Source organism: Pseudoduganella sp. LjRoot289 (assembly GCF_964252925.1).
Lineage (GTDB): Bacteria > Pseudomonadota > Gammaproteobacteria > Burkholderiales > Burkholderiaceae_D > Rugamonas.
Map to the genome: position 1 here is coordinate 5734780 of NZ_CAXUPN020000001.1, position 55805 is coordinate 5790584.

General features: G+C 65.2%; 53 protein-coding genes and 1 pseudogene (2 of these 54 only partly in view). 36 read left to right on the forward strand and 18 right to left on the reverse strand.

Annotation, left to right across the window (positions count from 1 at the left end; all coding sequences use genetic code 11):
* Window positions 1–947: the end of a 3-hydroxybutyrate oligomer hydrolase family protein gene (locus ACSQ8Y_RS24600; RefSeq protein ID WP_436269027.1), read on the forward strand. The gene continues 1141 nt to the left of window position 1, outside the view; only the last 947 of its 2088 coding nucleotides appear in the window; the start codon falls outside the window, past its left edge; its stop codon occupies window positions 945–947.
* Between the two features lie 153 nt (window positions 948–1100).
* Here the strand turns inward: ACSQ8Y_RS24600 and ACSQ8Y_RS24605 are convergent, their stop codons facing one another.
* Window positions 1101–2267 (reverse strand): iron-containing alcohol dehydrogenase, encoded by a 1167-nt coding sequence (locus tag ACSQ8Y_RS24605; RefSeq protein WP_436269028.1) that lies wholly within the window; start codon window positions 2265–2267, stop codon window positions 1101–1103.
* 520 nt (window positions 2268–2787) lie between these two features.
* Between ACSQ8Y_RS24605 and ACSQ8Y_RS24610 the strand changes: the two genes are divergently transcribed.
* From ACSQ8Y_RS24610 to ACSQ8Y_RS24680, 15 genes are all read left to right on the forward strand, one after another.
* Window positions 2788–3549 carry a sulfite exporter TauE/SafE family protein gene (locus tag ACSQ8Y_RS24610; RefSeq protein ID WP_436269029.1) on the forward strand — a complete coding sequence of 254 codons (762 nt, stop codon included), beginning with the start codon at window positions 2788–2790 and terminating at the stop codon, window positions 3547–3549.
* A 179-nt stretch (window positions 3550–3728) separates the two neighbouring features.
* On the forward strand, window positions 3729–5660 hold the full coding sequence (gene mnmG, locus ACSQ8Y_RS24615; RefSeq protein ID WP_436269030.1) for a tRNA uridine-5-carboxymethylaminomethyl(34) synthesis enzyme MnmG: 1932 nt from the start codon (window positions 3729–3731) through the stop codon (window positions 5658–5660).
* The gene (gene rsmG, locus ACSQ8Y_RS24620) at window positions 5657–6316 is read left to right on the forward strand and encodes a 16S rRNA (guanine(527)-N(7))-methyltransferase RsmG (protein ID WP_436269031.1); all 660 of its coding nucleotides are present in this window, start codon (window positions 5657–5659) and stop codon (window positions 6314–6316) included. Before mnmG ends, rsmG begins: the two co-directional genes overlap by 4 nt.
* 97 nt (window positions 6317–6413) lie before the next feature.
* On the forward strand, window positions 6414–7184 hold the full coding sequence (locus ACSQ8Y_RS24625) for a ParA family protein (RefSeq protein WP_436269032.1): 771 nt from the start codon (window positions 6414–6416) through the stop codon (window positions 7182–7184).
* Between the two features lie 17 nt (window positions 7185–7201).
* On the forward strand, window positions 7202–8092 hold the full coding sequence (locus tag ACSQ8Y_RS24630) for a ParB/RepB/Spo0J family partition protein (protein WP_436269033.1): 891 nt from the start codon (window positions 7202–7204) through the stop codon (window positions 8090–8092).
* Between the two features lie 228 nt (window positions 8093–8320).
* Window positions 8321–8689, forward strand: coding sequence for an ATP synthase subunit I (locus tag ACSQ8Y_RS24635; protein WP_436269034.1), 369 nt, complete (start codon window positions 8321–8323; stop codon window positions 8687–8689).
* A gap of 22 nt (window positions 8690–8711) precedes the next feature.
* The gene (gene atpB, locus ACSQ8Y_RS24640) at window positions 8712–9509 is read left to right on the forward strand and encodes a F0F1 ATP synthase subunit A (RefSeq protein ID WP_436269035.1); all 798 of its coding nucleotides are present in this window, start codon (window positions 8712–8714) and stop codon (window positions 9507–9509) included.
* A gap of 62 nt (window positions 9510–9571) precedes the next feature.
* Window positions 9572–9853, forward strand: coding sequence for a F0F1 ATP synthase subunit C (gene atpE, locus ACSQ8Y_RS24645; RefSeq protein WP_436269036.1), 282 nt, complete (start codon window positions 9572–9574; stop codon window positions 9851–9853).
* Window positions 9854–9892: 39 nt separating this feature from the next.
* Window positions 9893–10363, forward strand: coding sequence for a F0F1 ATP synthase subunit B (locus tag ACSQ8Y_RS24650; protein WP_436269037.1), 471 nt, complete (start codon window positions 9893–9895; stop codon window positions 10361–10363).
* A 2-nt stretch (window positions 10364–10365) separates the two neighbouring features.
* The gene (locus ACSQ8Y_RS24655; protein ID WP_436269038.1) at window positions 10366–10899 is read left to right on the forward strand and encodes a F0F1 ATP synthase subunit delta; all 534 of its coding nucleotides are present in this window, start codon (window positions 10366–10368) and stop codon (window positions 10897–10899) included.
* A gap of 75 nt (window positions 10900–10974) precedes the next feature.
* Window positions 10975–12516 carry a F0F1 ATP synthase subunit alpha gene (gene atpA, locus ACSQ8Y_RS24660; protein ID WP_436269039.1) on the forward strand — a complete coding sequence of 514 codons (1542 nt, stop codon included), beginning with the start codon at window positions 10975–10977 and terminating at the stop codon, window positions 12514–12516.
* Between the two features lie 61 nt (window positions 12517–12577).
* On the forward strand, window positions 12578–13453 hold the full coding sequence (atpG, locus tag ACSQ8Y_RS24665; protein WP_436269040.1) for a F0F1 ATP synthase subunit gamma: 876 nt from the start codon (window positions 12578–12580) through the stop codon (window positions 13451–13453).
* A gap of 30 nt (window positions 13454–13483) precedes the next feature.
* Window positions 13484–14884, forward strand: coding sequence for a F0F1 ATP synthase subunit beta (gene atpD / locus ACSQ8Y_RS24670; protein WP_436269041.1), 1401 nt, complete (start codon window positions 13484–13486; stop codon window positions 14882–14884).
* Between the two features lie 60 nt (window positions 14885–14944).
* Entirely contained in the window at window positions 14945–15367 is a 423-nt protein-coding gene (locus tag ACSQ8Y_RS24675) for a F0F1 ATP synthase subunit epsilon (RefSeq protein ID WP_436269042.1), read from the forward strand.
* A gap of 66 nt (window positions 15368–15433) precedes the next feature.
* Window positions 15434–16429 carry a hypothetical protein gene (locus tag ACSQ8Y_RS24680; protein ID WP_436269043.1) on the forward strand — a complete coding sequence of 332 codons (996 nt, stop codon included), beginning with the start codon at window positions 15434–15436 and terminating at the stop codon, window positions 16427–16429.
* A 52-nt stretch (window positions 16430–16481) separates the two neighbouring features.
* Here ACSQ8Y_RS24680 and ACSQ8Y_RS24685 read toward each other — a convergent pair whose 3' ends face one another.
* The 8 genes from ACSQ8Y_RS24685 to ACSQ8Y_RS24720 all read right to left on the reverse strand — a co-directional run bounded on the left by ACSQ8Y_RS24685 (window position 16482) and on the right by ACSQ8Y_RS24720 (window position 22442).
* The gene (locus tag ACSQ8Y_RS24685) at window positions 16482–17033 is read right to left on the reverse strand and encodes a hypothetical protein (RefSeq protein WP_436269044.1); all 552 of its coding nucleotides are present in this window, start codon (window positions 17031–17033) and stop codon (window positions 16482–16484) included.
* A gap of 75 nt (window positions 17034–17108) precedes the next feature.
* The gene (locus ACSQ8Y_RS24690) at window positions 17109–17474 is read right to left on the reverse strand and encodes a VOC family protein (RefSeq protein ID WP_436269045.1); all 366 of its coding nucleotides are present in this window, start codon (window positions 17472–17474) and stop codon (window positions 17109–17111) included.
* 184 nt (window positions 17475–17658) lie between these two features.
* Window positions 17659–18708 (reverse strand): ribosome small subunit-dependent GTPase A, encoded by a 1050-nt coding sequence (gene rsgA, locus ACSQ8Y_RS24695; RefSeq protein WP_436269046.1) that lies wholly within the window; start codon window positions 18706–18708, stop codon window positions 17659–17661.
* A 251-nt stretch (window positions 18709–18959) separates the two neighbouring features.
* Window positions 18960–19340, reverse strand: coding sequence for an adenosylmethionine decarboxylase (gene speD, locus ACSQ8Y_RS24700; RefSeq protein ID WP_436269047.1), 381 nt, complete (start codon window positions 19338–19340; stop codon window positions 18960–18962).
* On the reverse strand, window positions 19337–19516 hold the full coding sequence (locus tag ACSQ8Y_RS24705; protein WP_436269048.1) for a hypothetical protein: 180 nt from the start codon (window positions 19514–19516) through the stop codon (window positions 19337–19339). Before ACSQ8Y_RS24705 ends, speD begins: the two co-directional genes overlap by 4 nt.
* Window positions 19513–20982: a DUF4178 domain-containing protein gene (locus tag ACSQ8Y_RS24710; protein ID WP_436269049.1), complete on the reverse strand. Its 1470-nt coding sequence runs from the start codon at window positions 20980–20982 to the stop codon at window positions 19513–19515. The genes ACSQ8Y_RS24705 and ACSQ8Y_RS24710 overlap by 4 nt, the downstream gene beginning before the upstream one ends.
* 10 nt (window positions 20983–20992) lie before the next feature.
* Window positions 20993–22033, reverse strand: coding sequence for an SPFH domain-containing protein (locus ACSQ8Y_RS24715; RefSeq protein ID WP_436269050.1), 1041 nt, complete (start codon window positions 22031–22033; stop codon window positions 20993–20995).
* Window positions 22034–22055: 22 nt separating this feature from the next.
* A complete protein-coding gene (locus tag ACSQ8Y_RS24720) occupies window positions 22056–22442 on the reverse strand; it encodes a DUF350 domain-containing protein (protein ID WP_436269051.1) in 387 nt (128 codons plus the stop codon).
* A gap of 61 nt (window positions 22443–22503) precedes the next feature.
* On the opposite strand from ACSQ8Y_RS24720, the gene ACSQ8Y_RS24725 reads away from it, so the two are divergent.
* The 16 genes and pseudogenes from ACSQ8Y_RS24725 to gabD all read left to right on the forward strand — a co-directional run bounded on the left by ACSQ8Y_RS24725 (window position 22504) and on the right by gabD (window position 42438).
* Window positions 22504–24015 (forward strand): polyamine aminopropyltransferase, encoded by a 1512-nt coding sequence (locus ACSQ8Y_RS24725; protein ID WP_436269052.1) that lies wholly within the window; start codon window positions 22504–22506, stop codon window positions 24013–24015.
* Between the two features lie 136 nt (window positions 24016–24151).
* Complete coding sequence (locus ACSQ8Y_RS24730; RefSeq protein WP_436269053.1) at window positions 24152–25774, forward strand: NAD(P)-binding protein; 1623 nt, start codon at window positions 24152–24154, stop codon at window positions 25772–25774.
* 111 nt (window positions 25775–25885) lie between these two features.
* Window positions 25886–26014: a hypothetical protein gene (locus ACSQ8Y_RS24735; protein WP_436269054.1), complete on the forward strand. Its 129-nt coding sequence runs from the start codon at window positions 25886–25888 to the stop codon at window positions 26012–26014.
* Window positions 26015–26229: 215 nt separating this feature from the next.
* Window positions 26230–28992: a TonB-dependent receptor gene (locus ACSQ8Y_RS24740; RefSeq protein ID WP_436269055.1), complete on the forward strand. Its 2763-nt coding sequence runs from the start codon at window positions 26230–26232 to the stop codon at window positions 28990–28992.
* A 1-nt stretch (window position 28993) separates the two neighbouring features.
* A complete protein-coding gene (locus ACSQ8Y_RS24745) occupies window positions 28994–31381 on the forward strand; it encodes a beta-galactosidase (protein ID WP_436269056.1) in 2388 nt (795 codons plus the stop codon).
* Window positions 31382–31583: 202 nt separating this feature from the next.
* Window positions 31584–32732 (forward strand): galactonate dehydratase, encoded by a 1149-nt coding sequence (dgoD, locus tag ACSQ8Y_RS24750; protein ID WP_436269057.1) that lies wholly within the window; start codon window positions 31584–31586, stop codon window positions 32730–32732.
* Window positions 32726–33736 carry a 2-dehydro-3-deoxygalactonokinase gene (locus ACSQ8Y_RS24755; RefSeq protein WP_436269058.1) on the forward strand — a complete coding sequence of 337 codons (1011 nt, stop codon included), beginning with the start codon at window positions 32726–32728 and terminating at the stop codon, window positions 33734–33736. Before dgoD ends, ACSQ8Y_RS24755 begins: the two co-directional genes overlap by 7 nt.
* Window positions 33736–34374, forward strand: coding sequence for a 2-dehydro-3-deoxy-6-phosphogalactonate aldolase (locus ACSQ8Y_RS24760; protein ID WP_436269906.1), 639 nt, complete (start codon window positions 33736–33738; stop codon window positions 34372–34374). The genes ACSQ8Y_RS24755 and ACSQ8Y_RS24760 overlap by 1 nt, the downstream gene beginning before the upstream one ends.
* Before the next feature lie 43 nt (window positions 34375–34417).
* Complete coding sequence (locus ACSQ8Y_RS24765; RefSeq protein ID WP_436269059.1) at window positions 34418–35425, forward strand: SMP-30/gluconolactonase/LRE family protein; 1008 nt, start codon at window positions 34418–34420, stop codon at window positions 35423–35425.
* A 13-nt stretch (window positions 35426–35438) separates the two neighbouring features.
* Window positions 35439–36413 carry an arabinose ABC transporter substrate-binding protein gene (locus ACSQ8Y_RS24770; protein WP_436269060.1) on the forward strand — a complete coding sequence of 325 codons (975 nt, stop codon included), beginning with the start codon at window positions 35439–35441 and terminating at the stop codon, window positions 36411–36413.
* Window position 36414: 1 nt separating this feature from the next.
* The gene (araG, locus tag ACSQ8Y_RS24775) at window positions 36415–37941 is read left to right on the forward strand and encodes an L-arabinose ABC transporter ATP-binding protein AraG (RefSeq protein ID WP_436269061.1); all 1527 of its coding nucleotides are present in this window, start codon (window positions 36415–36417) and stop codon (window positions 37939–37941) included.
* Window positions 37938–38927, forward strand: coding sequence for an L-arabinose ABC transporter permease AraH (araH, locus tag ACSQ8Y_RS24780; protein ID WP_436269062.1), 990 nt, complete (start codon window positions 37938–37940; stop codon window positions 38925–38927). Before araG ends, araH begins: the two co-directional genes overlap by 4 nt.
* A 3-nt stretch (window positions 38928–38930) precedes the next feature.
* A pseudogene (locus tag ACSQ8Y_RS24785) lies at window positions 38931–39041 on the forward strand (SDR family oxidoreductase); the annotation flags it as partial.
* Window positions 39042–39069: 28 nt separating this feature from the next.
* Window positions 39070–40023, forward strand: a complete 954-nt coding sequence (locus ACSQ8Y_RS24790; protein WP_436269063.1) for a LysR substrate-binding domain-containing protein — start codon at window positions 39070–39072, stop codon at window positions 40021–40023.
* Between the two features lie 69 nt (window positions 40024–40092).
* Window positions 40093–40911 (forward strand): PPK2 family polyphosphate kinase, encoded by an 819-nt coding sequence (locus tag ACSQ8Y_RS24795; RefSeq protein WP_436269064.1) that lies wholly within the window; start codon window positions 40093–40095, stop codon window positions 40909–40911.
* Window positions 40912–40986: 75 nt separating this feature from the next.
* Entirely contained in the window at window positions 40987–42438 is a 1452-nt protein-coding gene (gene gabD, locus ACSQ8Y_RS24800) for an NADP-dependent succinate-semialdehyde dehydrogenase (protein WP_436269065.1), read from the forward strand.
* 1 nt (window position 42439) lies between these two features.
* Here the strand turns inward: gabD and ACSQ8Y_RS24805 are convergent, their stop codons facing one another.
* Together ACSQ8Y_RS24805 and ACSQ8Y_RS24810 are read right to left on the reverse strand one after the other, a co-directional pair.
* Window positions 42440–42889, reverse strand: a complete 450-nt coding sequence (locus ACSQ8Y_RS24805) for a hypothetical protein (protein ID WP_436269066.1) — start codon at window positions 42887–42889, stop codon at window positions 42440–42442.
* A gap of 32 nt (window positions 42890–42921) precedes the next feature.
* Complete coding sequence (locus ACSQ8Y_RS24810; RefSeq protein WP_436269067.1) at window positions 42922–44202, reverse strand: extracellular catalytic domain type 2 short-chain-length polyhydroxyalkanoate depolymerase; 1281 nt, start codon at window positions 44200–44202, stop codon at window positions 42922–42924.
* Window positions 44203–44372: 170 nt separating this feature from the next.
* Between ACSQ8Y_RS24810 and ACSQ8Y_RS24815 the strand changes: the two genes are divergently transcribed.
* Window positions 44373–44960 carry a glutathione peroxidase gene (locus ACSQ8Y_RS24815; protein WP_436269068.1) on the forward strand — a complete coding sequence of 196 codons (588 nt, stop codon included), beginning with the start codon at window positions 44373–44375 and terminating at the stop codon, window positions 44958–44960.
* The gene (locus ACSQ8Y_RS24820; protein ID WP_436269069.1) at window positions 44961–46223 is read left to right on the forward strand and encodes an alpha/beta hydrolase; all 1263 of its coding nucleotides are present in this window, start codon (window positions 44961–44963) and stop codon (window positions 46221–46223) included.
* A 217-nt stretch (window positions 46224–46440) separates the two neighbouring features.
* Here ACSQ8Y_RS24820 and ACSQ8Y_RS24825 read toward each other — a convergent pair whose 3' ends face one another.
* On the reverse strand, window positions 46441–46848 hold the full coding sequence (locus ACSQ8Y_RS24825; RefSeq protein ID WP_436269070.1) for a rhodanese-like domain-containing protein: 408 nt from the start codon (window positions 46846–46848) through the stop codon (window positions 46441–46443).
* A gap of 95 nt (window positions 46849–46943) precedes the next feature.
* Between ACSQ8Y_RS24825 and ftrA the strand changes: the two genes are divergently transcribed.
* On the forward strand, window positions 46944–47900 hold the full coding sequence (gene ftrA, locus ACSQ8Y_RS24830) for a transcriptional regulator FtrA (RefSeq protein ID WP_436269071.1): 957 nt from the start codon (window positions 46944–46946) through the stop codon (window positions 47898–47900).
* 104 nt (window positions 47901–48004) lie between these two features.
* A complete protein-coding gene (locus ACSQ8Y_RS24835) occupies window positions 48005–48364 on the forward strand; it encodes a DUF1428 domain-containing protein (protein ID WP_436269072.1) in 360 nt (119 codons plus the stop codon).
* A 13-nt stretch (window positions 48365–48377) separates the two neighbouring features.
* Here ACSQ8Y_RS24835 and ACSQ8Y_RS24840 read toward each other — a convergent pair whose 3' ends face one another.
* From ACSQ8Y_RS24840 to ACSQ8Y_RS24865, 6 genes are all read right to left on the reverse strand, one after another.
* Window positions 48378–49577, reverse strand: coding sequence for a sensor histidine kinase (locus ACSQ8Y_RS24840; RefSeq protein ID WP_436269073.1), 1200 nt, complete (start codon window positions 49575–49577; stop codon window positions 48378–48380).
* Window positions 49574–51775, reverse strand: coding sequence for an ATP-binding protein (locus tag ACSQ8Y_RS24845; RefSeq protein WP_436269074.1), 2202 nt, complete (start codon window positions 51773–51775; stop codon window positions 49574–49576). Before ACSQ8Y_RS24845 ends, ACSQ8Y_RS24840 begins: the two co-directional genes overlap by 4 nt.
* Complete coding sequence (locus tag ACSQ8Y_RS24850) at window positions 51775–52668, reverse strand: TIGR02285 family protein (protein WP_436269075.1); 894 nt, start codon at window positions 52666–52668, stop codon at window positions 51775–51777. Before ACSQ8Y_RS24850 ends, ACSQ8Y_RS24845 begins: the two co-directional genes overlap by 1 nt.
* Window positions 52669–52807: 139 nt before the next feature.
* Complete coding sequence (gene pabB, locus ACSQ8Y_RS24855; RefSeq protein ID WP_436269076.1) at window positions 52808–54697, reverse strand: aminodeoxychorismate synthase component I; 1890 nt, start codon at window positions 54695–54697, stop codon at window positions 52808–52810.
* Window positions 54698–54714: 17 nt separating this feature from the next.
* The gene (slmA, locus tag ACSQ8Y_RS24860; RefSeq protein WP_436269077.1) at window positions 54715–55290 is read right to left on the reverse strand and encodes a nucleoid occlusion factor SlmA; all 576 of its coding nucleotides are present in this window, start codon (window positions 55288–55290) and stop codon (window positions 54715–54717) included.
* A 78-nt stretch (window positions 55291–55368) separates the two neighbouring features.
* A protein-coding gene (locus tag ACSQ8Y_RS24865) for a pyrimidine 5'-nucleotidase (RefSeq protein ID WP_436269078.1) crosses the window boundary here: on the reverse strand, window positions 55369–55805 show its 3' portion. The gene runs 295 nt beyond the window's last position; 437 of the gene's 732 nt are visible here — the last part of the coding sequence; its start codon lies beyond the right edge, outside the window; its stop codon occupies window positions 55369–55371.

Consider the following 55805-nt stretch of genomic DNA (forward strand, 5'->3'; position numbering starts at 1 on the left):
GCGCCACCGGCCTGGCGCGCTGCACCTCGCTGGTGGCCAAGGGCTTGCTGACCGGGGCCAGCGCCACCGAGCAGCAAGCTAACGCGCTGGCCAAGCTGAAAGCCTACGGCTGGACGGCGGACGCCGACCCGCTGCAGGGCGTGCATGCCGGCTTCAACGTGCTGGTCGCGGCCACTTACGCGTACTCATACGGAAAATTCCTGCCGAACGACAAGTTGTGTGGCTTCAGCTTCGCCAACACCGACGCGCTGACCGGCGCACCGGTGGCATACGCCGACGCCATCAAGGCCACCAGCTTCGCCACGCAAAACGGCATCATGGGTTCGGTGGTGTACGAGGACTCGGTTGGCGGCGCCAAGAATTACGTGCTGGGCGTATCGCCGTCGACCGGCGCTGCGGACCAGTCGTTGGACGCTTTCCTGTGCCTGCGTTCGCTGGCCACCGGTACCGACGCCGTCACCGGCGCGGCGCTGAGCGGAACGCTGGCGGCGCAGAGTGCACGTGTCAGGGCGGGCGTCGCCGAGGTGCAGGCGACCGGCAACCTGCATGGCAAACCGGCCGTCATCGTGGCCGGCCGCAGCGATGCGCTGATCCCGGTCAACCACGCATCGCGCGCCTACCTGGGCCTGAACGCCAATGTCGAGGGCAGCGCCAGCAAGTTGCGCTACATCGAAGTGACCAACGCCAACCACTTCGACTCCTTCAGCAACGCGCTGCCGACCGTCATCGTGCCGCTGCACGTCTACCTGTTCCGTGCGCTGGACGCGGTATACGCCAACCTGAAGAACCCTGCCGGCGCGCCTCTGCCGCCGTCGCAGCTGGTCCGCACGACCACCCGCGCCAGCAACGCGGTCCCGATCACCGTGGCCAACCTGCCGGCCATCGCGGCGGCGCCCGGCGCCAATGCGATCGCGGTCACCAGCAGCACGGTGGACGTGCCGAACTAGTTCTACAAGTATGAGAGTGACGGCGCCGCCTTCGGGCGGCGTTTTTCGTTGACAGTCCGGGTTTGCAGTCTGCGTTTTGAGTTTGCTTTTTCAGTCTGCGTTTACAGTCTGCGTTTACAGTCTGCGTTTACAGTCTGCGTTTACAGTCTGCGTTTACAGCGCGGCCGCGTAGATCGCGCGGGCGTCCGCGCGCGTGACTTCGCGCGGGTTGTTGCCGAGTAAGCGGGTCTGCAGCATCGCGTCGTCGGTCAGCCGGTCGAGATCGCTTTCGCTGATGCCCACCTGTTGCAAAGTGCGCTCTATCCCCGTGATGGTTGCAATTTGCTGCATAGCAACAATGAGCGCCTCGGCCCTGGCCTCGTCCGACCCGGCCGCGTGCGGCACCACGATGGCTGCCAGCTCCGCGTAGAGCGGCGCGGCCGCCGGCGCATTGAAATGCATCACGTGCGGCAGCACCAGCGAATTCGACAGGCCGTGGGGCACATGGAAGATGCCGCCGATCGGATAGGCCAGCGCGTGCACCGCCGCCACCGGCGCGTTGGAGAACGCCTGCCCGGCCAGCATCGCACCCAGCAGCATGGCTTGGCGGGCCGCCAGGTTCTTGCCGTTCTCGCACGCCGGTATCAGATTGGCGGACAGCAGGCCCAGCGCCTGCCGCGCCAGCGCATCGGACAGCGGGTTCTTTTTGTGGCGGCTGGTATAGGCCTCGATGGCATGGACCATGGCGTCGATGCCGGTGGCGGCGGTGACCATGGCGGGCAAGCCCATGGTCAGTTCCGCATCCAGGATAGCCAGGTCCGCGTACAGCTGCGGCGCGACGACGCCCATCTTGGTGGTCTCGCCGGTCGTGACGATGGCGATATTGGTAACCTCCGAGCCGGTGCCGGCTGTGGTCGGGATTTGCACCAGCGGCAGCCGCGAGCCCTGCACGTTGCCGATGCCGTAGATGGCGGCCAGCGCCTGCCCGGAGCCTGCCAGTACCGCGATCAGCTTGGCCACATCCATCGAGCTGCCGCCGCCGAGGCCGATGACGATATCCGCCGCATGCTCGCGCGCGGCCGCGACGGCTGCCAGCACGACAGCCTCCGGCGGGTCGGCCACCACGTCCGAATACAGTTCCACGTGAAACCCTGCCGCCGCCAAGCTATCGGCGGGCGCCTGCACCAGTCCTGTTTTCAGGAAGCCCGGATCGGTGACGAGCAGGGCGCGCCGCGCCGAAGGAAAGCGCAGCCGTACATGATCCCCAAGTTTCCGGGCCGCGCCCAGTTCGGACACGATGTTGGGGACGGTACTGAAAGCGAAAGCAGGGAAGTCATTCATGGCGTGATCGGCGTGGAATGTTGGCATTCCAGCTTACACCAAAAGCACGCCGGGTTCAGCCCGCCGCCGCCGCCTTCTTGCTCCGCTGCCAGTTGAGGCGAGCTGAGCCGCATTCGGGGTCAGACGGGGACGCGGAGTCTCCACCTGCGGCTCGACCTGGCCGCTTTGTCGGGTCGGAGTAGCCGGCTTTGACCATCCGGCCTGAACCAGTCGGCTTGGACCAGTCGGCTTGGGATCAGTCGGCTTGGATCAGTCGGCTTGGATCAGTCGGCCTGGAGCAGTCGGCTTGGACCATCCGGCCTGAACCAGTTGGTCTGAACCAGTTGGTGTGAACCAGTAGGCTCGTTTTAAAAAAATATTGCGCCGCAGGTAATGTGGGGAGCCTGCCTGCTGTGGGAAAGTCTGGGCACTCGGAGTTCTCGTCTGCTCCCCAGTGCGGCTCGGTCTGCTTGGTTGGGGTTTCTTCCGTACAATGATGGGCTTCTTACTTGGCCGCACAGGCGGCGCTTCCGGGAGCTTTATGGTGGATTATTTGATGCTGGCAGTCGCGGCGTTCGCGGCGGGTCTGGTGGATGCGGTGGTGGGTGGGGGCGGTCTGATCCAGATCCCGGTGCTGTTCTCGGTCTTCAGCAGTACAGCCCCGGCCACGCTGCTCGGCACCAGCAAGCTGGCCGGCATCTTCGGCACTGCCGCTGCCGCCGTCAATTATGCGCGCCGCGTCAGCCTCGCCTGGACCACCGCCGCGCCAGCCGCCGTCGCTGCCTTCCTGTTCGCCTTCCTCGGCGCCTACACCGTCACCAGGATCCCGCCGGACTTTATGCGCACCTTGCTGCCCATCGTGCTGGTCGCGGTGGCGGTCTACACTTTCTGGCGCAAGGACTTCGGCAGCATCCACGCGCCGCTGCATACCGGCACCAGGGAGCGGTTGATGGCTATGGGTATCGGCGCCTTGATCGGTTTCTACGATGGCTTCTTTGGTCCCGGCACCGGCAGCTTCCTGGTCTTCCTCTTCGTGCGCTTCTTCGGCTTCGATTTCCTGGCGGCGTCCGCCGTGGCCAAGGTGGTCAACGTGGCTTGCAACTGCGCGGCGCTGATGTGGTTCGGCTACTCCGGCCACTTGCTATGGCAGCTGGGTCTGATGATGGCGGCTTGCCAGGTGGCCGGCTCGCTGCTCGGCACCAAACTGGCGATGAAGCACGGCAGCGGATTTGTGCGCCGCCTGTTCCTGGTGGTCGTGACCATCCTTATTTTCAAGACCGGCTACGACGCCTTTCTGAAGTGATTGTTTCACGTGGAACAGTGGATGAGGGCGCTTAGGCGCCCTTTTTTACGTCCCATTCGGGGTGAATCGTGATGTTCCACGTGGAACAATCCGTCTAATATTTTTGCCTAAAAAAGTCGCAGCAGTAAAAAGACTCTATAATCTGATCTCATCCCTCGCATTTATCCCCAATACCAACCATGCTATTTCCTACTCAATTCGACGTGATCGTTGTCGGCGGCGGTCACGCCGGCACCGAAGCGGCCCTCGCTTCTGCCCGCATGGGCCAGAAGACGCTCTTGCTGACGCATAACATAGAGACGCTGGGTCAGATGTCGTGCAACCCGTCCATCGGCGGCATCGGCAAAGGCCACCTGGTCAAGGAAGTCGACGCCATGGGCGGCGCCATGGCTATCGCCACCGACGAGTCGGGCATCCAGTTCCGCATCCTGAATTCCTCGAAAGGCCCTGCCGTGCGCGCCACCCGCGCCCAGGCCGACCGCATTCTGTACAAGCAGGCGATCCGCTCGCGCCTGGAAAACCAGCCCAATCTGTGGCTGTTCCAGCAGGCCGTGGACGACCTGATGGTGGAGGGCGACCGCGTGGTCGGCGCCGTCACCCAGATCGGCATTAAGTTCCTGGCGCCGGCCGTGGTGCTGACCGCCGGCACTTTCCTGGACGGTAAGATCCACGTCGGCCTGCAAAACTACTCTGCCGGCCGCGCCGGCGACCCGCCCGCGATCTCGCTGTCGGCCCGTTTGAAAGAGCTGAAGCTGCCGCAGGGCCGCCTGAAAACCGGCACGCCGCCACGCATTGACGGCCGCAGCATCGACCTGTCGGCCATGACCGAGCAGCCGGGCGACCTCGATCCGGTGCCGGTGTTTTCCGTCATGGGCAACACCGCCATGCACCCCCGGCAGATGCCGTGCTGGGTGACCCACACCAACACGAAAACGCACGACATCATCCGCGCCGGCCTGGACCGCAGCCCGATGTATACCGGCGTCATCGAGGGTGTCGGCCCGCGCTACTGCCCGTCCATCGAGGACAAGATCCACCGCTTCTCGTCCAAGGAATCGCACCAGATTTTCCTGGAGCCGGAAGGCCTGACCACCAACGAGTTCTACCCGAACGGCATCTCCACCAGCCTGCCGTTCGACGTGCAACTCGAGCTGGTGCGCTCGATGAAGGGCATGGAAAACGCCCACATCCTGCGCCCCGGCTACGCCATCGAATACGACTATTTCGACCCGCGCGGCCTGAAGGCCTCGCTGGAAACCAAGGCCGTCGGCGGCCTGTATTTCGCCGGCCAGATCAACGGCACCACCGGCTACGAAGAGGCTGCCGCGCAGGGCATGCTGGCCGGTATCAACGCCGCGCTGCAGACCCAGGGCAAGGATGCCTGGACGCCGGCGCGCTCGGAAGCTTACCTGGGCGTGCTGGTCGACGACCTGGTCACGCAGGGCGTGCAGGAACCGTACCGCATGTTCACCAGCCGCGCCGAATACCGCTTGAGCCTGCGCGAAGACAATGCCGATATGCGCTTGACGGACATCGGCCGCAAGCTGGGCGTAGTCGGCGACGTGCAGTGGGAAGCCTTCGAGCGCAAGCGCGAGGCGGTCGCCCGCGAGCTCGAGCGCCTGCGTTCCACGTGGGTGAACCCGCGCATCCTGGCGGCGGACGAGTCCGAACGCGTGATCGGCCAGGCCATCGAACGCGAATACTCGCTGGCCGATCTGCTGCGCCGCCCGAACGTCGGATATGAGAAGCTGATGACCATGGCCGGCCTGGAAGGGCAGTCGCTGGCGGGTCCCGGCGTGGGCGACGCGGCGGTACAGGAACAGGTGGAAATCCAGCTCAAATACTCGGGCTATATCGACCGCCAGAGCAAGGAAGTGGAGCGCCACGAGCACTACGAGAACCTGAAACTGCCGGAAGGTTTCAACTATCTGGAGATCACGGCGCTGTCGGTCGAGGTGCGCCAGAAGCTGCACGCGCAGCGCCCGGAGACCTTGGGCCAGGCTTCGCGCATCTCCGGCGTGACCCCGGCGGCGATCTCGCTGCTGCTGGTGCACCTGAAAAAGACCGGCTTCGGCGGGTTCGTGAACATGAAAGACGAGGCTGTGCAATGAAGTTGTTCGATCGGTCCGCGCCAGGACGGGCAGCATTGGCCGAAGTATTGAAGCAGGGCGAGGCGGAACTGGCGTTGGCGCTGTCCGCCGCGCAGCAGGAGCAGCTGCTGGACTACCTGGCGCTGCTCAACAAGTGGAACAGCGTCTACAACCTGACGTCCGTGCGCGATCCGATGCAGATGATGACGCTGCATTTGCTCGATTCCCTGGCTGCCGTGCCGGCGTTCCAGGGCGCGCAGAACGTGCTGGACGTGGGCGCGGGCGGCGGCTTGCCGGGCGTGGTGCTGGCGATCGCGCGGCCGGACATGAAAGTGTCGATGATAGACACGGTGCACAAGAAGACCGCCTTCCTGACGCAGGTGAAGGCGGAACTGGGCCTGGCCAACGTGACGGTGTACACGAAAAAGGTGCAGGAGCTGGAGGTGAAGCTGCCGTTCGACGTGATCACCTCGCGCGCCTTCGCGGACCTGAGCGACTTCGTCAACTGGTCCGGACACCTGCTGGCCGAAGGCGGACGCTTCATCGCCCTGAAGGGAACGGCGCCGCAGGACGAGCGCGAGCGCCTGCCGCAGCCGTGGAAGGTGGACCGGCTGCAGGCCCTGCAGGTGCCGGGGCTGGAGGCGGAACGCCACCTGGTTTTCATCAGCAAAGAATAACGATATATACGGTATAAATCGTTTATTCCATATAAACCATATAAATCATTTATACCGTATAAACGATATATAACGAAACACAGCATAAGAAGAATACATGGCCAAAATTTTTTGTGTAGCGAATCAAAAGGGCGGCGTGGGCAAGACCACCACCACGGTCAACCTCTCCGCCGGACTGGCCAAACTGAATCAGCGCGTGCTGATGGTGGACCTGGACCCGCAAGGCAATGCCACCATGGGCGCGGGCATCAATAAGGCAGGCCTGGCCGCTTCCACCTATGAAGTGCTGCTGGGCCAGTCGGACGTGGCCACGGCGCGCCAGCGTTCGGAAGCGGGGCGCTTCGACGTGCTGCCGTCCAACCGAGAGCTGGCCGGCGCCGAAGTGGAGATGGTGCAGCTGGAGAACCGCGACCGCCGCCTGAAGGATGCCCTGGCCCTGGTCGACAAGGAGTACGACTTCATCCTGATCGACTGCCCGCCGGCGCTGTCCATGCTGACCCTGAACGGCCTGTGCGCCGCGCACGGCGTGATCATCCCGATGCAGTGCGAGTACTACGCACTGGAAGGCTTGTCCGACCTGGTGAACACCATCAAGAAGGTGCACGCCAACCTGAACCCGGACCTGAAGATCATCGGCCTGCTGCGCGTCATGTTCGATCCGCGCATGACGCTGTCGCAGCAGGTCTCGGCGCAGCTGGAGCAGCACTTTGGCGACAAGGTCTTCAAGACCATCATTCCGCGCAACGTGCGTCTGGCCGAAGCACCGTCGTACGGCATGCCGGGCGTGACCTTCGATCCCGCCTCCAAGGGCGCGCAGGCGTACATCGCCTTCGGCGCGGAGATGGTCAAGCGTATCAAGAAGATGTAATCGGACGGAATAAGATAATGGCAACTAAGAAACTCAAGGGCCTCGGCCGCGGCCTGGACGCCCTGCTGGGCGGCGACGGCGATCCATCGAACCCGGCAGCGAACGGCAGCGCGCCGACCGAGCTGGCGGTAGCACAAATGCAGGCCGGCAAATATCAGCCGCGCACGCGCATGGACGAGGGCGGCCTAGCCGAACTGGCGGCCTCGATCAAGACCCAAGGCATCATGCAGCCCATCCTGGTCCGCCCGATCGGCGCGGCCAAGGCGGGCGGACCGATTAAATATGAAATCATCGCCGGCGAGCGCCGGTTCCGCGCCGCCCAGCTGGCCGGGCTGGAACAGGTGCCGGTGCTGGTGCGCGACGTGGACGACCGCTCGGCCGCCGCCATGGCCCTGATCGAGAACATCCAGCGCGAGGACTTGAACCCGCTCGAGGAAGCACAGGGCATCCAGCGCCTGATCACCGATTTCGATTTCACCCACGAGCAGGCCGCCACCGCGGTCGGCCGTTCGCGCAGCGCCGTGTCGAATCTGCTCAGGCTGATCAATCTGGCGGCGCCGGTGCAAACCATGCTGATGGCCGGCGATATCGACATGGGCCACGCCCGCGCCCTGCTGGCGGTCGATGCGGCGACCCAGATCACGCTGGCCAATGTGGTTGTGGCCAAGCGCCTGTCGGTGCGCGAGACGGAAAAACTGGTGCAGCGGGCGCAGGAAGAGCAATCCGAGCAGTCCGAACGCAAACAGAAGGATAAATCCGGGGACATCCTGCGTCTGGAGGAGGAGCTTGCCGACTTGCTGGCCACGCCCGTGGTGTTCAAGATGGGGAGCAAGGGCCGCGGCCAGATGGTGATCGACTTTGCCGACCTGGATGTGCTCGACGGTTTGCTGAGCCGGCTGCGCGGCTGACCCGGCAATCGGCCGGCAGTAAAGTAACTCTTAGTAGTAGCAATGTTGACACTATGATAGCGCGCACATGTCGCGCTATCGTGGTGCATCTCCTCTGCAACGGGACCCAAACCGTATCTTTCTTGCTCAAACACCCATGTTGCGACGCACCATGTTTGACCAAACTAAGCAATTCCTAATATAATCCCGTGTCTTTAGGTGTATACGCTTTCTCTGGGAACCTGGCAAGTGAGTGATTTTACGCAAAGCATTGCCTCCCCCGTGTTTAAAGTTGTTGCCTTGCAGTTCACAATCGCCACGTTTTTTTCCGCAGCCACGGCTTACTTTGGCAGCGTTGAGAGAGGCTGGTCTGCCGCTTTGGGCGGAGCGATCGCGGTCATCGGGAGCCTGGTGTACGCGATTATCGTCGCGGGCGGAACGAATGACGCAAAGAAAGCATTCCGGACGCATTTCCGCGCCGAAATGGTTAAAGTTTTCATAACGGCAGCGCTGTTCATCGTCGCGCTGGTGCTGTTCTCGTCGGCCGCATGGTTATGGCTGATCATAGGTTTCGCGGTAGCGACCCTGGCTTACTGGTTCGCGCTGCTAGCAGTTTAATTAACAAAATCTGACAAACATTATGACAACTGAACACGGGGGCCACGCGGCCCCGGCTAACGCCACAGAGTACATCCAGCACCACTTGTCGCACCTGCGCAACGCTGACAACACCATCAACCTGGACACGTTCTGGGTTTCCGCTCTTCTGGGCCTGCTGTTCCTCGGCGTGTTCTACATGGCCGCGCGCCGCGCCACCCCTGGCGTGCCGGGCAAGCTGCAGAACTTCGTCGAATGGGTCATGGAACTGGTCAACGACACCGTCAATTCCGCTTTCCACGCCAAGAGCAATGTGATCGCCCCGCTGGCCATCACCATCTTCGTCTGGGTATGGCTGATGAACGCAATGGACTTCCTGCCGGTTGACCTGCTGCCGAAGGTGCTGCAATTCTTCGGCGTCTACAAGCTGCGCGTGGTTCCGACCGCCGACGTGAACCACACCTTCGGCATGTCGTTCTCGGTGCTGATCTGCATTATCGCGTTCTCCATCAAGGCCAAGGGCATTGGCGGCTGGACCAAAGAACTGTTCACCGCGCCGTTCCACGCGCATGGCTTCATGGCCATCGTGCTGGCCCCGGTGAACTTCGTCTTCCAATTGATCGAGTTGCTGGCGAAGCCTATCTCGCTGGCGCTGCGACTGTTCGGCAACATGTATGCCGGCGAACTGATTTTCATCTTGATCGCGTTGTTGCCTTGGTGGGCGCAGTGGCTGCTGGGTGGTCCATGGGCAATCTTCCACATCCTGATTGTAACTTTGCAAGCTTTTGTGTTTATGGCGTTGACGGTGGTGTACCTCTCCCTCGCGGTTGAGAAGCACTAATCAGCAACTTTCAATTTGTTTTTTTAGTATCTTTCGTTATTTTTTAAATTTAGGAGAATTATATGCAAGCTCTGATCGCACAAGTACAAAGCATGACCGTTCTGGCCGTAGCCATCATCGTTGGTCTGGCCGCAATCGGCACCGCACTGGGCTTCGCTATTCTGGGCGGCAAATTCCTGGAAGCGTCGGCACGCCAGCCTGAACTGATGCCACAACTGCAAACCAAGCTGTTCGTTATCGCTGGTCTGCTGGATGCTATCTCGATGATCGGCGTCGGTGTTGCTCTGCTGTTCACGTTCAACAACCCATTCCTGACCGCCCTGGCAACCGCAGCAGCGCAGTAATCAACGCTCCAACCGGGGAAACTTTTTAGGAGCAAGGTAATGGACCCTAATATGTCGCTCGTCGGCCAGATGATCACCTTCGGGGTGCTCGTTTGGTTCTCGATGAAATTCGTATTCCCAGCGTTGAATTCCACGCTGGACGAGCGTGCCAAGCGTATTGCGGATGGTCTGGCTGCTGCCGATCAAGGCAAGGCTTCTATGGAAATCGCTGAAAAGCGCGCTTCCGAAGCCCTGTCCTCCGCCCGCGACGAAGCTGCCCAGCGCGTCGCGGACGCCGAAAAGCGTGCGCAACTGGTGGCTGAAGAAATCAAGGCCAACGCCAAAGCCGAAGCGGACCGCATCATTGCGCAAGCCAAGGCCGAAGCCGATCAGCAAGTTACCCAGGCCCGCGAAGCTCTGCGCGCCCAGGTAGCCGATCTGGCGGTCAAAGGTGCCGAGCAGATCCTGAAGCGTGAAGTCACCGCGTCGGCCCACGCCGACCTGCTGGCCCGCCTCGCGACTGAGCTGTAATCATGGCTGAACTCGCAACTGTCGCCCGTCCCTACGCGGAAGCCCTCTTCCGCGTAGCCCAAGCCGGCAACCTCGCGCAGTGGTCCGATCTGGTGTCCGAACTGGCCCAGATCGGCGGTCACGCCGAAGTGCTGGACTACGCCCGCAATCCGAAAGTTTCGGAAAGCGATGTCGCTGCCACTATTCAGTCTCTGCTGAAGTCGCCGCTGACCCCGGAAGCGAATAACTTCCTGGGCATGCTGGTCGCTAACGGCCGTATCGAATTGCTGCCGGAAATCGGCGCCCAATTCCAGCTGTTGAAAAACAGCGCGGAAGGTGCGGCGGATGCCGAGATCACGAGCGCGTTCGACATGAGCGCCGCCCAGGTTTCCGAGCTGGTCGCCACGCTGGAAAAGAAATTCAGCCGCAAGCTCAATCCGAGCGTAACCGTAGACCCATCGTTGATCGGTGGCGTGCGCGTGGTAGTCGGTGACGAAGTGCTCGACACTTCGGTCCGCGCCAAGCTGCAACAGATGCGTGTCGCGCTGGTTTCGTAAGAACCGCCCGCAGGCAGCTACGGCAGACCAAATATACCCTCGCGCAAGCGGAGAGAACTACATTTAGGAGTTAGTATGCAACTCAACCCATCTGAAATCAGCGAGCTGATCAAGAGCCGGATCCAAGGCATTGATGGCGGCGCTGAAGTGCGCAATCAAGGCACGGTTATTTCCGTAGCCGACGGTATCTGCCGCATCCACGGTCTGTCGGACGTAATGCAAGGCGAGATGCTGGAATTCCCAGGCAACACCTTCGGCCTGGCAATGAATCTGGAGCGCGACTCGGTCGGCGCCGTGATTCTGGGTGCTTACGAGCACATCTCGGAAGGCGACACGGTCAAGTGCACCGGCCGCATCCTGGAAGTGCCGGTCGGCCCTGAACTGTGCGGCCGCGTGGTCAACGCGCTGGGCGTACCGATCGACGGCAAAGGCCCGATCAACGCCAAGCTGACCTCGCCAATCGAAAAGATCGCTCCGGGCGTTATCGCCCGCGAATCCGTGTCGCAGCCTATGCAGACCGGCCTGAAGTCGATCGACGCGATGGTACCGATTGGCCGTGGCCAGCGTGAGCTGATCATTGGCGACCGCCAGACTGGTAAGTCGGCTGTCGCGGTTGATGCGATCATCAACCAAAAAGGCCAAGGCATGACTTGCATCTACGTTGCAATCGGCCAAAAAGCTTCGACCATCAAAAACATCGTGCGCTCGCTGGAAACGCACGGCGCGATGGAATACACCATTGTTGTCGCTGCCACCGCGTCCGAATCGGCCGCCATGCAGTACATCTCGGCGTACTCCGGCTGCACCATGGGCGAATACTTCCGCGACCGCGGCGAAGACGCACTGATCGTCTACGATGACCTGTCCAAGCAAGCAGTTGCCTACCGTCAGATCTCCCTGCTGCTGCGCCGCCCACCAGGCCGCGAAGCTTACCCAGGCGACGTGTTCTACCTCCACTCCCGTCTGCTGGAACGCGCAGCACGCGTGAACGCCGACTACGTCGAGAAGTTCACCGGCGGCGCCGTCAAAGGCAAGACCGGTTCGCTGACCGCACTGCCGATCATCGAAACCCAGGCAGGCGACGTCTCCGCCTTCGTGCCGACCAACGTGATTTCGATCACCGACGGCCAGATCTTCCTGGAAACCTCGCTGTTCAACTCCGGTATCCGTCCTGCGATTAACGCCGGTATCTCGGTATCGCGCGTCGGTGGCGCCGCCCAGACCAAGGTCATCAAAAACCTGTCCGGCGGTATCCGTACCGACTTGGCGCAGTACCGTGAACTGGCTGCGTTCGCGCAGTTCGCTTCCGACCTGGACGAATCGACCCGCAAGCAGCTGGACCGCGGTGCCCGCGTGACCGAACTGCTGAAGCAGGCTCAGTACTCGCCGCTGTCGATTTCCCTGATGGGCGCATCCCTGTTCGCAGTGAACAAGGGCTTCCTGGACGACGTGGCAGTGAAGAAAGTGCTGCCATTCGAAGCCGGCCTGCACGCCTACCTGAAGACCAAGCAAGCTGCTCTGCTGGCCAAGATCGAAGAAACCAAGCAACTGGACAAAGACGGCGAAGCTGCCCTGTCGGCCGCCATTGCTGATTTCAAGAAATCTGGCGCATTTTAAGCGGCTCGGCGGTCCAGGCTCACGCCTCGGACCGCCCTCAGCGCAGAAGGAGTAAGGACTCATGGCAGTAGGCAAAGAGATACGTGGCAAGATCAAGAGCGTAGAGAATACGAAGAAGATCACCAAGGCGATGGAAATGGTCGCCGCATCGAAAATGCGCAAAGCGCAGGATCGCATGCGCGCCGCCCGTCCCTACAGTGACAAGGTTCGTAATATCGCCGCTAATCTGGCTAGCGCCAACCCTGAATACACGCACCCGTTCCTGGCGCAAGCCCAGGGCAGCGAAGCGAAAGCAGTGGGTTTCATCATCGTCACGACCGACAAGGGTCTGTGCGGCGGTCTGAACACCAACGTGCTGCGCATGGTGACGGCGAAAACGCGCGAGCTGGAAACGGCCGGCGTCAAGGTTGAAGCGGTAGCCATCGGTAACAAAGGTTTGGGGTTCTTGAATCGGGTTGGCGTTCCTGTTGTCGCGCAAGCGACGCAGATCGGCGACACGCCGCATCTGGACAAATTGATCGGACCCGTCAAGGTCATGCTCGAGAAGTTCACTGAAGGCAAACTCGACGCAGTGTACCTGTGCTATACCAAGTTCATCAACACGATGAAGCAAGAGCCGCAAGTGCAGCAGCTGCTGCCGCTGACGGCTGACAACATCAAGGCAGACAAAGGTAGCCACAAGTGGGACTACATTTACGAGCCGGATGCGCCTACCGTGATCGACGAACTGCTGGAGCGCTATGTAGAGGCGCTGGTATACCAGGCTGTGGCGGAAAACCTGGCGTCCGAGCAATCGGCCCGCATGGTGGCGATGAAAGCCGCCAGCGACAACGCAGGTAGCGTCATCGGTGAACTGAAGCTGATCTATAACAAGACGCGTCAGGCTGCGATTACCAAAGAACTCTCCGAAATCGTTGCCGGTGCGGCTGCGGTTTAAACGAAACAACTATATTTAGAAGGAACGAACATGGCTGATGGCAAAATCGTTCAGTGTATCGGCGCTGTGGTGGACGTTGAGTTTCCACGCAATGCGATGCCTAAGGTATTCGATGCCTTGAAAATGGAAGGCTCCGAGCTGACCCTGGAAGTACAACAGCAGCTGGGCGACGGCGTGGTCCGTACCATTGCTCTGGGTTCGTCCGACGGCCTGCGCCGCGGCATGATGATCCAGAACACCGGCAAACCGATCATGGTTCCAGTTGGCAAAGCCACCTTGGGCCGCATCATGGACGTGCTGGGCAACCCGATCGACGAATGCGGTCCGGTCGCGCACGACCAGATGGCTTCTATCCACCGCACGGCGCCTGCGTACGACGAACTGTCGCCGTCGCAAGACCTGCTGGAAACCGGCATCAAGGTGATTGACCTGGTGTGCCCGTTCGCCAAAGGCGGTAAGGTCGGTCTGTTCGGCGGTGCAGGTGTGGGCAAGACCGTGAACATGATGGAACTGATCAACAACATCGCCAAAGCGCACTCGGGTCTGTCCGTGTTCGCCGGCGTTGGTGAGCGTACCCGCGAAGGTAACGACTTCTACCACGAGATGGCCGATGCCAAGGTAGTTGACCTGGAAAACCCGGAAAACTCCAAGGTAGCGATGGTCTACGGTCAGATGAACGAACCACCAGGCAACCGTCTGCGCGTCGCGCTGACCGGTCTGACCATGGCGGAAGCGTTCCGTGACGAAGGCAAGGACGTTCTGTTCTTCGTGGACAACATCTACCGCTTCACCCTGGCCGGTACCGAAGTTTCCGCGCTGCTGGGCCGTATGCCTTCCGCAGTGGGTTACCAGCCTACCCTGGCCGAAGAAATGGGCCGTCTGCAAGAGCGTATCACGTCCACCAAGACCGGTTCGATCACCTCGATCCAGGCCGTGTACGTTCCAGCGGATGACTTGACCGACCCGTCGCCAGCGACCACCTTCGGTCACCTCGATTCGACCGTCGTTCTGTCGCGTGACATCGCCTCGCTGGGTATCTACCCTGCGGTCGATCCACTGGACTCGACTTCCCGCCAGCTCGATCCGCTGGTCGTGGGCCAGGACCACTACGACACCGCGCGCGCCGTACAGGGCACGCTGCAGCGTTACAAGGAATTGCGCGACATTATCGCGATTCTGGGCATGGACGAACTGGCGCCGGAAGACAAGCTGCTGGTATCGCGCGCTCGTAAGATGCAGCGTTTCCTGTCGCAGCCGTTCCACGTCGCTGAAGTGTTCACCGGTTCCCCAGGTAAATACGTTTCGCTGAAAGACACGATCAAAGGCTTCAAGATGATCGCGTCGGGCGAGCTGGATCACCTGCCGGAGCAAGCGTTCTACATGGTCGGCACGATCGAAGAAGCCATCGAAAAAGCCAAGAAACTCGGCTAATCGCTGAGTTGCTTCGGCCCCGCCGCAAGGCGGGGCCGTCACCATCCCGATAGGACACACATGGCAAATACCATACACGTAGACGTGGTTTCCGCGGAAGAGCTGATCTTCTCGGGCGAAGCCGAATTCGTCGCGTTGCCGGGCGAGCAGGGCGAGCTGGGTATCTACCCCAAGCACACCCCGCTGATCACCCGTATTCGTCCAGGCGCGGTACGCATCAAGGTAGCGGGCAAGGCTGAGGAAGAGTTCGTCTTCGTCGCCGGCGGCCTGCTGGAAGTCCAGCCGAATGCCGTCACGGTACTGGCTGACACCGCGATCCGTGGTGCAGACCTGGATGAAGCCAAAGCCTCGGCCGCCAAGAAACTGGCGGAAGAAGCCCTGGCCAACAACAGCGGCAGCATCGACTACGCGAAAGCGCAAGCCGAACTGGCTGCAGCGATCGGCCAGCTGGCCGCCATCGCCAAACTGCGCGCCAAGCACTAAGCTCGGTTCAGCAGAGACAGAAAGGCAGCTTCGGCTGCCTTTTTTTATTTCCGAATAGTTATCTTTATGGCAAACTATGTGCTTTCCCTACAGAAATCACCTATGAAACGTTTGCTGACCGCCTGCTTGGCACTGAGCGCCATCCTGTCATGCCATGCGGCCGACGCGCCCCCGCCGAAGATGGAAGTGCGCAGCCTGGCGCGGGAGTTCGCCACGTTCTGGGACGCCAGCCAGGGTTTGGCGGAAGCCGAACGCGTGTCTGCGTTTAAAGCGCAGATAGGAGCGCGTTTCCCGGAGTTCTACGGGATTGAACGCTACAAGGGGAGGCGGACGCAAGCCGAGCAGGACGAACTGATACGCGGCAATATCGCCGCGTTCGGCAAGCGCCGGCGGGCTTACCTGGACAAGGCCGCCAAGTTTGAGGCGGATCTGCCGCGCCACGTGGCCACCTTCGCCAAGGCGTTTCCGGACTTCAAGCCCGAAGTGACCACCTACTTTGTCCACTCTTTGGGAGAAATGGACGGAGGACCAAGAGACCTCAACGGACGCCTGTATTTGATCTTCGGCGCCGACATGATGGCGCGATTGCATGGCAATGGCGACGAAGCCGCCTTCTTCCACCATGAACTGTTCCACATCTACCATACCGCCCAGTCATATTGCGGTGAAGAATATGTCTGGCAGCGCCTGTGGAGCGAAGGTTTAGCCAACCATGCCTCCCAGGTGCTGAATCCGCAGGCGACCGACCAGGAGATGCTGCTCGACTTCCCGCCCGGCAGCGCGAATCTGGTCAGGGGCCGGATGTATGCCAGCCTGGCGCAACTGGAGCGGGTGCTGGACAGCACCGATGAGCAGCAGCACGCGAATCTGTTCCAGATGGATGGCCGCAGCGAGGGCGGACTGCAGCCGCGCCGGGGCTATTTCCTGGGCTATCAGGTCGCCAAGGAACTGGGCAAGACCCGCAGCCCGTCCGAACTGGCAAAACTCAGCTGCACAGAAGTGCGGCCGTTGATCGGCTCGGCAATCAGCGCCCTGAAGGCGCGGGCGCAGCCCGCCGAGTAAGGGCCGGATCAGGGAGCGATGCGGTGGAATCCCTATAACGCTCAGACCGTCCTTAGGTGCACATGCCGTAGGCTTTACGGTCGTCGAAATAGCGGTAGGTGAAAGTGCGCACCGGATAACGGTCGCGGTTGATCACCATGTCGGGCGGAGTGAAATCGAACCGTTCCGGCAGCTTGCCCTTGAACTGCAGACGGAAGCGGAATTGGGTGGCGTCGGAAGTGGCGACCGCCGCCATCAATACCGGCATTTCCTTGATGACTTCAACTATCTCCGGCCGGGCGCTGGTGCCGCGCTGGTAAATACTGGCGATTTCGGCGGTTTGCAGCGGCGCGCCCTTGGGCTGGGAAATCTTGAATGCGCGGCTGGTGAATTGCGCCATGGTGTTACGCGGCAACATATAAACCAGCCCGATTTCCACACCGCCATCCGGCAATGCAGTCGGCGCCGTAGCGATGACCGCTATTCCCTTGGGCAGATCGAAACGCGATTCCTCGGCCCAGTTTTTGCAGTCAGGCGTAGTCGCCTGGTACAAACTGGCTGGCGTGTATTTCTCGCCGCAAGCGGAGAGTGCGAAAATCAGGGCGAGAGGCGCATAGCGGCGCATGAGCATGACCGGTTGGTGGTGGGAGTGCCCGCATGGTATCAGAAATCGGTGCAGGCTAGCGGAACATCCTCCCGGTTATCGCTTTTCTTCCATAAGCGCCAGTAAATGGTCGTCCGGATCGCGGAAGAAAGCCATCCACAATTCATGGTCCGACATTTTCGCAACCAAATGCGCTTGGTCCTCAAATTTTACTCCCCTGGATTCCAATTTATCCACCGCCGCCTCCAGCCCTTTGACCATAAAATAAACGCACGTCCCCTGTGCTGGATCCACGGGTTTATTCGTCCCCTCAAGCATGATGCGCAATCCATTGCAATCAAAGAAAACCAGCTCGTCGCGGCGGAAAAGCTTGCGCAAATCCAATACTTCTTCGTAGAATTTTTCCGATCGGTCTGCATCGGAAACATGCATGGCGATCTGGCCGATTTTTAATAGTGGCATACTTATCTCCGGTGGCTGTTGTGTATCCATAGCCTAGGCTTTTTGCGGACGCCATTCAAGCGTGCACTGCGGACCATGCAAGGAAAGAGCACGATCAAGCCAGAAGCTGGCATGAAATACTCGAACGGAGCCATTCAAATGGTCGGTGGCCCCCCTAACAGGGCGGCCACACTGCTGGTTTTGCTTAGTTGCGCTTGTCCTGGCTGCGCTTGGTGCCGGCCTTATTCAAGATCTTCCATTTCGCCCGATCGGCAATTCTTTCCAGTGGTGTCTGCTGAACCCGGTGTGCGTCGCGCAGTAACTTATGATAATTCAATAGCCGGTCGGCATCGACATGTTCACGCACGGCGCAGCCCGGCTCCATTCCGTGGCGGCAATCCCGGAATTGGCAGTCTGCTGCCAGCGCTTCAATATCGGTGAATACGGCGGCCAGTGTTTCCTCGTCCGCATCGGGCCGCCAGGTGCGCAAGCCCGGCGTATCGATAATACAAGCGCCGCCCGGGCATAAATGTAATGAGCGCGCTGTCGTCGTATGCCGGCCCCGGCCGTCGCCTTTCCGGTTGCCACCCGTTTCCTGGCCCGATGCGCACAGGGTATTGGTCAGCGTGGACTTTCCCGTTCCGGAGGAACCCAGCAGGCATAATGTTTGACCGCCATGCAGCCACGGTTCCAATTCCGAAATGACATTGGCGTACAAAGCGTTGACGCTTAAAACGTGAATACAGGCAGGCAGGCGCTTGCGGATATCGATAAGCCGTTGTTCCACTTCAAAGCCGATATCTATTTTAGTGAGAATAATAACCGGTGCTATTTCAGCGGCTTGCACCATGGCGATATAGCGCTCCATGCGGCGCAAATTGAAATCATGGTCCAGACCCATTACCAGCAGCGCCGTGTCGATATTACTGGCAAGCGATTGGCGGCGCCCGTCATTGGCACGGCGAGCAATATGATTTGCTGGGGATAAACGCTGGCTTATCCACAGCTGGTTCTGGCCGTGCATTTCAACGACCACCCAATCGCCAACCGCGAGGCTGCAATGGGCGATTAATCTGGGCAGGGCGCGGGCTTTGAATTCGGCGACGCCGTCGTGGACGGTGAGCCAGTCGCGCTGGACTTCCGATAATCGCATCAGGCGCGCGCCGTCGGCGGCTGGCTCCAGCGCATGTATATTGCTGGCGATGGATTGGTTAAAGCCGATGCGGCGTAAAACTTCGAAATCGAATTCGATCATGATGAGTGGTGTTCCCGTATCCGGTACGCTCGCGGCGCGCGCGAGCACAGCCATCCGCGAAATGCGGAGGCGTGAATTGTCAGGGATAGGCCGGCGCGCGATCAGGCGCGGCTCAACACCAGCTCAGTAAAGCAGGGGTGGAAGACGGGCGATCAGGCAGCCGACAGGAGGGCAATGTCCAAGGTACGCATAGTTTTTTCTCCTGTGGATAAGTTGCAAGTTGTCCAGTGTCGCATCGCCGGCGGCACATGTCAATTGTGCAAGGAGCGGCGAATGGTGCTCAACTGGCAATGTTGCGGCGCCAGCGCGGTCTGGATCACGTCCAGCGCCGTTTGCGGTTGGCTGGCGCCGCACATGAAGATATCCACAGCCGCGAAGCCGTCTTCCGGCCAGGTATGGATGGAAATGTGGGATTCGGCGAGCAAGACCACCCCGGTGACACCCAGGCCCGCGCCGAAGCCGTGGAAATGGCTGTGCAGCACGCGCGCGCCGGCCGCCGCTGCGGCCGAACGCAGCAGCGCTTCCAGTTCGTCGCAGTCGGTCAGCCTGTCGGCGCGCACGCCGGACAGGTCGGCCAGCAGGTGGCTGCCGGCAGGACGGTGGACACGGTCCATGGCGGTGACCTCCGTCATTTGTGGCCCCCGCCGCCTGAGCCGCCGCCATAGCTGCCGCCGCCGCCGCCGGTATGCGAACTCCAGCTCGAGCCGCCGCCGCTGCTGGTCCAGCCGGGCTGGCTGAACATGCGCACCCAGCTGGTACAACTGGTCATGGAAAACACCAGCACGGCGTACACCAGGTAGCGATTCAAGATTTGTCCCCTTTGTCGATGGAGTCCAGGAACAGGGCGGGCAGGAAGATCGCCAGTGCGCCAAGCAGGTTGAAGACGAGCGTGCCGCCGAAGTTCAGCAGCATGGGGATGGCGTTCACGGCCAGCATCACCATGATGAATTTTTTGGCGGCGCTGCCGTAGCGGCCTTTTTCGGTAGCCTGGGCGCGGCGCGCCTTGCCTCTGACAGCGACGCCGAACCAGGCCTTGATCTGGTCGGCTGCCACAGGCGTCGAGCGCGACCAGATCAGCTCTTCGGTACTCAATTCCGCCGCCAGCCTGGTCTGCCCGCGCTGGAACTCGAAAACGCGCACATGGTCGCCGACCTGCACCCGCCAGTTGAAGGCGCCCGCCGCGTAAATCACGGTGGCGCCATAGTCGTACAGCTTTTCGTACATGATCTTGTCCAGCATGACGGTGTCGGCCCCCGTTTGCTCCCATGCGGGCCATTCCGGCATGACGCCGGCGCGCCACCAGCCCTCGTCGGTCTCCACCAGCCAGGAAAAGCCCGAGCGTGCGCCGTACAGCAGGTATTCGGTCCAGCGCGTGCCCTCGTCGTCTTCGCGCACCATCACGCCCAGGATGCGGTAGCGCTGCTTGTTCAGGTTCGCTTCCGCGCCCAGGGACAGGGTGGTGGGCACCCTGTCGACCCGTTCACCTGCCGCCAGCACCTGCGCCTTGGGACTGGCCGCGTCGATCTGCGCGTTGCACGAGGGGCACAGCAGGTTGGCCGTCTGGCCGGGCAGATAATTGATCGGCCCGCCGCAGGAAGGACAGTCCAGCGCGGATAGCTTGCCGCGATAGCGTCCTGCGCTGCGCTCGATCTGCTCGTCCTCGCGCAGCAGCTGGCATTGCATCGCTTCCAGCGTGACGGACACGCCGGTGTAGACCACCGGTTCCGGGCCGTCCGAATAGTCGAGCGTGACGAAGCTCGAGCCGCGCCGGAAATCGGCCACTTTGGCTTGCCATCCTTCCGCCACCTTGAACGGCAGTTCGCCCTGGCCGCCTGTGCAATCGGCGGTCCGCACTTCGGACACCATCATCCGCTCGCTCCCCACCCGCACCATGCCGCCAGGCTCAAGCTCGTCGAAGGCCGGCAGCGGCGGCTGCGTGTCGCGCGCGGTGGTGACGGTGTACAGGCCGGACGAGTCGCCCAGCCAGGAGGTGGCGCCGTCGTCGAACAGCAGATACCACTCGTTCCACATGCCAGCCGCATAGCGCAGCTGGATGCGGCCGATCACGTTGAAGGCGCGCCCGCCCAGGACGCCGGAGGTGCCGATCTGGATGGGGGAATAGTCCTCCAGCACGGAGGACATCTTGCCCAGGTCCTTGACCGCGTCCGCGTCTTTCAGCACCCGCGTGCTGCAGTACTCGCACACGGCCATGACCGACGCGTGCGAGCGGAACTTGACCTCCGCGCCGCAGCTGGGGCAGGAAACGATTTGCATGTACGCGGTCTTAGCCTATCAGTTTCTTGAGCAGCTCGGCCTTGGCGCCGTCGTAGTCGGCGGCCGAGATCAGTCCCTTTTCCAGCAAGCCTTTGAGCTTCTCCAGGCGCGCCTCGATGCCGTCTTCCGCCGGCGCGGAAGGCGCGGAAGGAGCAGCTTGGGAGCCGGCCGGCGCCAGGGTCGAGCCGACCGCCTGTCCCATGGCCTGGCCCAGCATCACACCCGCGCCCAGGCCGGCGCCGATGCCGGCGATGCCGCCTTCATTCTGCGCCGCCAGCGGGATCGCGCTGGCGACCTGGAACTTGGTGAAACCGCCCATCTTGTCGGCGCTCAGGCCGCCCTTCATGCCGGCCGAGATGCGTTCGTCCAGCGCCGCCTGCAGTTCCTCCGGCAGGCTGACGCTGGCAACGTTGAACTCGTCCAGCCCGATGCCGTAGCGCGCGAAGGCGTCAGCCAGGTCGCCGCGCACCTCCTGCGCCATCAGCGCCTGGTTGGCGGCCATGTCGAGGAAGGCCACGTTGGCGCTGCCCAGCGAGCTGGCCATGGTGGACATCAGGATGCCGCGCAGCTGGTCTTCCACGTCCTCGCGCGTGTATTCCTCGCGGGTGCCGCTCAATTCGGTGTAGAACTTGCGCGGATCGGCCACGCGGTAGGAGTACATGCCGAAGGCGCGCACCCGTATCATGTCGAAGTCCTTGTCGCGGATCGTGATCGGCTGCTGGGTGCCCCATTTGCGGCCGGTCTGCACGCGCGTGCTGAAGAAGTACACGTCCGACTTGAAGGGCGAGTCGAACAGCTTGTCCCAGTTTTTCAGGTTGGTCAGCAGGGGCAGGGTTTGCGTGGTCAGCGTGTGCGTGCCGGGGCCGAACACGTCGGCGACCTGGCCCTCGTTGACGAACACCGCCACCTGCGAATCGCGCACCACCAGCACGCCGCCGTTCTGGATCTCCTGATCCGTCATCGGGAAGCGCCAGGCCAGCACGCCCTCCTTGTCTTCCGTCCATTGCAGGACGTCGATAAACTGCTTCTTGATAAAGCTGCCGAGACCCATGATGTTCGTCCTTAAAAAAAATTCAGGAAATGCAGGCGGCGTTGATCGCGCCGATGGACAGCGAGATCGCGCCGAGCAGGCCGCCGAAAGCGGTGTTGCCCGATTCGATCTGGTCGCGCGCCATGCGCAGCGCGCGCGTGGTGCAGAAATAGGCCAGTACCTGGACCACCATGGCGCCGAAGGACCACAGGAAGAATTGCTGGTAGTCCGCCGTGTGCAGCAGGCTGGAGGCGATCGTCATCGAAAAACCGATCAGCGCGCCGCCCAGCGATAGCGCGGCCGCATTGTTCCCCTGGCGGATCAGCAGCACCTCGTTGTAGGGCGTGAGGCGGGTGTAGATCATGAAGAACATCGCCAGCAGCAAGGCGGCCAGACACAGATGTATCACGTAGTTTAGGATGGGCGGCACGGCATTCCTCGGTTAAAGTGGCTATCCTGATAATTGTTCATCATAAAACATTCGCACCCCCATGACAAAAAAGATTCTGATCCTGTCCGTCTTCGTCGTCGCTTCATGCGGGCTGGCTTATGAACTCATCGCGGGAGCCTTGTCCAGCTATCTGCTGGGCGATTCCATCCTGCAGTTCTCCACCATCATCGGATGCTATCTGTTCGCCATGGGCGTGGGCGCCCACCTGTCCAAGTACGTGAAGGACGAGGACGTGCTGGCGCGCTTCGTCGACATCGAACTGGCCGTGGGCCTGATCGGCGGCGTCTCGGCGGCTGTGCTGTTCCTCACCTTCTCGTGGATGACCGCGCCGTTCCGCGCGCTGCTCTACACCATGGTATTCCTGATCGGCTGCCTGGTGGGCATGGAGGTGCCGCTGGTGATGCGCGCGCTGAACGAGCGCAAGACCGAGTTCAATGAGCTGGTCAGCCGCGTGCTGACTTTCGACTACCTGGGCGCGCTGGCCGTGTCGCTGCTGTTCCCGCTGGTGCTGGCGCCCTACCTGGGGCTGGTGCGCACCGGCTTCCTGTTCGGCATGCTCAACGTGGGCGTGGGCCTGTGGACCATCTACGTGTTCCGCACGGAGCTGGGCAATGTCACCGGGCGCGTGCTGCGCGCCTCGGCGGTCATGTGCGTGCTGGTGTTCGGCTTCGCGGCGGCGGACCGCATGACGCACTGGGGCGAGCACGGCCTGTTCGGCGACGAGATCGTCTACTCCACCACCACGCCGTACCAGCGCCTGGTCATCACGCGCTGGAAGGACGACCTGCGCCTCTATATCAACGGCAACCTGCAATTCTCCTCGCGCGACGAGTACCGTTACCACGAGGCGCTGGTGCATCCGGTGCTGGAGGCGCTGCCGTGGGCCAGGCGCGTGCTGGTGCTGGGCGGCGGCGATGGCCTGGCGCTGCGCGAGATCCTGCGCTATCCCAACATCGAGCAGGCCACCGTGGTCGACCTCGACCCGGCCATGACGGGCGCTTTCACCACGCGCGAAGAACTGGTCAAGCTGAATGGCGGATCGTTCCGCGACAAGCGCGCCCGGGTCATCAACGCCGACGCGGCGGTGTGGCTGCAGAACACGACGGAAATGTTCGACGCCGTCATCATCGACTTCCCCGATCCCTCCAGTTTCGCACTGGGCAAGCTGTACTCCGTGCCCTTCTATGGCCTGGTGAAGAAGCACTTGGCGGCCAAGGGCCTGGTGGTGGTGCAGTCGACGTCGCCGTTCTTCGCCCCGCATGCCTACTGGACGGTGGATGCCACCTTGCGCGAGCTCGGGCTGACAACGCATCCTTTCCACGCCTACGTTCCCTCGTTCGGCGAGTGGGGATTCATCCTGGCGTCGCAGCAGCTCGAGTACAAGCCGCCCACGTCGTACAAGCTGCCGATGCGCTACCTGGACGCGGACACTACGCGCGAAATGTTCATCTTCCCGCCGGACATGAAGCGCCTGCCGATGGAACCGAACCGGCTCAACACGCAGTCGCTGGTGCACGAGTTCGAGCAGGACTGGCGCAGGGTGATACGGTGATGGCTGCCGCCTGTCATTCCCCGTCGGCGGACCGCCGCGCAGGCGGGACGGTCCGCCTATGCGGTCCGTACTTCGCCGGCGGCGGACGCGGTCTATGGATTCCCGCCTGCGCGGGAATGACAGTGGGAGTGGGCTGATGCTGCGGCGCTCTTTTCTGGTATGGGCCGGCGCCAGCGGCCTGGCGGCGGCGGGCAGCGTGGCCGGCTACCGGCGCTGGCAGGAAGTCACGCCCACGCTGCATTTTCCCGGCCGCGATGAAGGCCACTTCATGCGCGACCGCCGCGCGCTGCCGCCGCCGTCCGAAGTGCTGGAGACCGATGTCGCCATCCTCGGCTCCGGCATCGCCGGCCTGTCGGCCGCGTGGAAGCTGCGCAAGCTGGGGCACAGCAATTTCATGATGGTGGACGGTCCGCAGCCCTATGGCAATGCGGCCGGCGGCCGCTTCGGCGACCTCGAATATCCCACCGGCGGCCACTATCTGCCGCTGCCGTCGCCGGAGTCGGTGCACGTGCGCGAGATCCTGTCCGACCTGGGCGTGATCCAGCGCGACCCTTATGGCGACAAGCCATATTATGACGAGCGCTTCCTGCTGCACGCGCCGGAGGAGCGCCTGCTGTACCAGGGCAAGTGGCAGGAGGGCTTCATCCCCACCGAAGGCGTGCCGCCGGTGGAACTGGCCGAGCACAAACGCTTTTTCGCCGAAGTCGAGCGCCTGCGCCAGATGCGCGGCAGCGACGGGCGCCGGATTTTCGTCTTCCCCACCGTGCAGTCCTCGGAGGATGCCGAGTGGCGCAAGCTCGACAGTGTCACGCTCAAGCAATGGCTGGAGCAGAACGGCTACCGTTCGCCCACCTTGCACTGGTATCTGAACTACTGCTGCCGCGACGATTACGGCGCGCGCTACGACCAGGTGTCCGCGTGGGCCGGCCTGCATTACTACTGCAGCCGCTGGGGCCGCGCCGCCAACGCTGAAAACGGCACCTGGCTCACCTGGCCAGGCGGCCTGCAGCCGCTGGCGTCCGGCTTGGAGCGCCTGTCGGGCGTGCAGCGCGTCGGCGGCACCGTCGTGTCCGTGAAGCGCACCGGCAGCGGCAAGGACGCCGGCGTCGAAGCGCTGTGCTTCCGCCTCGAAAACGGCCAGCCGCGCAGCTACCTGGTGAAGGCGCGCAAGGCCATCTGCGCCATGCCGCTGTACGTGGCCGAGCGCGTGGTGGAAGGCATCCGCGAGATGGGCTACGAGCCGCGGCGCGACACGCCCGTCTACGCGCCGTGGATGGTGGCGAACTTCCTGCTCAAGCGCTTCCCGGCCGAACTGCCGCGCGCGCCGCTGTCGTGGGACAACGTGGTCTACCAGGAACCGGGGCTCGGCTATGTGGTATCCACGCATCAGGACATCCGCGTGGCGCCGCCGGAAAAAACGGTCTTCAGTTCCTACGTGGCGCTGTCCGACCGCACGCCCGCCAGCGCGCGGCGCTGGATGGTGACGGCCACGCCGGCCGAGTTGCTGGCGCTGGCCAGCGTCGACCTGCAGAGCGCCTACGGCGCGCAGTTCGCAAGCTGCGTCGAGCGGGTCGATATCACGCTGCGCGGCCACGCCATGGCTGCTCCCTTACCCGGTTTCCGCAGCAACCCGGGCTTGAAGGCCTTGCGCGAAACCGATGGCCCCATCCTCTTTGCGCACGCCGACTTGTCCGGCTTTTCCGTCTTCGAGGAAGCCGCCTGGTGGGGCGTGCGCGCCGCGCAGCTGGCGGTCAAGTGATCAGGCGCTATGTGATTTTGATATAGCGTTTCGTGGAATTTACATATTTCCCTTCTGGTTGTTGAAACTACACTTGAGTCATAAAGATAATTAGACTCACGGAGAACCAGAATGAAAAACGGAAACGCGCGCCTGCCCGCGCTGGCTGCGCTATCGCCTGCCACTTTCATGGCGGCCGGCCCGGCTCATGCCGCAACCCTGCTGCGCACAGCCGCCGGCCCACCCCGCACCACCCCCTAGAAACAAACTGCAGCTCATGCGCGACCGCCTGGCGCGGCGTGGAGATCACGCCGGCCTGAGCCTCATCGTGCTGCCATCAGTCAGCTATACGAATTGCTCATAGATTTGACCGAATACGCGATAGCTTGTCAAAGATTTAATTGCGTAGCATGAATTTAGCACGGCCAAAGTTCGTGCCCTGAATCATATAAAACATAAATGGAGAAAAAACAGAAATGCATAACACCACCATGCGTAAGACGGTATTGGCCGCACTGATTGCCGAAATGCTGATGATGGCTAGCGCCTCCGCGCAAACCGTCAAAGAGCCCGGCGCCGCCGATTCGGAAGTGAAGGTCGTAGTCAGCGGTATCCGCGCCTCCCTCAGCTCTTCTTTGACAACCAAGCGCATGCAGGACGGCGTGGTGGACGCGGTGTCCGCCGAAGACGCCGGCAAGTTCCCGGACACGAATATCGCCGAATCGCTGCAGCGCGTCACCGGCGTGCAGATCCAGCGCAACAACGGCGAGGGACGCTACATCTCCGTGCGCGGCCTGGGGCCTGAGTTCAACAACGTGCTGGTGAACGGCCGTACCATGACCAGCGACACCGGCGGCCGCGAGTTTTCCTTCGACCTGCTGTCCTCCGACCTGATCTCGAAAGCCCTGGTCTACAAGACCTCCCAGCCCTTCCTGCCCGAGGGCGGCATCGGTTCGACGGTGGACATCCAGACCGCGCGCCCGCTGTCCGGCAAGACGGGCCACACCTCGGTGGTCAACGTGTCGGACTCCTGGGACTCGAACTCCAGGAAGCATACCCCCAACGCCAGCGGCATGTATTCCTTCGCCAATGAGGAACGCAATTTCGGCGTCACCGGCTCGCTGTCCTTCACCGACCGCAAATCGAAGCAGAACAAGGCCGTCACCGACGCCTGGAATTTCCGCGACGTGTCCATGATCAACGGCGACCTCAACTCCAAGGGCTTGACGATGGCCGACGTGACCAGCAAGAAGCTGTACATGCCGCAGAGTTACGGCTTCCAGCAAGAGAACGAAACCCGCAAGCGCCTGGTGGGCAATCTCACGGTGCAGTACAACCCGTCACCGACCTGGAAACTGACGGCCGACGCCCTGTACTCGCGCCTCGATCAGGAAAATGCGGTGATCGCATTCAGCGACTGGAACAATCCGCAGCAGCTCGGCGTGAAGTACGATTCCAACAACCAGGTCACCAGCTTCCTGCGCCCCGGCTCCATCTTCTACGCCAACAATCCAGCCATCGCAGGCGCCGGCAAGCTGCTGGGCGAGGCCAATTCCAACGACATGATCGTCAAGGGCGGCGACCGCCTGTCGACCACGCGCGCCTTCGGCCTGAATTCGAAATGGGCGCTGGCGCCGGAGTGGAAACTGGAAGGCGATATTTCGAGCTCCCGCACCACCGCCAGGTCGCCGGACATGTGGATCGTGGCCGGCATGGTGCCGAAGAACGGCGATGTGCTGTCCTTCAACGGAACCCCCAGCATCACCTTCGGCGACGGCATCGCCGATCCGACGGCGGTGCGCGCGCACGCGGTGGCCTTCGGCGACATCCGCAACAGCGACAAACTGCACGAAGGGCGTCTGAACCTGGCCTGGAGTCACGATCTGGGTTATTTCAAAGGCCTCGATTCCGGCGCGGCCTACTCGCAGCGCAATGTGGGACGCGAGCAGTGGAACAGCGATTCCTGGAACGCCTACAGCGGCTATCACGTGGCCCTGCCATCGTCGCTGTTCACGGTCACGCCGATGGATAATTTCATGGGCGGCGACGCGAAGGTGCCGAGCGCCTATCTGCGTTTCGACCCGTACGCCTACATGAATTACCTGAACCAGCCGTCGCTGATCGCGCAGTCGAACGATCCGGCGCTGTATTCGGACAAGACCAAGTATCCGAACGGCCCGATGGCCATCGACTACACCAAGCCGTCCATGTGGGGCGTCAAGGAAAAGGTCGCCAGCTTCTTCGTGGACTCGAAATGGGAAGGCGAGGGCTGGTCCGCCAACGCGGGTGTGCGCGTGGTGCACGTGAATTCGGCCTCGACCGGCATCAGCCGTACCTTGCTGTCGGCGACCAAGAGCCCCAACGACACCACCTACATCCTGAACTGGGGCCCTTCCAGCGCCACCACGGTCGAGAACAGCTACAACAGCGTTCTGCCGTCGGCCAATGTGAAATTCGACCTGAACCGCGACATGCTGCTGCGCCTGGGCGCCTCGAAGACGGAAACCCGCCCGACGCTGAACCAGATGGGCGTGGATAACTGGTACGGCGGCCGCTTCGGCGACGTGCAGACCGGCGGCGGGAATCCCCACCTGAAGCCGATGGAGTCGAAGAACCTGGACCTGTCGTACGAATGGTATCTGTCGAAGACCAACTACGTCAGCGCCGCGGTGTTCCAGAAGAAGGTCTCCAACTTCCTCGAAACCAAGCTGGTGGACATGAAGATCCCGCAGTACACCGAGACCGTGCACGACACCCGCGTGCGTAACGGACAGACGGGCAAGATCAAGGGCCTGGAACTGGCCGGCCAGTATGCCTTCGACACCGCGATCCCGCTGCTGCAAGGCTTCGGCGTGGCGGCCAACTACACCTATGTGGACGCGCAGGCGACCCGCGAAGGCGGCGATACCTCGTGCGGCTACCCTGGTTTGTCGCCGCAGTCGTATAACGGCTCCATCTTCTACGAGAACAGCAACTTCTCGGCCCGCGTGAGCTATAACTGGCGCAACCGCTTCTCCGTCGACTGCGGCGGCGGCAGCACCATGCCGCGCAACCGCGCCGCCTACGGACAGACCGACGCCAGCCTGCGCTACAACATCACGCCGAAACTGGCGCTGTACGCAGACGCCATCAACCTGGGCAACAAGCGCATGCAGGAGTACGCGCAGAATGAAAGCCAGTTCCTGACGCTGGAAGACGTCGGCCGCCGCGTCAACGTCGGCCTGCGGATGGCGTTCTAATATGCGCGCGAATTTGCCCCGCCGCCGCCTGTTGCAAGGCGCCGCTGCCGCTGCCGGCGGCGCCCTGCTGCCGGTCCACGCTGTCGTGCTGGATGCCGGCCAGGGCGCGGCGTCGCCGCGCTTCACGGTCGGCGCCAAGGACTTCCTGCTGGACGGTAAACCGCTGCAGATCCGCTGCGGCGAAATGCACTTTGCCCGCGTGCCGCGCGAGTACTGGACGCACCGCCTGCAGGCCATCAAGGCCATGGGTCTGAACACGGTGTGCGCCTATCTGTTCTGGAACTACCACGAATGGCGCGAAGGAAAATTCGACTGGAGCGGCCAGCGCGACGCGGTCGAGTTCTGCCGCCTGGCGCAGAAGGAAGGCCTGTATGTCATCCTGCGTCCGGGGCCGTACGCCTGTGCCGAGTGGGAGATGGGCGGCCTGCCATGGTGGCTGCTCAAGAAGCATCCGGGCGATGCCTTCCTGCGCACGCGCGAGCCGGCCTTCATGGACCCGGCGCGGCGCTACCTGCGCGAGGTCGGCCGCGTGCTGGCGCCGATGCAGGTGACCCAGGGCGGGCCCATCCTCATGGTCCAGGTGGAGAACGAGTACGGCTTCTTCGGTGAAGACCTGGAGTACATGCGCGCCATGCGCCAAGCCCTGCTCGACGCCCGGTTCGACGTGCCGCTGTTCCAGTGCAATCCGACCAACGCGGTGGCGAAAACGCATATTCCCGGCATGCTCACGGTGGCCAACTTCGGCAGCGATCCGGCCGGCGGCTTCAAGGCGCTGGCGGCGGTTCAGCAAGCGCCGCTGATGTGTGGCGAATACTACTCGGGCTGGTTCGACACCTGGGGCAATCCGCACCGCCGCGGCGACAACACCAAGGCCGTCGTCGACATCCAGGCCATGCTGAAGGCGAACGGTTCGTTCAGCCTGTACATGGCCCACGGCGGCACCACCTTCGGGTTGTGGGGCGGTTGCGACCGCCCGTTCAGGCCGGACACCACCAGCTACGACTACGACGCGCCCATCAGCGAAGCGGGGTGGATGGGCTCCAAGTTCAACGCCTACCGCGAAGGCATGCGCCCCTTCCTGGCGCCGGGAGAAGTGCTGCCCGAGCCGCCGGCGCGCAATCCCGTCATGCGGATAGACGCGTTCGCGCTGCAGGAGTCGGCCCAGGTGTTCGCTAATATGCCGGCGCAGGCGATCAAGGCCGTCTCGCCCAGGCCGATCGAAGAGTACGACATCAGCCGCGGCCTGGTGGCCTACCGCGTGCAGCTGCCGGCGGGACCGGCGGGCCTGCTCGCCGCCGCCAAGGTGCGCGACCTGGCCTGGGTGTACATCGACGGCAAGCAGATCGGCACGATGGACACGCGCCACCGCCGCTTCTCGGTCGCCGTGCCGGCACGCAGCAAGCCGGTGACGGTGGACATCCTGCTGTACACCATCGCACGCGTCAATTTCGGCCTGGAAGTGCACGACCGCAAGGGCCTGCACGGTCCGGTGACCTTCACCGCCAAGGGCGGCGCGGCGCAGGCGCTGGAGAACTGGGAGATCCGCGCCATCGATTTCGACGCCGACGGCACGCTGCCGCCGCTGTCGTTCAAGGCGGGCCGCGCCCAGGGCCCGGCCTTCTGGCGCGGCGGCTTCGACGCCGGCAAGCAGGCGGACACCTTCCTCGACATGTCCGGCTGGGGGCAGGGCATCGTCTGGATCAATGGCCGCTGCCTCGGACGCTACTGGAGCATAGGGCCGACCCAGACCATGTATCTGCCCGGCCCCTGGATCAGAAAGGGACGCAACGAAGTGGTGGTGCTCGACCTGACCGGCCCGCGCAGCGCCCGGATCGCCGGCCTGACCGAACCGATACTCGACCAGCTCAATCCGGAGCTGGACCTGGCGCGGCCGCCGAGCACCGTCAAGCCGGCGCTGGCGGGCGTCGTCCCGGCCCACGAGGGCGAGTTCGCGGCCGGCGGCGCGACCCAGGACGTGCTGTTCGCCGCCCCGGTCGCGGGCCGCCATTTCTGCCTCGAATCGCTGAGCGCCTTCGACGGCAAGCAGTACGCGGCGGTCGGCGAGATCGCGCTGCTGGGCAAGGACGGCAAGCCGGTCAACCAGCAATCGTGGACCATTGCCTATGCCAGCAGCGAGGAGCTGAAAAAGGAGGACGGCTCCGCCCTCAACGCCATCAACGGGCAGGCGTCGGACCATTGGCACACCGCGTTTTCGGGCGCCGCCGCCGGCGCAGCCACGGCAGCCCATCCGCACCGCCTGATCATCGATCTCGGCCAGCGGGTGGAGGTGGCGGGCGTGCGCTACACGCCGCGCCAGGGCCCGGACACGGTGACCGGCCGCATCAAGCAGTACCGCATGTACGTCGCCGACAAGCTGGTCAGCGAATAAGCATGGGCTGGACCAATCGATCACGGCGTTGATCGACTACGCAAGCGGTTCAACCGCAGCCGCTTGCGTAGCATAGAGACAAGGGGCGCGCCCTGTCCCCGCCATGCTATGCCAAAACTGCATACGATTGCGCAAACACGGCATATTTCAGTGTTAGCTAGGCGCGCTAGACTGGCTGTCAATACTTCAACACTAGACCGCCATGAAAATTACCAAGCTCACTACTTACCGTGTTCCACCGCGCTGGATGCTGCTCAAGATTGAAACCGACGAGGGCATCATCGGCTGGGGCGAACCCGTCATCGAAGGCAAGGCCCGCACCGTGGAAACGGCGGTGCAGGAATACGGCCAATACCTGATCGGCCAGGACCCGCGCCGCATCAACGACCTGTGGCAGGTCATGTACCGGGGCGGCTTCTACCGCGGCGGCGCCATCCTGATGAGCGCCATGGCCGGCATAGACCAGGCCTTGTGGGACATCAAGGGCAAGGCCCTGGGCGTGCCCGTGTACGAGCTGCTCGGCGGCCTGGTGCGCGACAAGATGAAGACCTACAGCTGGGTGGGCGGCGACCGTCCGTCCGACGTGATCGAAGGCATCCGCACGCTGCGCGAAGCGGGCTTCGACACGTTCAAGATGAATGGCACCGAGGAATTCGGCATCATCGACAGCGCCGCCGCCGTCGATGCCGCCGTGGGCCGCATCGCCGAGATCCGCGAAGCCTTCGGCAACGAGATCGAGTTCGGTATCGACTTCCACGGCCGCGTGGCCGCGCCTATGGCCAAAGTGCTGCTGCGCGCGCTGGAGCCTTACCGCCCGCTGTTCGTGGAAGAGCCGGTGCTGGCCGAGCAGGCCGAGTACTACCCGCGCCTGGCCGAATCGACCTCGATTCCGCTGGCCGCCGGCGAGCGCATGTACTCGCGCTTCGAATTCAAGAACGTGTTTCACGCGGGCGGCCTGTCCATCGTGCAGCCGGACCTGTCGCATGCCGGCGGCATCACCGAGTGCGTGAAGATCGCCGCCATGGCCGAGGCCTACGACATCGCGCTGGCGCCGCACTGCCCGCTCGGTCCCGTCGCGCTGGCGGCCTGTCTGGCCGTGGACTTCGTGTCGCACAACGCGGTGCTGCAGGAGCAGAGCATGGGCATCCACTACAACAAGGGCGCCGAAGTGCTGGACTATGTGCTCAACAAGGAAGACTTCCACATCGAGAAGGGCTACATCAAGCCGCTGCCCAAGCCCGGCCTGGGCGTGGTGGTGGACGAGCAGCGCGTGATCGAAGCGAGCCGCAACGCGCCCGACTGGAGCAATCCGCTCTGGCGCCACGCCGACGGGAGCGTGGCGGAATGGTAAGCGCCGCCGCAGCCGGCGCGGGCGCGGACGGCGAGGCGCAAGCCCTGGCTGCCGCGCAGCTGATCGGTGTCGACTGGGGCAGCAGCGGTTTGCGCGCTTTCCTGATCGGCGCGGACGGGCTGGCGCTGGTGGAGCGCGCGACCGCGCAGGGCGCGGCGACCCTGGCCGGCGCCGACGCCTACGCGGCAGTGCTGGACGAGACGGTGGGCGACTGGATGCGGGCCCGCCCAGAGCTGCCGGTGATCGCTTGCGGCATGGTCGGCAGCCAGTACGGCTGGGTGGACGTGCCTTACGCTGCCTGCCCGTCCGGCGCGCCCGCGCTGGCCTCGGGCATGCGCCGCACGCCCAACGGCGCGGCCCACGTCGTCCCCGGCCTGCTGCAGAGCGGCGACGGCTTGCCGCCTGACCTGATGCGCGGCGAGGAGACGCAAATCGTCGGCGCGCTGCAATTGCGGCCGGAACTGCACGAAGGGGCTTGCCTGGTCTTGCCCGGCACCCATTCGAAATGGGCGCAACTGCGCTCGGGCCGCGTCGAGCGCTTCGCCACCCACATGACGGGCGAGCTGTACGCCGTGCTGCGCCAGCATTCCGTGCTGGGACGCCTGATGGTGGACGATGCCGCGTTCGACGAGGCGGCCTACTGCGGCGGCGTCGAGGCGGCGCGCGATTTCGGCCATCTCGGCATGAGCCACCAGATCTTCGCGGCGCGCAGCCTGGGCGTCACCGGCCGCATGCCGCATACCGCATTGGCCGACTATCTGTCCGGTCTGCTGATCGGCCACGAACTGCGCGCGGGCCTCGCTTGGCGCGCCGACGCCGGGCTGGAGCAGGCGCCGCTGGCGCTGGTCGGCAGTCCCGCTTTATGCGCGCGCTACCAACTGGCGCTTCAGCGTTACAGTGGCGTGCAAGCACTGACTTTGGATAATACGGCGCCAGCCGGTCTGCTGTGCCTGGCGCAAGCCGCCGGCCTGACCGCTGGCGTCACACAGAAGGAGTATGCATGATGAACCCATCCCCGTTCGATAGCGCTTTCGAAGCGCTGCCCCTGGTCGCGATCTTGCGCGGCGTGCGCCCGGAAGAAGTGGAAGCGATAGGCAAGGAACTGTACGAAGCGGGCTTCCGCATGATCGAGGTGCCGCTCAATTCGCCGCAGCCGCTCGAGTCCATCGCCTTGCTGTCGCGCAGCCTGCCGTCGGACGCGCTGGTTGGCGCCGGCACTGTGCTGGGCGTCGACTCGGTGCATGACGTGAAAAAGGCCGGCGGCCAGCTGATCGTGATGCCGCATGCCGACACGGAAGTCATCCGTGCCGCCAAGGCGGCCGGCATGTACTGCGTGCCCGGCGCCGCGACGCCGACCGAAGCCTTCGCCGCGCTGCACGCCGGCGCCGACGCGGTCAAGCTGTTCCCGGCCGAGCTGGTGACGCCGACGCTGGTGCGCGCGATGCGCGCCGTGCTGCCGCCTGCCTTGCGCTTGCTGCCGGTGGGCGGCATCACGCCGGAAGGCATGGCGGTCTACCGCGCCGCCGGCGTCGCCGGTTTCGGCCTCGGTGGCGCGCTGTACCAGCCCGGCCTGGACGCCAAGGCGGTCGGCGAACGCGCCCGCGCCTTCGTGCGCGCCTGGCGCGGCCAGGTGCAAGCATGACCCCGCCGCGCCGTCCACTGGCCTGCGATTGGGAGCGCGGCTAATGGATGGCGCGGCAAAGCGTAACGCGGCCGCGCCCGTGGCCCGTCCTGCGGCCACCCGTGCGGCTGCGCAATTGGGCGCCCCCGCGGCCAGCCCGGCAACCGATGCTGCAACCGCCCCTGCATCCACCCCTGCATCCACCCCTTTAGCCAGCCTTGCCGCTTGCCCTGCGCCGGTGCCGGGCGACGCCAACGTCGGCGGCTTGCGCTGGCACGCGGACCGCTGGTGGTGGAGCGACGCCCCCGGCGCCGCACTCTACCTGTGGACCCCGGGCAGCGAAGCGCTGCGCAGCCGGCTGTCCGATTCGGTGGCCGCTTTCGCATTCTGCCAGTCGGGCCGGGCGCTGCTGGCGCAGTCCAAGTGGCTGTGCTTCGCCGACCTGGCCACGCCGCCGGCCCAGGGGCTGGGCCGCCGGACGCCGCGCGCCGCCGTGGCGGTGGACCCGGCCGAGCCGCGCACCGCCATCAGCGACGGCGACACCGACCGCGCCGGCAACTTCGTGTTCGGCACCGCCTTCGACGCCGACAGCCTGCGCGCCATCGGCAGTTTCTACCAGTACTCGCTGCGGCACGGCCTGCGGCGGCTGGCCCTGCCCACGGCTTCCGTGGCGCACAGCATCTGTTTCAGCCCGGACGGCGCTACCATGTACTTCAGCGACGCGCCTACCCGCCGCATCCTTCAATGCGACTACAACGCCGCCGACGCGCGGGTGGCCAACGTGCGCACCTTCGCCGAACTGCCCGACGGCCAGCCGCGCGGCGCCGTCGTCGACAGCGCGGGTTGCCTGTGGAGCGCGCAGGCGGGCGCCGGACGGGTGGTGCAGTACGCGCCGGACGGCGCACTGTTGCGCAGCATAGCCGTAGCCACGGTCAACCCGGCCCGGCCCGCGTTCGGCGGCCCGGAACTGGCGCAGCTGATGGTGGGCAGCGTGGCGGGCGGACTGCATGTGATCGATGGTGCGGGCGCCCGCGGCTTGCCAGCAGTGTTGTTCGACGACCGAAAACCATAACCAGGAGACAGGCATGAAGATTCCAGTACTCGCAGCGGCGGTGGCATCGACGGCGCTCAGCTTTGCCGTGCAGGCGGCAGACCCGGTCAAGATCGGTTTCCTGGTCAAGCAGGCCGAGGAGCCGTGGTTCCAGGACGAATGGCGCCACGCCGAGCAGGCCGCCAAGGACAAGGGTTTCACGCTGGTGAAGATCGGTGTGCCGAACGGCGAAAAAATGATGGCCGCGATCGACAACCTGGCCGCGCAAAAAGCGCAGGGCTTCGTCATCTGCGCGCCGGACGTGAAACTGGGCGCCGCCGTCGAGCGCCAGGCCAAGCGGCAGAACCTGAAAGTGATGTCGGTCGACGACCGCCTGGTGAACGGCGCCGGCAAACCTATCGCCAGCATTCCGCACATGGGCATTTCGGGCTACGAGATCGGCCGCCAGGTGGGCCAGGGCCTGGCCGAGGAAATGAAGGCGCGCGGCTGGAACCCGGCCGAAGTGGGCGCGCTGCGCGTGGCCTACGACCAGCTGCCGACCGCCAAGGAACGCACCCAGGGCGCGGTCGACGCGCTGAAGGAAGCCGGTTTCCCGGTCGCCAACATCGTCGACGCGCCGCAGACCCGCACCGATACCGAAAGCGCCTTCAACGCCGCCAATATCGCGCTGACCAAGCAGGCCCGCTTCAAGCGCTGGGTCGCCTTCGGCCTGAACGACGAGGCGGTGCTGGGCGCCGTGCGCGCCGCCGAGGGACGCGGCCTGCGCGCCGACTCGATGATAGGCATCGGCATCGGCGGCAGCAAGACGGCGCTGAACGAGTTCGCCAAGCCGGTCGCCACCGGCTTCTACGGCACGGTGCAGATCAGCCCCAAGCGCCACGGCTATGAAACCGCGGCCATGGTGTACCAGTGGATCACCGCCAACCAGGCGCCGGCGCCGGTCACCTTGACCAAGGGCCAGTTGATGACGCGCAAAAACCAGGCTGAATTGACCAAAGCCGGGGGCTGAGGTGTCCGCCTACCTGCAGTTCGAGGACGTCAGCAAGGTCTTCCCGGGCGTGAAAGCGCTCGACGGTGTCAGTTTCGAGGCGCACGCGGGCACCGTGCACGGCCTGCTGGGCGAGAACGGCGCCGGCAAATCGACCTTGCTGAAAATCCTCGGCGGCCAGTACAAGCCGGACGGCGGCCGCCTGCTGGTGGCCGGCAAGGAGCGCCACTTCGCGTCGGCGGCGGACGCCATCGCCGCCGGCGTGGCGGTGATCCACCAGGAATTGCAGTACGTGCCCGAGCTGACCGTGGCCGAGAACGTGCTGCTGGGCCGCCTGCCGACCCGCTTCGGGCTGGTCGACCACAGGGGCGCGCAAAAGCTGGTCACCTCACGCCTGGCCGAGCTGGGCGTGGACCTGGACCCGGCCGCGCGCCTGGCCGACCTGTCCATCGCGCAGCGCCAGATGGTCGAGATCTGCAAGGCCCTGATGCAGGACGCGCAGGTGATCGCCTTCGACGAGCCGACCAGCAGCCTGTCGCACCGCGAGAGCGAAGTGCTGTTCCGCCTGGTGCGCGAACTGCGCGAGGCCGGCCGCACCATCATCTACATTTCGCACCGCCTGGAAGAGCTGTACGCGCTGTGCGACACCTGCACCATTTTCCGCGACGGCCGCAAGATCGTCACGCACCCGGTGATGGCCGAGGTGCCGCGCGAACGGCTGATCGCCGACATGGTGGGCCGCCAGGTGAACGACATCTACGACTACCGCAGCCGCCCGGCGCGCGGCGAACGGCTGGCCGTGCGCGGCCTGCAGGGCGCGGCGCTGTCCGGGCCCGCCGATTTCAGCGTGCGCGGCGGCGAAGTGCTGGGCTTCTTCGGCCTGGTGGGCGCCGGGCGCAGCGAACTGATGCGCCTGCTGTACGGCGCTGACCGCCGCAGTGCCGGCCAGGTGCTGCTGGACGGCAAGGCCGTTCCCGCCGGCGGGCCGTCGGCCGCCATCGCGGCCGGCATCGTGCTGTGCCCGGAGGACCGCAAGGAGCAGGGCATCCTGGCGCGCGCCTCGGTGGCCGAGAACATCAACATCAGCTGCCGCCGCAACCGCCTGCTGGGCGGCCTGTTCCTGCGCCACAAGGAGGAGGCCGCGCGGGCCGACGATTTCATCCGCCGCCTGCGCATCAAGACCCCCAGCCGCGAGCAGGAAATCCGGCTGCTCTCGGGCGGCAACCAGCAGAAGGTGATCCTGGCGCGCTGGCTGGCCGAGCCGGACCTGAAGGTGCTCATCCTCGACGAGCCCACGCGCGGGATCGACGTCGGCGCCCGCAACGAGATCTACCGCATCATCCACGAGGTGGCCGAACGCGGCTGCTGCGTCATCGTCGTCTCCAGCGACCTGCCCGAAGTGCTGGGCGTGGCCGACCGCGTGCTGGTCATGCGCGCAGGCCGCATCAGCGGCGAGCTGTCGCGCGCCGACGCCAGCGAAACGGCGGTGCTGCGCCTGGCGCTGCCGGACGCCGTCGACAACAACCCATCCGCACGGAGTCTGCCATGAACAGCGCCACGTCTTCCCCGCCCGCCGCCCAGGCCGCCGCACGCCGCCGCGCCTGGCTGGCCGACTACAGCATGCCGCTGCTCTACATCGTGCTGTTCGCGGTGCTGGCCGTCACGGTGGAGAACTTCTTCTCCACCGCCAACGTGGTCGGCCTGATGCTGTCGGTGGCGCAGATCGGCATGGTGGCCTGCACCATGATGCTGTGCCTGGCCTCGCGCGACTTCGACCTGTCGGTCGGCTCCACCATCGCCTTCTCCGGCGTGCTGGGCGCCATCCTGCTCGAGCGCACCGGCAGCGTCTTGCTCGCGGTCGGCGGCGGCCTGGCGGCCGGCGCGCTGATCGGCGCCGGCAACGGCGTGCTGATCGCCTACCTGCGCATCAACGCGCTGATCGCCACCCTGGCCACCATGCTGATGGTGCGCGGCCTGGCCTTCATCGTCTCGCAGGGCCAGGCGGTGGGCATCGCCAGCGAAGCCTTCATCAGCTTCGGCGACGCGCGCGTGTTCGGCCTGCCGCTGCCGGTGCTGGTGGTGGCGGCCTGCTTCGTGGTGTTCGGCGTGCTGCTGAACCACACGGTGTTCGGCCGCAACACCCTTGCCATAGGCGGCAACCCGGAAGCGGCGCGCCTGGCCGGCGTCAAGGTCGAGCAGCTGCGCGTGTGGATCTTCCTGCTGCAGGGCCTGGTGACCGCGATGGCGGGCCTGATCCTGGCCTCGCGCATCACCAGCGGCCAGCCGAACGCGGCGCAGGGCTTTGAGCTGGACGTGATCTCGGCCTGCGTGCTGGGCGGCGTGTCGCTGCAAGGCGGCAAGGCGCGCATCGTCGGCGTGCTGGTGGGCGTGCTGATCATGGGGACGGTGGAGAACGTCATGAATCTGCTGGACGTGGACGCGTTCTACCAGTACCTGATGCGCGGCCTGATCCTGCTGGCGGCCGTGCTGCTGGACCAGCTCAAGACGCGCGGTTCCACCGGCCACCGCGACTAGGCGCCGCGCGAAGTGGCGTACACTGCGCTGTTTCTTGCCAGCGACGAGGCATGTTTCATTAATGCAACGGACATCCTGATTGACGGTGGCAGGTCGCAGCTCTATCATGACTAACGACCTCAGCCGCTTTTAGGCCCCCCGCATGCCAGATCCACGTTCCGACCGTTTCGTCCGTTCCCACCTGAAAACACGCCACCTGGTGCTGCTGGTGGAATTGGGCCGCCATGGCTCCATCCTGCACGCCGCGGTGGCGGCCAACCTGACCCAGCCGGCCGCCTCCAAGCTGCTCGGCGAGCTGGAGCACGCCCTCAATGTGCAGCTGTTCGAGCGCCTGCCGCGCGGCGTGGTGCCGACCTGGTACGGCGAAGTGATGATACGGCGCGCCAGCGCTGCGCTGGCCGAGATGGACGCGGCGCACCAGGAGGTGATGGAACTGCTGTCCGGCCTGAGCGGCCGCGTGGCGCTGGGCACGGTGCTGACGCCGTCCGCAGGACTGGTGACCGACGCCGTCAAATTGATCAAGAGCCGCAATGCGCGGCTGCAGGTGGCCATCAGCGTGGACACCAGCAAGCTGCTGACCGAGCGCCTGCGGGCGGGCGAGCTGGACCTGGTGATCGGCCGCATCCTGGACACCTCGCTGGCCGCCGAACTCACGTTCGAGCCGCTGACGGACGAGCCGCACAGCCTGATCGCCGGCGCCGGCCATCCCTTTGCCGCCCGCGGCGATCTGCAACTGGCCGATCTGGCGCGCCTGGGCTGGGTGCTGCCGCCGGCCGGCAGCATCCTGCGCGACCGCCTGACCGCGCTGTTCTTGTCGCAGGGCCTGGAGCCGCCGTCGGAAACCGTGGAAACGCTGGCGCTGCCGGTGGTCACGAATCTGCTGATCGGCAGCCGCATGGTGGCCGCCTTGCCGGAGGAGCTGGTGCGGCCCTACCTGGACGCCGGCCTGCTGGTGGTGCTGCCTTACGACCTGGGCTTGCGCATGGATTTGTACGGCATCGTCACGCGCCGCCAGCACCAGCTGTCGCCGGGTGCCGAGGCCATGCTGGCCACCTTGCGCGAAGTCGCCGCCGCGCGTTACCCGGCCCGGACCTGACTTGCCGGCGCGCTGGCGGGGGCACTGATGGGTGCGCCGAGGCAAGCCTGCTTCTGCTAGGCTGGGGCCATGAAAAACCTGAACCTGTTCCGCATCCCCACCGACTTGAAACTGCGTGAAGCCGATGCGGCCAGCCAGCCGCTGGCAGCGGGCGGCAAGGACGGCGGCAAAAACGGCGTCAAGGAAGAAACCGAGCGCCTGCTGGAGCGCATCGCCGAGCTGCAACCCATGTTGCACGCGCAGGGCAAGCACAAGGTCTTGCTGGTCCTGCAAGGCATGGACACCTCCGGCAAGGACGGCGCGATCCGCAGCCTGTTCAGCAAGATCAACCCGGTCGGCCTGCGCGCCGTGGCGTTCAAGGCACCCACCGACACCGAGGCCGCGCACGACTTCCTGTGGCGGGTGCACCGCGAGGTGCCGGGCCAGGGCGAGATCGTGGTCTTCAACCGCAGCCATTACGAGGACGTGCTGATCACGCGCGTGCTGGGCATGGTGGACGCGAAGGAATGCAAGCGCCGCTACGCCCACATCCGCGATTTCGAGCGCATGCTGGCCGAGACCGGCACCGTCGTCATCAAGGTCTTCCTGCACATATCCAAGGACGAACAGCGCGCGCGCCTGCAGGCGCGGCTGGACGACCCGGCCAAGCAGTGGAAGTTCGACCCGGCCGACATCGCGCAGCGCAAGAAATGGAGTGCCTTCCATCGCGCTTACGAAGAGGCGATGCTGGCCACCGACGCCGGCCACGCGCCCTGGTACGTGGTGCCGGCCGATTCCAAGCCGCAGCGCAACCTCGCCATCGCCTCCATATTGCTGGAGACCCTGGAGGGCTTGAAGCTGCGCTGGCCCAAGCCCGATCCGGCGCTGGCCGACGTCAGTATCAAGTAGGGCCGCGCCCTGCAGGCGCGCCCGGTCTGTGGCATAGTGGGCAACGATAATCAATCACTATGCACGGAGACTCCTATGCACTTGAAAGATCCCACCCTGCTGCGCCAGCAAGCCTACATCGACGGCGCCTGGAGCGACGCGGACAACGGCAAGACCCACGCCGTCGTCAATCCCGCCAACGGCGAGCAGATCGGCACCATCCCCGATTGCGGCGCGGCCGAGACGCGCCGCGCCATCGAGGCCGCCAACGCCGCCTGGCCGGCCTGGCGCAAGAAGACCGCCAAGGAACGCGCCGCCGTGCTGCGAAAATGGTCGGACCTGATCGTCGACAACGCGGACGACCTGGCGCTGCTGATGACCACCGAGCAGGGCAAGCCGCTGGCCGAGTCCCGGGGCGAGGTGATGTCCGGCGCCTCCTTCATCGAATGGTTCGCGGAAGAGGGCAAGCGCGTCGCGGGCGACACGCTGGCCTCGCCGTGGCCGGACCGCCGCCTGATCGTCACCAAGGAGCCTATCGGCGTGTGCGCGGCCATCACGCCGTGGAATTTCCCGAACGCGATGATCACCCGCAAGGCCGGCCCGGCGCTGGCGGCGGGCTGCCCCATGGTGCTGAAACCGGCCGAGGCGACGCCGTTCTCGGCGCTGGCGCTGGCCGTGCTGGCCGAGCGCGCGGGCGTGCCGGCCGGCGTGTTCAGCGTGGTGACCGGTTCGCCGCGCGCCATCGGCGGCGAGATGACCAGCAACCCCATCGTGCGCAAGCTGAGCTTCACCGGTTCGACCGGCGTCGGCCGCCTGCTGATGGAGCAGTGCGCGCCCACCATCAAGAAGCTGTCGCTGGAGCTGGGCGGCAACGCGCCCTTCATCGTCTTCGACGACGCCGACCTGGACGCGGCGGTCGAGGGCGCGATTGCCTCCAAGTACCGCAACGCGGGCCAGACTTGCGTCTGCGCCAACCGCATCTACGTGCAGGACGGCGTGTACGACGCTTTCGCCGAGAAGTTCGTGGCGGCGGTGGCCAGGCTGAAAGTGGGCGACGGCACCGAAGCGGGCGTGACCCAGGGACCGCTCATCGACGGCAAGGCGGTGCAGAAGGTGGAGGAGCACGTGGCGGATGCGCTGGCCAAGGGCGGCCGCCTGCTGTTGGGCGGCAAACGCCACGCGCTGGGCCATGGCTTCTTCGAGCCGACCGTGATCGCCGACGTGACCTCGGACATGCGGGTGGCGGCCGAGGAAACCTTCGGCCCGCTGGCGCCGCTGTTCCGTTTCCACACCGACGACGAGGCCGTCGCGCTGGCCAACAGCACCGAGTTCGGCCTGGCCAGTTATTTCTATTCGCGCGACATCGGCCGCGTGTGGCGCGTGGCCGAAGGGCTGGAGTCGGGCATGGTGGGCGTCAACACCGGGCTGATCTCGAACGAGATCGCCCCCTTCGGCGGCGTCAAGCAGTCCGGCCTGGGCCGCGAAGGGTCGGTCTACGGGATGGACGACTACCTGGTCGTCAAATACATCTGCCTGGGCGGCATCTGAGCTAAGCCGAAGGCGGCGCCAGCAGCTGCATCAGCTGCTGGCTGAGCTGCGCGTAGCGGGCGCTGTCCCGTTGCCGCAGCTCCTGCAGGAAGCTGGCGATCGCATTGCCGCTGAGTTCCGCGCCCGCTTCCCCGCCCGGGTCTCCCGCTGACAGTTCCACGCCGCGCCGCGCCAGCTTCAGGCGCTGGATGTCGGCGTTCGCCAGGCGCAGCTTGCCGAGCGGGCTTTTCTCGTCCGCCGGCACGTCCTTCATCGTCTCCAGCAGCACTTCCGTGATCCAGCCCAGCTGGCTGCCGTAGGACGCGCGCTTGAAAGCGGCGCGTTCGAGCGCGCCATCGCCAGCCGCCGGCGGGATCGCGCTGAAGAACCGGTCCAGCTCGATGTCCTGCTTTACGCTGCCGCTCCACGGCAGGAAGAACTGCGGGGACCAATGCCAGAACAGGGGAAACATGGGGACCTCCGGTGGTGGTGAAAGAAGCGGAATCAGGGGCAGCTGCCGACCACCACGTAGTTGTCGGGCGCGGTGCGCCGCAGGGAGCTGCGGACGAAGAAACTGTCCAGGCCCATGCTCTGGCCGGAACCCTGGGCGTAGGCGAAGAAGAAGCGGTCGTAGGCGCGCCCGGCGCTCACATGGTCGGCGTTGCTGGCGGTAAAGCACACCACGTCGCCGGGCGGCGGCGTATTCGGCGGCGGCGCGCCGCCGCCGGTCAGCCTTTGCACCATGCGTTGCACGGCGGCCATCTGGCGGCCGTTCTTGCGCGCGAAGTTGGCGTCGTCGTAGTTGAACCAGTCCCAGCAGGCGTTCGGATTGGCCAACGGGAACAGCGGCGCCGCCTGCGGGAACAGCAGCAGGATGCGGTTGCTGTCGGCCCAGGCCACGTAGCCGCTGTTGAGGATAAATTTGTCGCCGACGCTGCGCGCGTCCTGCTTGCAGCCGTGGAAGGCCACGTGCAGCTTGCATCCCTGGCCGGGGCTGCTGCTGCCGCTGCCTTCGCAGGCGGGCGGCACGTACAGGAAGCCGCTGGCGGCCATGCCATGCGAGGTCGGGTCCGGCAGGTATTGCGCCTGGTCGAACTCCAGCAGGCGGCCGGCCGGCGCGCTGGCGCTGCGCGGCGCCAGGCCCGCGTAGATCCAGTGCAGCAGGCGGCCGGCGGCGTCGTAGCCGCAGTTGTTGATGTAGGGCGAGCCCAAGGTGCCGCAGGCGCTGCCGAAACTGTCGGTGGGCATCGCGTGCTGGGCGGCGATGTCCTTGCTGTAGCTGATGTTGTCGCTGGCCATGTAATGGCGGTAGTAGCTGGCCAGGTCGTTCATCACGGCTTGCGGCACCACGGTGTCGGCGGTGCCGGAGAACAGGAAAATGCGTTGCGCGGCCAGGTTGGACGTGGGGTCGATGCTGCCGGCGGCGGCGTACTGGTCGGTGAGAGCGGTCAGCTGCGGCACATTGGTGCCGCCGGCACGCACCTGGCATGTGCCGAAGCCGGTGCAGCTGCAGACGGTGGTGGCGGTGTCGACGTTGCCGCGCGAGCAGCCGTAAGGGCCGCCGGCCACGATGCCCGCCCCTTTCACGCTGGCCGAATAGGCCACGCTGTATTGCACTGCCATGTAGCCGCCGGAGGACAGGCCGGAGACGGACACGTCGCCCGCCTTCATGGCGGGCAGGGCGGGCAGTTGGGCCTGCAGCGGCAGCAGCAACAGGGCGGCGCCTATCAGTACGATCAGGATCAGCACATGCAGGAGACGATGGGAACGGCGCGGGGGACGCATGGCGGACTTTCTCATCAGCAAGGGGAGAGCAACCATTTTGCGGCGTGTTGGACGCACGGGGTTTAATCTGCATCAACAATGCGGAGGATAGACGGTGAACAGGCGGTGAACAGGCGCGGGATGGGCGTATGACTTAGAATGGTTTTTTTCACTTGATTGCACAAACCGCCATGTCCAGAAAATTCGCCGCATTTGCCTTCGTCTCCACGCTGGGTTTGCTGGGCAGCGCGCCCGTGCGTGCGCAGGCGCCGGCCCCGGCCGCCGCGCCGGCGGCCAGCTGCCCCGCCATCCTGAAGCAATCCTTCAACCGCCTGCAGGACGAGGCGCCGCAGGACCTGTGCCAGTACGCCGGCAAGGTGATCCTGGTGGTGAACACGGCCAGCTATTGCGGCTACACCAAGCAGTACGAGGGCCTGGAGGCGCTGTACGGGAAGTACGGCAGCAAGGGCCTGGTAGTGCTGGGCTTCCCGTCGAACGACTTCGGCAAGCAGGAACCGGGTTCGGCCAAGGAAATCGCCGACCTCTGCTACAACACCTACGGCGTCAAGTTCCCGATGTTCGCCAAGACGGTCGTGTCCGGCTCGGCGGCCAATCCCCTGTACGCCAAGCTGATCCAGGCCACAGGCAAGACCCCGGCCTGGAATTTCCACAAATACCTGATCGACCGCAACGGCAAAGTCGTTGAAAGCTTCCCGAGCAAAGTGACGCCGGAGGACAAGCAGCTGGTCGGCGCGGTCGAGAAAGCGCTGGGTGGCTGAATGGAAGCCGCCAAGCCATCCCATGTTGCCGACCTGATCGGTTTGTCGCGTCTGGCCACCGGCGCCGTCGGCGGCGTGGCGGACCTGGCGCAGGCGCTGCACCTGACGATATTGGGCAACGTGCCGGCGCCGGTCGGACGGCCGCTGGCGCGGGTCACCTCCATGGTCTACCGCAGCGTGCGCGGCGTGGCCGGCTTGGCGGGCGGCGGCCTGGACCAGGTGCTGTCGCGTTTGCAGCCCCTGCTGGGCGAGCGCGGCGGCTGGGCCGGGCGCGAAGCCGTCCTGGCGGCGCTGAACGGCGTGCTGGGCGACCGCCTGGCGCACGACGGCAATCCGCTGGCGATCACGATGCAGTTCCGGCGTGACGGCGTGGCGATCATGCCGGCCGACCTGGTCACCGCAGCCGCGGCTTCAGGCTCAGGCTCAGGTTCAGGTTCAGGTTCAGGTTCAAGCGCGGCTGCAGCAGGTTCGGCCCCGCCTGCTGTCAGCGGCCGCATCCTGGTGCTGGTGCATGGCCTGTGCATGAACGACCTGCAATGGCAGCGCAACGGCCACGACCACGGCGCGCTCCTGCAGCGCGAGCGCGGCTACACGCCGCTCTACCTGCACTACAACACCGGCCGCCATATCTCCGAGAACGGCGACGACTTCGCGCACAAGCTGGAGGCGCTGCTGGCGTGCTGGCCGGTGCCGGTGGAGGAACTGGTTATCGTCGGCCACAGCATGGGCGGCCTGGTGGCGCGCAGCGCCTGCCATTACGGCGCGCAGGCGGGGCACGGCTGGCTCAAGCACCTGAGCAAGCTGGTCTTCCTCGGCTCGCCGCACCAGGGCGCGCCGCTGGAACGCGGCGGCAACTGGGTGCATCTGCTGACCGACATGACCCCCTATACGGCGCCATTCTCGCGCCTGGCCAAGCTGCGCAGCGCCGGCATCACCGACTTGCGCCACGGCAGCCTGCTGGACGAGGACTGGGTCGGCCGCGACCGCTTTGCCCACGGCGCGGCGTTGCCGCAGGCCGTGCCCTTGCCGGAAGGCGTGGCCTGCTACACGATCGCCGCCACCATCGGCAAAGACCCGCGCGACTTGAGCGGCCGGTTGGCGGGCGACGGCCTGGTGCCGCTGCCCAGCGCCCTGGGCTGGAACGAAGATCCCCGGCGCAGCCTCGGCTTCGCCACCGGCAGCCAAGCTACCGTGTACGGCGCCAACCATCTTGAACTGCTGGACTCCCGGCCGGTCAGCCAGCAATTGCTGGCCTGGCTGTAGGCTTTGCCTGGCAGCTGCCGGCTATTCGCAGTCAGCCACTGGGGAAGCGCGAATAAGCGCCAGCTCCCGCGCAGGGCTCGGCGCCCCCACGGGAATCCATGCTAGGGCCTCCGAGCATGCGAAGCAGGGGTTCCCGCGTGCGCGGGAACGACAAATTGGCGCTTATTCGAGGTACGCACTAGTCACTAGCCGCCAGCCGCCAGCCGCCAGCCGCTGCTCATGCGGCGGCGAGCGCGGAGCGCTCCAGCGGGAAGCCTTCGTCCAGCCAGCCGGTGATGCCGCCGGTCATCAATTTCACCGGCAGCCCCAGTTTTGCCAGGCGGACCGCCGCGCGGGCCGCGCCGTTGCAGTGCGGGCCGGCGCAATACACGACGAACAGCGTCCCGGCCGGGTAGGCTGCCATCTTCGAGCCGATGATCTTGCGGTGCGCCAGGTCGACCGCGCCCGGCACGTGGCCGGCCGCGTACTTTTCCGTGCCGCGCACGTCCAGCAGCACGAAGTCCGGCTGGCCGGTGCTGAACGCGTCGTGCACATCCCAGCAGTCGGTTTCGAAGGTGAACGAGGCTTCAAAATGCGCCAGGGCGAGTTGGCTGGGGGCGGCGGCGATTTCGGTGACGGACGACATGGCGTTTCCTTGTGTGCGTTGTGGAGATGCCATTATCGGAGGCGGCGGCCGACGGCGGCAGTGGCGCATATGCCAATATGCGGTAACATTGCGCCATGAAAAAACATCTCGTCGTCGCGCTGGCCTACGACAGGCTGTGCACCTTTGAATTCGGCTTCGTGGTCGAACTGTTCGCGCTGGAGCGCCCGGAACTGGGCGTGCAATGGTACGACTTCCAGGTCTGCGCCATCGAAGCGGGGCCGATCCGCGCGGCCGGCGGCATCCTCGTGCAAGCGCCCCACCGGCCCGAATTGCTGGCGCTGGCCGACACCATCGTCATTCCCGGCTGGCGCGACGCCGACGAGCCGCCGCCGCCCGAGCTGCTGGACGCGATCCGCGCCGCCCATGCGCGCGGCGCCCGCCTGTGCTCGATCTGTTCGGGCGTGTTCGTGCTGGCGGCGGCGGGTGTGCTCGATGGCCTGCGCGCCACCACGCACTGGCGCTACACGGAGCGGCTGGCGCGCCATTTCCCGCGCGTGCTGGTCCAGCCGGACGATTTGTACGTGGACGCGGGCCAGATCATCACCTCGGCCGGATCGGCGGCCGGCATCGACATGCTGCTGCACCTGGTGCGGCGCGATTACGGCGCGCGGGTGGGCAACCTGGTGGCGCAGCGGCTGCTGGTGGCGCCGCACCGGGAGGGCGGCCAGGCGCAGTTCCTGCCTCGCCCGATGGCGTACGACGAGCAGGGCAGGCTGTCGCGCCTGATGGACTGGCTGCGCGCCAACCCCGGCCTGCAGCACACGGTGAAAAGCATGGCCGCACACGCCGCGATGAGCACGCGCACCCTGCAGCGCCAGTTCCAGGACGCTACCCGCATGGGACCGGTCGAATGGCTCACGCGCGAGCGCGTCGCCATCGCCAAGGACTTGCTGGAATCGGCCGACATACCGCTGTCGCAGGTGGCCGAGCGCGCCGGCTTCGGCTCGGAGGAATCGTTGCGCCGCCACTTCCGCCGCCTGGCCTCCACCAGCCCCGGCGCCTACCGCCGCCGGTTCGCCGCCACGCTGTAGCAATCCTGCATCCTGCGCCGTGCCTGTGCGCCTATCGTGCGCCGCTTGTGCTGGCGGCGCCGATGGCCTAATCTGGTCGACTCACAAGCGCGAAGGAGACCACCATGCCTTATGTCGATGGATTTGTGTTGCCGCTGCCCACGAAGAATGTGGACGCGTATAAGAAAATGTCGAACGCCTGCGGCGCCGTCTGGCGCGAGTACGGCGCGCTGGAATACCGCGAATGCATCGGCGACGATGTGAAGCCGGGCCAGCATACTTCCTTTCCGCAGGCGGTCAAGCTGGAGGACGGCGAGACCGTGGTGTTCGCGTGGATCGTCTACGAGTCGCGCGCCAAGCGCGACGAGGTCAACGAGAAGGTGATGAAAGACCCGCGCCTGGCCGAATGGATGAAGCCGGAAAGCCTGCCCTTCGATGGCAAGCGCATGTTCTGGGGCGGCTTCGAGATGATCGTGGACCTGTGAGCCCGGCCCCGCTTCAAGCCACCAGCGGCAGCGTCACCACCATGCGGGTGCCATGCCCGGGCGCGCTGGCCGCCTGGATCTGCCCGTTCAGGATCTTGGTGGCGATGTTGTAGCACACGTACAGCCCCAGCCCCGAGCCGCCGGCCCCCATCTTGGTGGTGAAAAACGGCTCGAAAATGTGCTGCAGGTGCGCGTCCGGGATGCCCGCGCCGTCGTCTTCCACGCCCAGTTCCAGCATGCCGCCGCCCAGCGCGCGCGCGCTTATCCGCACCGTGCCGTGCGCGCGGCCCTCGAAGCCGTGCAGCACGGCGTTGTTGATCAGGTTGGTGATCACCTGGCCCAGCGGTCCCGGAAAACTGTCCAGCTCGATCTCCGGGCCCACCTCGCACAGCACCTGGTAGGGCGTGTTGCGCAGCATGGGGGTCAGGATCAGCACTGTTTCCTGCACCAGGTCGGCCAGGGCGAACTTGCGCCGCTGCGAACTGGCGCGGTCGATCGCGACCTGCTTGAAGCTGTTGATCAGGCTGCCGGCCCGCTTCAGGTTGCGCTGCAGGATGTCGCCCGCATCGTTGGCGTCGGCCAGGTATTTTTCCAGGGCCGAGCGGGTCAGACCCTGGTTGTCCCGCAAGCGGCGCGCCATCTCCTGGCTCAGGTCGGTGAGCGTGCTGGCGATCAGCATGCCGTTGCCGATCGGCGTGTTCAGCTCGTGCGCGATGCCGGCCACCATGGCGCCCAGCGCCGCCAGCGTTTCGCTGCGCACCAGTTCCGATTGCGCCATGTTCAGCTCGGCCACCGTGCGCTGCAGCTGCTGCGTGGTGTGGCGCAGCGCCAGGTGGGTGTTCAGCCGCACCAGCACTTCCTCGATCTGGAACGGCTTGGTGATGTAGTCCACGCCGCCGGCGCGGAAGCCGGTCAGCTTGTCGCCGGTTTCGCCCAGCGCGGTCATGAAGATCACGGGTATGTCGCGCGTGCTGTCGTCGGCCTTCAAGCGGCGGCAGGTTTCGATGCCGTCCAGCACCGGCATCATCACGTCCAGCAGGATCAGGTCCGGACACAGGAAGCGCGCCCGCATCAGCCCCTCCTCGCCGTCCTGCGCCACCGCCACGCTCAGGTCGTGCTGTTCCAGGTAGTCGACCAGCACCCCCAGGTTGGCGGGCGTGTCGTCGATGATGAGCACCGTCTTTTGCGGCGGCTGGCTGGGAGGTGAAATCATGGCTGTGTGCTGTGGTCCAGGTAGTGGCGGGCCAGCTCCAGCAGGGCGCGCGACTGGTAGCTCTCGGCCAGCTGGCGCAACCTGTCGGCGAAGGGCCGGTAGCGCGGATCGCTTCCGGCCAGCTCGGCGGCGTACTGGCGGATGTTGCGCATATTGCCCGCCAGCGCGAGCGCGTGCAGATGCTCCAGCTCGGCAGGCGGCGGCGGCAGCGGGAACGTCCCTCCGGCCAGTGCCGGTTCGGGCGCGGGGGGCGGCGCCGGCGCCAGCCGCCAGTCCAGTTCCAGGTATTCACCGACCTTGCGTAGCAACATCTCCTGGTGGATGGGCTTGGCGAGGAAGGCGTTGGCGCCGGCGCCCAGGCTGGCGGTCTCGTCGGATTGCGACACGCTGGCGGACACGGCGATGATGGGCAGCCGCGCGTAGCGGGGCTGCGCGCGCAGACGGCGCGTCGCTTCGGTCCCGTCCATGCCGGGCATGGCGATATCGGTGATGACCAGGTCGGGCATCTCGTCGCGCACGCAGTCCAGGCATTCCTGGCCGTCGCGCGCCAGCCGGGTGGTGAAGCCCAGGCCGCCGAGCAGGTCGGCCAGCATGGCGCGGTTGGCCTCCAGGTCGTCGACGATCAGGATGGTGCGGCGCCGCCCTTCATAGCCGGCGATGGCCGCCTCGGCCGGTGCGGGCCGCGTGCCGGCGTCGGCCAGCGGCAGCGCCAGGTCGAACCAGAAACGGCTGCCGGCCCCCGGCTCGCTATGCACCTCGACGGCGCTGCCCATCATCTGCATGATCTGCGCGCTGATGGCCAGGCCCAGGCCGGTGCCGCCGGCACGGCGCGCGGCGTCGCCGGCTTGTTCGAAGGGCTGGAACACGCGCGCCAGTTCATCCGGCAGCATGCCGACGCCGCTGTCCTCGACGCAGAAGCGCAGGCGCGCGCTGTCGCCGGCCAGGCCCAGCAGCTCCAGGCGCAGGCTGACCTGGCCGTCGGTGGTGAATTTGATGGCATTGCCCAGCAGGTTGAGCAGGACCTGGCGCAAACGCTTTTCGTCCAGCAGCACCGCGCCTGGCAGGCCGGCGTCCGCGTGGCAGCTGAACCGCAACTGCTTCTCCTCCGCCTTGACGCGGATGATATCGCCGATCTCGTCCACGAAGGCCGCCAGGTTGACCGCGTGCGGCGCCAGGCTGAACCTGCTCGCCTCGATCTTGGCCAGGTCCAGCACGTCGTTGATCAGGGCCAGCAAGTGCGCGCCGCTGCGCTCGATGGTGACCACGCCGCGCCGCTGGCGCTCGCTCAGCGCGGCGTCGCGCGCCAGGATCTGGGCGTAGCCGAGGATGGCGTTGAGCGGCGTGCGCAGTTCATGGCTCATATTGGCCAGGAACTGGCTCTTGGCATGGGTGGCGCTTTCGGCGTCGCGGCGCGCACTCTGCACCGCGGCGTTCAAGCGCTGCAGCTCGTCGTTCTGCTGGCGCAGGCTGTCGGTGCGGGCCGCCACCTGGTTTTCCAGGAAATGGTTGGCGGACGCCAGCAGGGCGCGCATGGCGGAGTCGGCATGGCGGTCCAGCCGCACATGCAAGCGGGTCTCGGTGCGCTGCGCGCCGGCCTCGGCCAGGGCATGCGAAAGCTGGCCCAGAGGCCGCGTCAGCGTGTAGTAGAACGCCACGCTGACCGCCAGCGCCAGGGCGGCGTTCTGCAGGAAGCCGAACAGCAGCGTGAGGCCGGCGCGCCGCAGCACGCCGGAGGCGATGACGGCGGCGTCCACCCGCACGGTCATGGTGCCCACTTCCTGCCGCAGGCCCTCCACGCTCAGGTGCAGCGTGAATTCGCTCTCGCCCATGGTCAGCCAGTCCGCCAGCCTGCCGGTCAGCCCGGCGATGCCGCCGGCCGTGCGGCCGCGGGCGCGCTGGGCCAGCAACTGGCCGGTTTCGGTACGGATCGCCACGCTGTAGATGGGCTGGTATTTGAGCAGGCTGTCCGCCACGCCCGCTGCCAGGTAGGGGCTGACGCTGAACGCGGCCTGGCTGGCGGGCTGGCGCAGGCTCTCCAGCACCTGCGTGATGGTGGCGCGCACGCTTTCGCGTTCGCTGCGCAGGTCGGCGCCGATCTGGATCGCGCTGAACACCAGTCCGAGCGCCAGCGCCACCGCCATGACGCGCGCGGCCTGGCGCACGTGCAGCCGGTCGAAGAAGGCGCGCAGGGATCGCATCAGGGCTTGGCTCCCGCCACGGCGCGCCGCAGGTGCTCGGCCAGCTTGCGCGCATCCTCGTCCAGCCATGCGAGGTAGTGCACCGCCATTGCCTCGCGCACGCCGGGCCGCGCCAGCACCGCGTTCACCTTCTCCACCACCGCCAGGCCCTGCGCGCTGTTGGAGCAGGCCACGTGGTTGACGGCGGCGTCGGCCTGCTCCGCGAGCGGATAAAAGCGCAGCGCCTTGATGTCGTCGACGTTGCGCAAGCCCAGGTAGTACGGCACTTCGAAGGGCTGGCCCAGGATGGCGTCGACGCGCTTGGCCAGCAGCATCTGCACCAGGCTGCGCGCGGCCTCCGGCGTGCTCAGGCCGAACAGCCTGGGCTGGTCCTTATAGGGTCTGAGCACCGTGTCGACGGGCCCGCCGTAGCTGCGCGCGGCATCGATGCCCAGGCTGACCTGGCCGTCCGCCAGCAGCTTGTCCAGCACCAGCTTGCCCTTGGCGTTGACATAGGGCGCCACGCGCGCCGCTTCGCCCCTGCGGACGAAGGCGCCGGCGGGGATGGCCGCCAGGGTCGGCGCGGAAAACACCATGAATTGCTCGCGCTCCGGATTGCGGATCAGGCCGGGACTGCAGGCGGCGCGCTCGGTCTTGAGCATCAGGGCGATGCGCTGGATGGGCACCACCACGATCTTGTGCCGGTATTCCGGCAGGGCGGGCAGCAGCTGGTGGCGCAGTCCCATCTCGATGAAGCCTTCACCCTTGCGCGGGCCGTCGGTGATCACCAGCGGCGCCAGGTCGTACAGATACCAGGTGATTTCGGGCTGCGCGGCGGCTGCCCCGGCGTGCGAGGCCGCGGCGGCCAGGACGGCGGCCAGCGGGCAAAACGGCAGGACGAAGGAGCGTGGCATTGTGCATTCCCTCCAAGATTGAAATGCAGGCAACATTGGATGCAATGGTGCACATCCAATTGTAGTCCAGTGCACCGGGCGATTGGTGGTATTCGCGGCACTGCCGCGCCATGTCATGGCACGCCGCCGGTGAGGGAGCCTACAGGATGGCGCGCATGGGGCCGCGCAGGGCGTTGCAGACGACGATGGCCTCGGCCCGCAGCAGCATGGCGCGCGTGACGACGCCTTCGCTGGCGTGCCAGGCCGGATCCTCCAGCATCGCCGCGCGCATCACGCCGGGCAGCAGGCCGCAGGACAGCGGCGGCGTGACCCAGCGCCCGTCCAGCTGTACGAAGACGTTGCTGCGGCCGCCCTCGGTCAATTCGCCGCGCTCGTTGAAGAACAGCGTGTCGAAGGCGCCTTGCGCCTCGGCGGCGCGCCAGGCGGCGTCGTAGCGCGCGCGCAGACTGGTTTTGTGGCGCAGGAAAAGGTCGCCGCTGTTGGTGGCAGCACCATGTTCTTCGGCCAGCAGCACGCGCACCGGTTCGGCCAGCGGCGCCAGCGCGCCTTGCTGCACCGCGAAGGCGCCGGCCTGGTTCAGGGCCAGGCGCAAGCGCGTCGGCGTGGCCGGGGCCATCATGTTGCAGGCCATGGCGATGTAGGCGCGCGCCGCCGCCTCGTCGTAGGCGAAGCCGAAGTAGCGCGCCGACGCGGACAGGCGCCGCAGATGGCGCTCCACGTCGCGCGCGCCCTGCTCGCGCGTGGCATACATGGTCTCGAACAGTTCGAAATCGTTGGACAGGCCGGTCAGGAAGCGCGCCTTCAGGCGGCACTCGGCGAATTCGTCGTTCGCCTCGCTGTCGTGGACGATGCCGGCGCCGACGCCCATCTCGCCGCGCCGCACGCCGTTCGCCGTGCCATCCTCCGGCGCCTGCAGCGCCAGCGTGCGGATCGGGACCGACATGCAGAAGTCGCCGATCCCGTGGTCGGACGGCTGGAACCAGCCGATGGCGCCGGTGTACAGGCCGCGCGGCGCCGGTTCCAGCTCGGCGATGATCTCCATGGTGCGCCGCTTGGGCGCGCCGGTGATGGAGCCGCAGGGGTAGAGCGCGTTGAAGATGTCGGCCATGGCGGTGCCCGCGCGCAGCCTGGCCCGCACGGTGGACGTCATCTGCAGCACGCTGCTGTAGCGCCGCACCTCGAACAGCGCCGGCACTTCCACCGTGCCGGTCTGCGCGATGCGGCCCATGTCGTTGCGCAGCAGGTCGACGATCATCAGGTTTTCGGCGCGGTTCTTGGTATCGGCCGCGAGCGCCGCCGCGCGTCGGGCGTTCTCCGCGTCGTCGTCTTCGCCGCCGCCCGCCGCCGGCGCCGTGCCCTTCATCGGCCGCGCGGTCAGTTCGCCGGCCTCGTGGCGCACGAACAGTTCCGGCGACAGCGACAGCACCGCCGTGCCGTCGTCCAGCGCGACCAGCGCGCCGTAAGGCACCGGCTGGCGCGCGCGCAGGCGCTCGTACAGGCCGAAAATGGACCCGAAGGCATCGAAGCGCAGGCGATAGGTATAGTTCACCTGGTAGGTGTCGCCCGCCGCGATGTAGTTGCGGATGCGGTCGATGGCGTGCGTGAACTGCGCCTGGTCGACGTTGGCGCGGACGTCCGCGATGCCGGCCGGCGTTTCGTCGGCTTCCGACCGGGCGGCCAGCCACGCCGCCACCTCGGCTTGCGACAGCACGTCGCAGCGGTTGAAGATCAGGATTTGCGCCAGCGGCAGGACAGGATGGGTAGCCGAACTCGCCGCCGCGTGCGGCGGCAGGCCCAGGATGTGCGCGCCCAGCTCATAGGCGCACAGCGTGACCGCGTGCTGGCCGTTGCCCAGCGCCGTTTCCATTTGCTCCAGTACCCGGGTCCATCCAGCCAGGTCGTGGCAGCGCAGGGTGGCGGCATGTCCGGTGTAGAGGCGCGAGCGCGCGGCGGCCAGGCCGTCCGGGCTGGCGTCGTCCAGCAGTGCAAAACACTCAACACGCGGTTCAAGGCTGGATGCGGCGCTCATGGCGGATTCGACTTGTCTCAATTCAGCAGCAGGGCGATCTGGATCGCAGCGTCCTGCGCGGGGTTCAGCTTGAAGCCGCTCTTGGCGTAGCGGTGCCAGCGGCCCACCACGAAACTGACCAGCATGCCGGCGCGGGCCGCCACGTCGGCCTCGTGGCCGTGGCCGGTGCTGGCGGCCAGGCGCAAGGCCTGCTTGAGCGCCAGCTCGACGCGGTCATAGAACTGGTTCATGCGCAGTTGCAAACGTTCGTCCTCGTTGACCAGCGCGTCGCCGATCAGCACCCGGGTCATGCCCGGATTGCTGCTGGCGAATTGCAGCAGCATGCCGACGATGCCCCGCGCCTGCGCCATGCCGTCTTCCTCCCGTTCCGCGATCTGGTTGATCAGGCCGAATACGCTGGCCTCGATGAACTCGATCAGCCCCTCGAACATTTGCGCCTTGCTGGCGAAATGGCGGTACAGGGCCGCTTCGGAAAACGCCAGTTTGCGGGCCAGCGCGGCGGTGGTGATCTTGTCGCCTTTGGGCTGTTCCAGCATCTCGGCCAGAGCGACCAGAATTTGTTGCCTGCGTTGGCCTGGCGGTGTGCTTGCCATGGGATCTCGACGGGGTTGATGGACGGGTTGATGGACGGGTTGAGACACGGGTTGAGACACGGGTTGAGGTCAATGGGCTCAGCGCAGCCGGGACAGGTGCGCGGGCAGATGCCGGACAGATTTTACTTTGACATCGACCCAAGCGGGGCGAATTAGTCTTTTTGGCAGGTGGGCCGCGCCGATCGGATCGGCCGTTTTCAGGTACTGCGTGACCCACGCGGTGCGCATGCCCAGTTCGTGCGCGGTGCGCAGATTGGCCAGCGTGTCCTCCACCAGGATGCAGCGCGCCGGCGTCACGCCCTGCTTGCGCATCAGCTTGCGCAGCATCAGGCGCGAGGGCTTGGGCCGCAGCTGGCGGTGCACCCGCATCGATTCGATCGCGATATGGTGCGAGAAATGGCGGTGCAGCCCCATGTGCCGCAGCACCATGGTGGAATAGCGGTGCGGCGCGTTGGTCAGCAGGATCTTGCGGCCGGGCAGGGCGCGCAGCAAACGGCCCAGGCCCTGCTCGGCGC

Coding starts and splice junctions, on each gene's coding strand:
- ACSQ8Y_RS24760 (WP_436269906.1), top strand. CDS start 33,736: ATGAACCCATCCCCGTTCGATAGCGCTTTCGAAGCGCTGCCCCTGGTC.
- ACSQ8Y_RS24835 (WP_436269072.1), top strand. CDS start 48,005: ATGCCTTATGTCGATGGATTTGTGTTGCCGCTGCCCACGAAGAATGTG.
- ACSQ8Y_RS24655 (WP_436269038.1), top strand. CDS start 10,366: ATGGCTGAACTCGCAACTGTCGCCCGTCCCTACGCGGAAGCCCTCTTC.
- ACSQ8Y_RS24725 (WP_436269052.1), top strand. CDS start 22,504: ATGACAAAAAAGATTCTGATCCTGTCCGTCTTCGTCGTCGCTTCATGC.
- ACSQ8Y_RS24745 (WP_436269056.1), top strand. CDS start 28,994: ATGCGCGCGAATTTGCCCCGCCGCCGCCTGTTGCAAGGCGCCGCTGCC.
- ACSQ8Y_RS24850 (WP_436269075.1), bottom strand. CDS start 52,668: ATGCCACGCTCCTTCGTCCTGCCGTTTTGCCCGCTGGCCGCCGTCCTG.
- ACSQ8Y_RS24770 (WP_436269060.1), top strand. CDS start 35,439: ATGAAGATTCCAGTACTCGCAGCGGCGGTGGCATCGACGGCGCTCAGC.
- ACSQ8Y_RS24820 (WP_436269069.1), top strand. CDS start 44,961: ATGGAAGCCGCCAAGCCATCCCATGTTGCCGACCTGATCGGTTTGTCG.
- slmA (WP_436269077.1), bottom strand. CDS start 55,290: ATGGCAAGCACACCGCCAGGCCAACGCAGGCAACAAATTCTGGTCGCT.
- ACSQ8Y_RS24815 (WP_436269068.1), top strand. CDS start 44,373: ATGTCCAGAAAATTCGCCGCATTTGCCTTCGTCTCCACGCTGGGTTTG.
- ACSQ8Y_RS24605 (WP_436269028.1), bottom strand. CDS start 2,267: ATGAATGACTTCCCTGCTTTCGCTTTCAGTACCGTCCCCAACATCGTG.
- ACSQ8Y_RS24610 (WP_436269029.1), top strand. CDS start 2,788: ATGGTGGATTATTTGATGCTGGCAGTCGCGGCGTTCGCGGCGGGTCTG.
- ACSQ8Y_RS24675 (WP_436269042.1), top strand. CDS start 14,945: ATGGCAAATACCATACACGTAGACGTGGTTTCCGCGGAAGAGCTGATC.
- ACSQ8Y_RS24810 (WP_436269067.1), bottom strand. CDS start 44,202: ATGCGTCCCCCGCGCCGTTCCCATCGTCTCCTGCATGTGCTGATCCTG.
- dgoD (WP_436269057.1), top strand. CDS start 31,584: ATGAAAATTACCAAGCTCACTACTTACCGTGTTCCACCGCGCTGGATG.
- speD (WP_436269047.1), bottom strand. CDS start 19,340: ATGACGGAGGTCACCGCCATGGACCGTGTCCACCGTCCTGCCGGCAGC.
- ACSQ8Y_RS24650 (WP_436269037.1), top strand. CDS start 9,893: ATGGACCCTAATATGTCGCTCGTCGGCCAGATGATCACCTTCGGGGTG.
- ACSQ8Y_RS24740 (WP_436269055.1), top strand. CDS start 26,230: ATGCATAACACCACCATGCGTAAGACGGTATTGGCCGCACTGATTGCC.
- ACSQ8Y_RS24630 (WP_436269033.1), top strand. CDS start 7,202: ATGGCAACTAAGAAACTCAAGGGCCTCGGCCGCGGCCTGGACGCCCTG.
- atpB (WP_436269035.1), top strand. CDS start 8,712: ATGACAACTGAACACGGGGGCCACGCGGCCCCGGCTAACGCCACAGAG.
- mnmG (WP_436269030.1), top strand. CDS start 3,729: ATGCTATTTCCTACTCAATTCGACGTGATCGTTGTCGGCGGCGGTCAC.
- atpE (WP_436269036.1), top strand. CDS start 9,572: ATGCAAGCTCTGATCGCACAAGTACAAAGCATGACCGTTCTGGCCGTA.
- ACSQ8Y_RS24790 (WP_436269063.1), top strand. CDS start 39,070: ATGCCAGATCCACGTTCCGACCGTTTCGTCCGTTCCCACCTGAAAACA.
- rsgA (WP_436269046.1), bottom strand. CDS start 18,708: ATGATCGAATTCGATTTCGAAGTTTTACGCCGCATCGGCTTTAACCAA.
- ACSQ8Y_RS24625 (WP_436269032.1), top strand. CDS start 6,414: ATGGCCAAAATTTTTTGTGTAGCGAATCAAAAGGGCGGCGTGGGCAAG.
- rsmG (WP_436269031.1), top strand. CDS start 5,657: ATGAAGTTGTTCGATCGGTCCGCGCCAGGACGGGCAGCATTGGCCGAA.
- ACSQ8Y_RS24690 (WP_436269045.1), bottom strand. CDS start 17,474: ATGCCACTATTAAAAATCGGCCAGATCGCCATGCATGTTTCCGATGCA.
- gabD (WP_436269065.1), top strand. CDS start 40,987: ATGCACTTGAAAGATCCCACCCTGCTGCGCCAGCAAGCCTACATCGAC.
- ACSQ8Y_RS24755 (WP_436269058.1), top strand. CDS start 32,726: ATGGTAAGCGCCGCCGCAGCCGGCGCGGGCGCGGACGGCGAGGCGCAA.
- atpG (WP_436269040.1), top strand. CDS start 12,578: ATGGCAGTAGGCAAAGAGATACGTGGCAAGATCAAGAGCGTAGAGAAT.
- ACSQ8Y_RS24710 (WP_436269049.1), bottom strand. CDS start 20,982: ATGCAAATCGTTTCCTGCCCCAGCTGCGGCGCGGAGGTCAAGTTCCGC.
- ACSQ8Y_RS24765 (WP_436269059.1), top strand. CDS start 34,418: ATGGATGGCGCGGCAAAGCGTAACGCGGCCGCGCCCGTGGCCCGTCCT.
- ACSQ8Y_RS24680 (WP_436269043.1), top strand. CDS start 15,434: ATGGCAAACTATGTGCTTTCCCTACAGAAATCACCTATGAAACGTTTG.
- araH (WP_436269062.1), top strand. CDS start 37,938: ATGAACAGCGCCACGTCTTCCCCGCCCGCCGCCCAGGCCGCCGCACGC.
- ACSQ8Y_RS24805 (WP_436269066.1), bottom strand. CDS start 42,889: ATGTTTCCCCTGTTCTGGCATTGGTCCCCGCAGTTCTTCCTGCCGTGG.
- pabB (WP_436269076.1), bottom strand. CDS start 54,697: ATGAGCGCCGCATCCAGCCTTGAACCGCGTGTTGAGTGTTTTGCACTG.
- ACSQ8Y_RS24685 (WP_436269044.1), bottom strand. CDS start 17,033: ATGCGCCGCTATGCGCCTCTCGCCCTGATTTTCGCACTCTCCGCTTGC.
- ftrA (WP_436269071.1), top strand. CDS start 46,944: ATGAAAAAACATCTCGTCGTCGCGCTGGCCTACGACAGGCTGTGCACC.
- ACSQ8Y_RS24840 (WP_436269073.1), bottom strand. CDS start 49,577: ATGATTTCACCTCCCAGCCAGCCGCCGCAAAAGACGGTGCTCATCATC.
- ACSQ8Y_RS24715 (WP_436269050.1), bottom strand. CDS start 22,033: ATGGGTCTCGGCAGCTTTATCAAGAAGCAGTTTATCGACGTCCTGCAA.
- ACSQ8Y_RS24730 (WP_436269053.1), top strand. CDS start 24,152: ATGCTGCGGCGCTCTTTTCTGGTATGGGCCGGCGCCAGCGGCCTGGCG.
- ACSQ8Y_RS24825 (WP_436269070.1), bottom strand. CDS start 46,848: ATGTCGTCCGTCACCGAAATCGCCGCCGCCCCCAGCCAACTCGCCCTG.
- atpA (WP_436269039.1), top strand. CDS start 10,975: ATGCAACTCAACCCATCTGAAATCAGCGAGCTGATCAAGAGCCGGATC.
- ACSQ8Y_RS24845 (WP_436269074.1), bottom strand. CDS start 51,775: ATGCGATCCCTGCGCGCCTTCTTCGACCGGCTGCACGTGCGCCAGGCC.
- atpD (WP_436269041.1), top strand. CDS start 13,484: ATGGCTGATGGCAAAATCGTTCAGTGTATCGGCGCTGTGGTGGACGTT.
- ACSQ8Y_RS24735 (WP_436269054.1), top strand. CDS start 25,886: ATGAAAAACGGAAACGCGCGCCTGCCCGCGCTGGCTGCGCTATCGCCT.
- ACSQ8Y_RS24795 (WP_436269064.1), top strand. CDS start 40,093: ATGAAAAACCTGAACCTGTTCCGCATCCCCACCGACTTGAAACTGCGT.